The 54474-nt window shown below is 68.1% G+C and carries 61 protein-coding genes (2 of these 61 cut by a window edge); 41 read left to right on the top strand and 20 right to left on the bottom strand.

Going from position 1 to position 54474, the window contains the following annotated elements; all coding sequences use genetic code 11:
- The 3 genes in view from ACFYXF_RS44905 to ACFYXF_RS44915 are tightly spaced (each overlapping or abutting the next) and all read right to left on the bottom strand, a layout consistent with a single transcriptional unit that may run on beyond the window.
- A protein-coding gene (locus ACFYXF_RS44905) for an FtsX-like permease family protein (RefSeq protein WP_389358839.1) crosses the window boundary here: on the bottom strand, positions 1 to 786 show its start. The gene continues 1512 nt to the left of window position 1, outside the view; 786 of the gene's 2298 nt are visible here — the first part of the coding sequence; it begins with the start codon at positions 784 to 786; the stop codon falls past the left edge of the window.
- A complete protein-coding gene (locus ACFYXF_RS44910) occupies positions 783 to 1481 on the bottom strand; it encodes an ABC transporter ATP-binding protein (RefSeq protein WP_389358841.1) in 699 nt (232 codons plus the stop codon). The genes ACFYXF_RS44905 and ACFYXF_RS44910 overlap by 4 nt, the downstream gene beginning before the upstream one ends.
- Positions 1478 to 2002, bottom strand: a complete 525-nt coding sequence (locus tag ACFYXF_RS44915) for a PadR family transcriptional regulator (protein WP_389358843.1) — start codon at positions 2000 to 2002, stop codon at positions 1478 to 1480. Before ACFYXF_RS44915 ends, ACFYXF_RS44910 begins: the two co-directional genes overlap by 4 nt.
- 244 nt (positions 2003 to 2246) lie before the next feature.
- Between ACFYXF_RS44915 and ACFYXF_RS44920 the strand changes: the two genes are divergently transcribed.
- Positions 2247 to 3122 (top strand): serine protease, encoded by an 876-nt coding sequence (locus ACFYXF_RS44920; RefSeq protein ID WP_389358845.1) that lies wholly within the window; start codon positions 2247 to 2249, stop codon positions 3120 to 3122.
- Positions 3123 to 3177: 55 nt separating this feature from the next.
- Here ACFYXF_RS44920 and ACFYXF_RS44925 read toward each other — a convergent pair whose 3' ends face one another.
- On the bottom strand, positions 3178 to 4785 hold the full coding sequence (locus ACFYXF_RS44925) for an amidohydrolase family protein (RefSeq protein ID WP_389358847.1): 1608 nt from the start codon (positions 4783 to 4785) through the stop codon (positions 3178 to 3180).
- Between the two features lie 10 nt (positions 4786 to 4795).
- Positions 4796 to 6091, bottom strand: coding sequence for an amino acid deaminase (locus tag ACFYXF_RS44930; RefSeq protein WP_389358849.1), 1296 nt, complete (start codon positions 6089 to 6091; stop codon positions 4796 to 4798).
- Positions 6092 to 6258: 167 nt separating this feature from the next.
- Here ACFYXF_RS44930 and ACFYXF_RS44935 point away from each other — a divergent pair, with 167 nt between their 5' ends.
- The 5 genes from ACFYXF_RS44935 to ACFYXF_RS44955 all read left to right on the top strand — a co-directional run bounded on the left by ACFYXF_RS44935 (position 6259) and on the right by ACFYXF_RS44955 (position 10716).
- Complete coding sequence (locus ACFYXF_RS44935) at positions 6259 to 7338, top strand: sugar kinase (RefSeq protein WP_389358851.1); 1080 nt, start codon at positions 6259 to 6261, stop codon at positions 7336 to 7338.
- Positions 7335 to 8096 carry an IclR family transcriptional regulator gene (locus ACFYXF_RS44940; RefSeq protein WP_389358853.1) on the top strand — a complete coding sequence of 254 codons (762 nt, stop codon included), beginning with the start codon at positions 7335 to 7337 and terminating at the stop codon, positions 8094 to 8096. The genes ACFYXF_RS44935 and ACFYXF_RS44940 overlap by 4 nt, the downstream gene beginning before the upstream one ends.
- 11 nt (positions 8097 to 8107) lie before the next feature.
- Entirely contained in the window at positions 8108 to 8521 is a 414-nt protein-coding gene (locus ACFYXF_RS44945; protein ID WP_389358855.1) for a RidA family protein, read from the top strand.
- 144 nt (positions 8522 to 8665) lie between these two features.
- Entirely contained in the window at positions 8666 to 10117 is a 1452-nt protein-coding gene (locus tag ACFYXF_RS44950; RefSeq protein ID WP_389358857.1) for a GntP family permease, read from the top strand.
- A gap of 65 nt (positions 10118 to 10182) precedes the next feature.
- Complete coding sequence (locus ACFYXF_RS44955) at positions 10183 to 10716, top strand: hypothetical protein (RefSeq protein ID WP_389358859.1); 534 nt, start codon at positions 10183 to 10185, stop codon at positions 10714 to 10716.
- Between the two features lie 63 nt (positions 10717 to 10779).
- Here the strand turns inward: ACFYXF_RS44955 and ACFYXF_RS44960 are convergent, their stop codons facing one another.
- Positions 10780 to 12138: a M14 family metallopeptidase gene (locus ACFYXF_RS44960; RefSeq protein WP_389358861.1), complete on the bottom strand. Its 1359-nt coding sequence runs from the start codon at positions 12136 to 12138 to the stop codon at positions 10780 to 10782.
- Between the two features lie 338 nt (positions 12139 to 12476).
- Here ACFYXF_RS44960 and ACFYXF_RS44965 point away from each other — a divergent pair, with 338 nt between their 5' ends.
- The 3 genes from ACFYXF_RS44965 (at position 12477) to ACFYXF_RS44975 (ending at position 17104) form a co-directional block, all read left to right on the top strand.
- Entirely contained in the window at positions 12477 to 15038 is a 2562-nt protein-coding gene (locus ACFYXF_RS44965) for a LuxR C-terminal-related transcriptional regulator (RefSeq protein ID WP_389358863.1), read from the top strand.
- Between the two features lie 80 nt (positions 15039 to 15118).
- Entirely contained in the window at positions 15119 to 15664 is a 546-nt protein-coding gene (locus tag ACFYXF_RS44970) for an ATP-binding protein (protein WP_389358865.1), read from the top strand.
- A 105-nt stretch (positions 15665 to 15769) separates the two neighbouring features.
- The gene (locus tag ACFYXF_RS44975) at positions 15770 to 17104 is read left to right on the top strand and encodes an Nramp family divalent metal transporter (protein WP_389358867.1); all 1335 of its coding nucleotides are present in this window, start codon (positions 15770 to 15772) and stop codon (positions 17102 to 17104) included.
- Here ACFYXF_RS44975 and ACFYXF_RS44980 read toward each other — a convergent pair.
- Entirely contained in the window at positions 17101 to 18402 is a 1302-nt protein-coding gene (locus ACFYXF_RS44980; protein ID WP_389358869.1) for a hypothetical protein, read from the bottom strand. The genes ACFYXF_RS44975 and ACFYXF_RS44980 overlap by 4 nt on opposite strands.
- A 76-nt stretch (positions 18403 to 18478) precedes the next feature.
- Positions 18479 to 18991 carry a SigE family RNA polymerase sigma factor gene (locus ACFYXF_RS44985; protein ID WP_389358871.1) on the bottom strand — a complete coding sequence of 171 codons (513 nt, stop codon included), beginning with the start codon at positions 18989 to 18991 and terminating at the stop codon, positions 18479 to 18481.
- Positions 18992 to 19134: 143 nt separating this feature from the next.
- On the opposite strand from ACFYXF_RS44985, the gene ACFYXF_RS44990 reads away from it, so the two are divergent.
- Together ACFYXF_RS44990 and ACFYXF_RS44995 are read left to right on the top strand one after the other, a co-directional pair.
- Positions 19135 to 19581: an Imm50 family immunity protein gene (locus tag ACFYXF_RS44990; protein ID WP_389358873.1), complete on the top strand. Its 447-nt coding sequence runs from the start codon at positions 19135 to 19137 to the stop codon at positions 19579 to 19581.
- Positions 19571 to 19984 (top strand): Imm50 family immunity protein, encoded by a 414-nt coding sequence (locus tag ACFYXF_RS44995; RefSeq protein WP_389358875.1) that lies wholly within the window; start codon positions 19571 to 19573, stop codon positions 19982 to 19984. Before ACFYXF_RS44990 ends, ACFYXF_RS44995 begins: the two co-directional genes overlap by 11 nt.
- A 61-nt stretch (positions 19985 to 20045) precedes the next feature.
- Here ACFYXF_RS44995 and ACFYXF_RS45000 read toward each other — a convergent pair whose 3' ends face one another.
- The 3 genes from ACFYXF_RS45000 to ACFYXF_RS45010 all read right to left on the bottom strand — a co-directional run bounded on the left by ACFYXF_RS45000 (position 20046) and on the right by ACFYXF_RS45010 (position 22561).
- Positions 20046 to 21077 (bottom strand): hypothetical protein, encoded by a 1032-nt coding sequence (locus ACFYXF_RS45000; protein WP_389358877.1) that lies wholly within the window; start codon positions 21075 to 21077, stop codon positions 20046 to 20048.
- Complete coding sequence (locus tag ACFYXF_RS45005; protein WP_389358879.1) at positions 21065 to 21727, bottom strand: hypothetical protein; 663 nt, start codon at positions 21725 to 21727, stop codon at positions 21065 to 21067. Before ACFYXF_RS45005 ends, ACFYXF_RS45000 begins: the two co-directional genes overlap by 13 nt.
- Positions 21728 to 22291: 564 nt before the next feature.
- Positions 22292 to 22561: a hypothetical protein gene (locus tag ACFYXF_RS45010; protein WP_389358881.1), complete on the bottom strand. Its 270-nt coding sequence runs from the start codon at positions 22559 to 22561 to the stop codon at positions 22292 to 22294.
- A gap of 34 nt (positions 22562 to 22595) precedes the next feature.
- Here ACFYXF_RS45010 and ACFYXF_RS45015 point away from each other — a divergent pair, with 34 nt between their 5' ends.
- The 3 genes from ACFYXF_RS45015 to ACFYXF_RS45025 all read left to right on the top strand — a co-directional run bounded on the left by ACFYXF_RS45015 (position 22596) and on the right by ACFYXF_RS45025 (position 27858).
- Entirely contained in the window at positions 22596 to 26639 is a 4044-nt protein-coding gene (locus ACFYXF_RS45015) for a DUF6531 domain-containing protein (protein ID WP_389358883.1), read from the top strand.
- 13 nt (positions 26640 to 26652) lie between these two features.
- Positions 26653 to 27078: a hypothetical protein gene (locus tag ACFYXF_RS45020; RefSeq protein ID WP_389358885.1), complete on the top strand. Its 426-nt coding sequence runs from the start codon at positions 26653 to 26655 to the stop codon at positions 27076 to 27078.
- Between the two features lie 129 nt (positions 27079 to 27207).
- On the top strand, positions 27208 to 27858 hold the full coding sequence (locus tag ACFYXF_RS45025) for a tetratricopeptide repeat protein (protein ID WP_389358887.1): 651 nt from the start codon (positions 27208 to 27210) through the stop codon (positions 27856 to 27858).
- A gap of 46 nt (positions 27859 to 27904) precedes the next feature.
- Here ACFYXF_RS45025 and ACFYXF_RS45030 read toward each other — a convergent pair whose 3' ends face one another.
- Positions 27905 to 28156: a hypothetical protein gene (locus ACFYXF_RS45030; protein ID WP_389358889.1), complete on the bottom strand. Its 252-nt coding sequence runs from the start codon at positions 28154 to 28156 to the stop codon at positions 27905 to 27907.
- Between the two features lie 243 nt (positions 28157 to 28399).
- Between ACFYXF_RS45030 and ACFYXF_RS45035 the strand changes: the two genes are divergently transcribed.
- The 14 genes from ACFYXF_RS45035 (at position 28400) to ACFYXF_RS45100 (ending at position 40393) form a co-directional block, all read left to right on the top strand.
- Complete coding sequence (locus tag ACFYXF_RS45035) at positions 28400 to 29341, top strand: hypothetical protein (RefSeq protein ID WP_389358891.1); 942 nt, start codon at positions 28400 to 28402, stop codon at positions 29339 to 29341.
- Positions 29342 to 29462: 121 nt separating this feature from the next.
- A complete protein-coding gene (cpaB, locus tag ACFYXF_RS45040; protein WP_389358893.1) occupies positions 29463 to 30182 on the top strand; it encodes a Flp pilus assembly protein CpaB in 720 nt (239 codons plus the stop codon).
- A gap of 74 nt (positions 30183 to 30256) precedes the next feature.
- The gene (locus tag ACFYXF_RS45045) at positions 30257 to 31888 is read left to right on the top strand and encodes a CpaE family protein (protein ID WP_389358895.1); all 1632 of its coding nucleotides are present in this window, start codon (positions 30257 to 30259) and stop codon (positions 31886 to 31888) included.
- Positions 31888 to 32280 carry a TadE/TadG family type IV pilus assembly protein gene (locus tag ACFYXF_RS45050; RefSeq protein WP_389358897.1) on the top strand — a complete coding sequence of 131 codons (393 nt, stop codon included), beginning with the start codon at positions 31888 to 31890 and terminating at the stop codon, positions 32278 to 32280. The genes ACFYXF_RS45045 and ACFYXF_RS45050 overlap by 1 nt, the downstream gene beginning before the upstream one ends.
- A gap of 72 nt (positions 32281 to 32352) precedes the next feature.
- Complete coding sequence (locus ACFYXF_RS45055; protein WP_389358900.1) at positions 32353 to 33699, top strand: CpaF family protein; 1347 nt, start codon at positions 32353 to 32355, stop codon at positions 33697 to 33699.
- Positions 33700 to 33739: 40 nt separating this feature from the next.
- On the top strand, positions 33740 to 34681 hold the full coding sequence (locus ACFYXF_RS45060; RefSeq protein ID WP_369035042.1) for a type II secretion system F family protein: 942 nt from the start codon (positions 33740 to 33742) through the stop codon (positions 34679 to 34681).
- Between the two features lie 17 nt (positions 34682 to 34698).
- Positions 34699 to 35589, top strand: a complete 891-nt coding sequence (locus ACFYXF_RS45065) for a DUF5936 domain-containing protein (protein ID WP_235475170.1) — start codon at positions 34699 to 34701, stop codon at positions 35587 to 35589.
- A 26-nt stretch (positions 35590 to 35615) separates the two neighbouring features.
- Positions 35616 to 36953: a histidine kinase gene (locus ACFYXF_RS45070; RefSeq protein ID WP_389358903.1), complete on the top strand. Its 1338-nt coding sequence runs from the start codon at positions 35616 to 35618 to the stop codon at positions 36951 to 36953.
- On the top strand, positions 36940 to 37686 hold the full coding sequence (locus tag ACFYXF_RS45075; RefSeq protein ID WP_389358905.1) for a response regulator: 747 nt from the start codon (positions 36940 to 36942) through the stop codon (positions 37684 to 37686). Before ACFYXF_RS45070 ends, ACFYXF_RS45075 begins: the two co-directional genes overlap by 14 nt.
- Positions 37687 to 37794: 108 nt before the next feature.
- Positions 37795 to 37995: a hypothetical protein gene (locus ACFYXF_RS45080; protein WP_389359022.1), complete on the top strand. Its 201-nt coding sequence runs from the start codon at positions 37795 to 37797 to the stop codon at positions 37993 to 37995.
- Positions 37992 to 38600 carry a pilus assembly protein TadG-related protein gene (locus tag ACFYXF_RS45085; RefSeq protein WP_389359018.1) on the top strand — a complete coding sequence of 203 codons (609 nt, stop codon included), beginning with the start codon at positions 37992 to 37994 and terminating at the stop codon, positions 38598 to 38600. Before ACFYXF_RS45080 ends, ACFYXF_RS45085 begins: the two co-directional genes overlap by 4 nt.
- Positions 38601 to 38615: 15 nt before the next feature.
- Complete coding sequence (locus ACFYXF_RS45090) at positions 38616 to 39212, top strand: hypothetical protein (RefSeq protein WP_389358907.1); 597 nt, start codon at positions 38616 to 38618, stop codon at positions 39210 to 39212.
- Between the two features lie 2 nt (positions 39213 to 39214).
- Entirely contained in the window at positions 39215 to 39838 is a 624-nt protein-coding gene (locus ACFYXF_RS45095; protein WP_389358909.1) for an OmpA family protein, read from the top strand.
- Positions 39839 to 39877: 39 nt separating this feature from the next.
- Complete coding sequence (locus ACFYXF_RS45100) at positions 39878 to 40393, top strand: hypothetical protein (protein WP_389358911.1); 516 nt, start codon at positions 39878 to 39880, stop codon at positions 40391 to 40393.
- A gap of 274 nt (positions 40394 to 40667) precedes the next feature.
- Here ACFYXF_RS45100 and ACFYXF_RS45105 read toward each other — a convergent pair whose 3' ends face one another.
- The 3 genes from ACFYXF_RS45105 to ACFYXF_RS45115 are packed head-to-tail and all read right to left on the bottom strand — an operon-like array spanning position 40668 to position 41412.
- The gene (locus ACFYXF_RS45105) at positions 40668 to 41060 is read right to left on the bottom strand and encodes a hypothetical protein (protein ID WP_389358913.1); all 393 of its coding nucleotides are present in this window, start codon (positions 41058 to 41060) and stop codon (positions 40668 to 40670) included.
- A complete protein-coding gene (locus ACFYXF_RS45110) occupies positions 41057 to 41257 on the bottom strand; it encodes a hypothetical protein (protein ID WP_389358915.1) in 201 nt (66 codons plus the stop codon). Before ACFYXF_RS45110 ends, ACFYXF_RS45105 begins: the two co-directional genes overlap by 4 nt.
- Positions 41254 to 41412 carry a hypothetical protein gene (locus ACFYXF_RS45115; protein ID WP_369035050.1) on the bottom strand — a complete coding sequence of 53 codons (159 nt, stop codon included), beginning with the start codon at positions 41410 to 41412 and terminating at the stop codon, positions 41254 to 41256. Before ACFYXF_RS45115 ends, ACFYXF_RS45110 begins: the two co-directional genes overlap by 4 nt.
- 443 nt (positions 41413 to 41855) lie before the next feature.
- Between ACFYXF_RS45115 and ACFYXF_RS45120 the strand changes: the two genes are divergently transcribed.
- From ACFYXF_RS45120 to ACFYXF_RS45160, 9 genes are all read left to right on the top strand, one after another.
- A complete protein-coding gene (locus ACFYXF_RS45120; RefSeq protein WP_389358917.1) occupies positions 41856 to 42122 on the top strand; it encodes a GntR family transcriptional regulator in 267 nt (88 codons plus the stop codon).
- A gap of 294 nt (positions 42123 to 42416) precedes the next feature.
- Positions 42417 to 43073, top strand: coding sequence for a hypothetical protein (locus tag ACFYXF_RS45125; protein ID WP_389358919.1), 657 nt, complete (start codon positions 42417 to 42419; stop codon positions 43071 to 43073).
- Positions 43061 to 44107 (top strand): hypothetical protein, encoded by a 1047-nt coding sequence (locus ACFYXF_RS45130; RefSeq protein ID WP_389358921.1) that lies wholly within the window; start codon positions 43061 to 43063, stop codon positions 44105 to 44107. The genes ACFYXF_RS45125 and ACFYXF_RS45130 overlap by 13 nt, the downstream gene beginning before the upstream one ends.
- A 65-nt stretch (positions 44108 to 44172) precedes the next feature.
- A complete protein-coding gene (locus ACFYXF_RS45135; RefSeq protein ID WP_389358923.1) occupies positions 44173 to 44481 on the top strand; it encodes a hypothetical protein in 309 nt (102 codons plus the stop codon).
- 1 nt (position 44482) lies between these two features.
- Positions 44483 to 45757 (top strand): enoyl-CoA hydratase/isomerase family protein, encoded by a 1275-nt coding sequence (locus tag ACFYXF_RS45140; RefSeq protein WP_389358925.1) that lies wholly within the window; start codon positions 44483 to 44485, stop codon positions 45755 to 45757.
- 76 nt (positions 45758 to 45833) lie between these two features.
- A complete protein-coding gene (locus ACFYXF_RS45145; protein WP_389358927.1) occupies positions 45834 to 46760 on the top strand; it encodes a hypothetical protein in 927 nt (308 codons plus the stop codon).
- 44 nt (positions 46761 to 46804) lie between these two features.
- Entirely contained in the window at positions 46805 to 47539 is a 735-nt protein-coding gene (locus tag ACFYXF_RS45150) for a hypothetical protein (protein ID WP_389358929.1), read from the top strand.
- The gene (locus ACFYXF_RS45155) at positions 47536 to 47874 is read left to right on the top strand and encodes a helix-turn-helix domain-containing protein (protein ID WP_389358931.1); all 339 of its coding nucleotides are present in this window, start codon (positions 47536 to 47538) and stop codon (positions 47872 to 47874) included. The genes ACFYXF_RS45150 and ACFYXF_RS45155 overlap by 4 nt, the downstream gene beginning before the upstream one ends.
- A 180-nt stretch (positions 47875 to 48054) precedes the next feature.
- Entirely contained in the window at positions 48055 to 49332 is a 1278-nt protein-coding gene (locus tag ACFYXF_RS45160) for a hypothetical protein (RefSeq protein WP_389358933.1), read from the top strand.
- 49 nt (positions 49333 to 49381) lie between these two features.
- On the opposite strand, the gene ACFYXF_RS45165 is transcribed toward ACFYXF_RS45160, so the two are convergent.
- Genes ACFYXF_RS45165 through ACFYXF_RS45180 form a run of 4 tightly spaced genes read right to left on the bottom strand, consistent with a single transcriptional unit; the run spans position 49382 to position 51004 of the window.
- Positions 49382 to 50035 carry a DUF6082 family protein gene (locus ACFYXF_RS45165; RefSeq protein WP_389358935.1) on the bottom strand — a complete coding sequence of 218 codons (654 nt, stop codon included), beginning with the start codon at positions 50033 to 50035 and terminating at the stop codon, positions 49382 to 49384.
- Entirely contained in the window at positions 50025 to 50255 is a 231-nt protein-coding gene (locus tag ACFYXF_RS45170; protein ID WP_389358937.1) for a DUF6879 family protein, read from the bottom strand. The genes ACFYXF_RS45165 and ACFYXF_RS45170 overlap by 11 nt, the downstream gene beginning before the upstream one ends.
- Positions 50191 to 50733, bottom strand: a complete 543-nt coding sequence (locus ACFYXF_RS45175; protein WP_389358939.1) for a DUF6879 family protein — start codon at positions 50731 to 50733, stop codon at positions 50191 to 50193. Before ACFYXF_RS45175 ends, ACFYXF_RS45170 begins: the two co-directional genes overlap by 65 nt.
- The gene (locus ACFYXF_RS45180; RefSeq protein ID WP_389358941.1) at positions 50726 to 51004 is read right to left on the bottom strand and encodes a hypothetical protein; all 279 of its coding nucleotides are present in this window, start codon (positions 51002 to 51004) and stop codon (positions 50726 to 50728) included. The genes ACFYXF_RS45175 and ACFYXF_RS45180 overlap by 8 nt, the downstream gene beginning before the upstream one ends.
- Before the next feature lie 488 nt (positions 51005 to 51492).
- Here ACFYXF_RS45180 and ACFYXF_RS45185 point away from each other — a divergent pair, with 488 nt between their 5' ends.
- The 3 genes from ACFYXF_RS45185 to ACFYXF_RS45195 all read left to right on the top strand — a co-directional run bounded on the left by ACFYXF_RS45185 (position 51493) and on the right by ACFYXF_RS45195 (position 53540).
- Positions 51493 to 52365: a hypothetical protein gene (locus tag ACFYXF_RS45185; RefSeq protein WP_389358943.1), complete on the top strand. Its 873-nt coding sequence runs from the start codon at positions 51493 to 51495 to the stop codon at positions 52363 to 52365.
- A 279-nt stretch (positions 52366 to 52644) separates the two neighbouring features.
- Positions 52645 to 52965: a hypothetical protein gene (locus ACFYXF_RS45190; RefSeq protein ID WP_389359020.1), complete on the top strand. Its 321-nt coding sequence runs from the start codon at positions 52645 to 52647 to the stop codon at positions 52963 to 52965.
- 62 nt (positions 52966 to 53027) lie between these two features.
- A complete protein-coding gene (locus tag ACFYXF_RS45195; RefSeq protein WP_389358945.1) occupies positions 53028 to 53540 on the top strand; it encodes a GNAT family N-acetyltransferase in 513 nt (170 codons plus the stop codon).
- Here the strand turns inward: ACFYXF_RS45195 and ACFYXF_RS45200 are convergent.
- Positions 53535 to 54023 (bottom strand): DinB family protein, encoded by a 489-nt coding sequence (locus tag ACFYXF_RS45200; RefSeq protein ID WP_389358947.1) that lies wholly within the window; start codon positions 54021 to 54023, stop codon positions 53535 to 53537. The genes ACFYXF_RS45195 and ACFYXF_RS45200 overlap by 6 nt on opposite strands.
- Before the next feature lie 99 nt (positions 54024 to 54122).
- Between ACFYXF_RS45200 and ACFYXF_RS45205 the strand changes: the two genes are divergently transcribed.
- Positions 54123 to 54474, top strand: the 5' end (the start) of a protein-coding gene (locus ACFYXF_RS45205) for a class I SAM-dependent methyltransferase (protein WP_389358949.1). It continues 449 nt past the right edge of the window; 352 of the gene's 801 nt are visible here — the first part of the coding sequence; the start codon lies at positions 54123 to 54125; its stop codon lies off the right edge, out of view.

Here is a 54474-nt window from a genome sequence, read left to right on the forward strand (position 1 = left end):
GGCGACCGTCGACTCGACGGTCGCAAGCATCGAGATCTGCCCCGGCGTGGCGCCCACCAGGCGCATCGCGGCGAAGCGCTGCTCACGGCGGGCGGCTGCCAGTCTGGTGGCCGTGCCGATGAGGATGAGCACCGGGAAGATCAGGGCGGTACCCGCGACGGAGAGGATGAGCTTGATGCCACTGCTGTCGATGCCCGTCCTGACCGTGCAGTTCGTGCCGTTGCAGCTGCTGGGGGTGACGGTGGTGATCGAGGTGACCTGGGTGGCGTCGTGCTGCTGCGCGAGCTGGTCGGGGCTGTGGCCGACGACGATGAGCAGGGAGTCGGGGCCCGGGAGTGCCGCCTTGCCGACCGTACCGACCTCGTGGCCGGGGTAGCGGTCGGCGAGTTCGGCGGCCGGGGTGGCGTGGAGGAGCTTGCTGAGGGCCGGTGAGGCGTAGAACTCGCCCGGTCCAGGAAGGCGCGAAAGGCCCGGTGGGACCGGGGAGTCGGGGCCGGTGGCGGCGACGTCGACACGACCGATGATCCTGCCGTCGAAGCGGTCCGCCCTGAGCAGCCACCACAGCGGGTCCGTGTCCGCCTTCGCTTCCGACGGGCTCGACGCGCTCGTGCCGGAGCCGGTGTTGAGCCACGCGTTGCGGCTGTTCTGGGTGGCGGTGGCGTTGATGGCCGCCAGGATGCTCAGCAGCAGGCCGACACCGAGGGCGACGGCGGCCGCGATGACCGCGAGGCGGGCGCCTGCCTCCCTGCCACCGCTCAGGGTGAGGCGCAGACCGAGGCGGATCACGAGGTGAGCCGTTCGACGTACAGCGGCGTCGCCCTGCCGTCGCGCACGATGACCTCGCGATTTGCGAAGGCGGCCACCCGCGGTTCGTGGGTGACGAGGACGACGGTGGTGCCCTCCTCGCGTACGGAGGCGACCAGCAGGTCCATCACGTGCTCGCCGGTGAGTGAGTCGAGTGCCCCGGTCGGCTCGTCGGCGAACAGCACTGTGGGCCGGGAGACCAGGGCTCGGGCCAGGGCGACACGCTGTGCCTGTCCGCCGGAGAGTTCGCCGGAGCGGCGCCCCTCCAGGCCGTCCAGGCCGAGCCGTGCGAACCACGGCCGGGCCTCGGCCAGCGCGCTCGCCCGGCGGGACTTGGCCAGCAGCAGCGGCAGGGCGACGTTCTCCTCGGCGGTCAGCTCGGGGACGAGCTGACCGAACTGGAAGACGAAGCCGAAGTGGTCCCGCCGTAACGTGCTCCGCTCGGGCTCGCGCAGGCTGTCGACGCGTCGGCCGTCGAACCAGATCTCGCCCGAGTCGGGTACGAGGATTCCGGCCAGGCAGTGCAGCAGCGTGGACTTGCCGGAGCCGCTCGGGCCGGTGACGGCGAGGATCTCGCCGGCCCGGGCGGAAAGATTCGCACCCTGCAGCGCCGGGGTCTGCCCGAACGACAGGACGGCATCGCGCGCTTCCACGAGGAAGCCTTCGTCCGAACTCATGAGCGCACCTCCGCTGTCAGGGCCGCGAGCCGCGCCACGGTCTGGTCCATCCACCGCAGATCGGCCTCCAGGTGGTACACGCCGTGGTCGGCGAGCAGCGAGTCGATCGTGCTGCCGGTGCGGCGCAGTTCGGTCAGCTCCCGCATCCGCTCCATGTGGGCGGCGCGCTGGATGTCGAGGTACGCGCGCGGGTCGCGCTCCAGCAGCAGTCCCAGCACGACCTTGGTGAACAGCACGGTCTGCAGGTGCGGTTCGCCCGCGACCGGCTCGGTCAGCCAGGTCTCGACCTGTGTGACCCCCAGCTCGGTGATCACGTAACGCTTGCGGTCCGGCCCCGCCCCTGGCTCGGTCTCGCCGACCTCGACCTTCCCGTCGCGGGCGAGGCGGCCCAGGGTCGAGTAGACCTGCCCGGCGGGCAGGGGCTTGCCCCGGCCGAAGAAGGTGTCGTAGTCGCGCTTGAGGTCGTAGCCGTGGCTCGACTCCCGTTCGAGGAGTCCGAGGAGTGCCAGAGGAACAGTCATATCTCAGTATCTACACTCAGTATCTAGTCGACGTCAACGGGCGGGATACGTCCGCTTTCGGTACGCCACCTCCGCGTCTCGCACCGGCCCCCGTCCGCATCGACGCCCTGTGTGCACAATCCCGCCAACTCCCGGCCGGAAACGATTCCTTGCCCCAACCGCCCCTCCCGCATCACAATGCGCATGACAAAAAGTGGGCGGCCGGAAAACCTCCGGTCGCTCCTTCGTATGAGGGGACCCCCACATGAACAAGCCTCTCCTTGCCGCGCTCGCAGCCCTGGTGATCACCGGGGCGGGAGCGGTGCCCGCGGTCGCCGCGCAGGCCGACACGGCCGCGTCCGTCGGGAAGAGCACCACCGTCAAGGCGGCTGCCGCGCCTGCCATCCAGGCCGTCAACTTCGCCGGCACGGTCTCGCTCTCCAACTGTTCCGGCTCGCTCGTCCGCTTCCCCAGCTCCGAGTCCGACGACCCGGCGCTGGTCATGTCCAACGGGCACTGCCTGGAGACCGGCTTCCCGGCCGCCGGCGAGGTCATCGTCGACCAGGCGTCCACCCGTACCTTCGGGCTGCTCAACGCCTCGGCGACCCGGGTCGGCACCCTGCGTGCCAGCAAGATCGCGTACGCGACGATGACCGACACGGACGTGTCGCTCTACCAGCTCACGACCACGTACGCGCAGATCGCCAGCAGCTACGGCATCAGCCCGCTCACCCTCAACGACACCCACCCGGTGGCCGGTACCGCGATCACGGTCGTCTCCGGGTACTGGAAGCGGACGTACGCCTGCAACATCGATGGCTTCGCCTACCGGCTGAAGGAAGGGGAGTGGACCTGGAAGGACTCGGTCCGTTACACCTCCGCCTGCCAGACCATCGGGGGTACCTCGGGGTCGCCGGTCGTCGACAACGCCACCGGGAATGTTGTTGCCGTCAACAACACCGGTAATGAGGACGGGGGGCGTTGCACCGACAACAACCCGTGCGAGGTGGACGCGAACGGCACGGTGACTGTTCGCGAGGGCATCAACTATGCGCAGGAGACCTACCAGATCCCGGCTTGCTTCGGGCTCGACAACAAGTTGGATCTGAGCCGCAGTGGGTGTGTGCTGCCCAAGCCGTAGCGCTCGGGGGCATCTGCCGCGCCGTCGTGGCTGGTCGCGCAGTTCCCCGCGCCCCTTAGGGGGTTCGCCTGACCGACTTGCCTGCCAGTACGTCTGTTCGGCGGCCGTCTTCCATCACGAAGCGGCCGTCGATCAGGACGTGTGGGATGCCCGTCGGGAGAGTGCGGGGGGACTCGAACGTCGAGCCTGCTGCCACCGTTGCCGGGTCGAAGAGGACCAGGTCGGCTCGGTAGCCCTCTCGGACCAGGCCCCGGTCCGGGAGGCGTAGGCGGGCCGCCGGGCGTGCGGTCAGGTGGGCCACGCACTCCTCCAGGGTGAGGATCCCCAACTCCCTTACGTATCGGCCGAGATACTGCGGGAACGTGCCGTATGCGCGGGGGTGCGGTTTCGTGCCCTGGAGGATGCCGTCCGAGCCGCCCGTGTGGACGCGGTGGCGCATGATCGTGCGGACGTTCTCCTCGTGGCCCACGTGCTGGAGGATCGTCGTGCCCAGGCGGTCGGTGAGCAGGAGGCTGCGGGCCGTTGTCCAGGGGGTCTCGGCTCGCGAGTTCGCCGACTCCTGGATCGTGCGGCCCACGAACTCGCCCAGTGCCGGGTCCGTCACGCCCGAGATCTCGATCGTGTTCCACTCGATGGGGACGCCGTGGCAGCCGTCGGCTCCGATCACCTCCATGTGGTGGCGGATGCGTTCAGCGGTCGTGTCGTCCGTCAGGCGCTTGAGAATCTCCTCCGGGCCGCCCTCGCTCGCCCAACTCGGCAGCATCGCCACCAGCGTTGTGCTGCCGGGCGTGTAGGGGTAGGTGTCGAGGGTCAGGTCCGCACCCTCCGCCAGCGCCTCGTCCAGGAGCGTCAGCAGCTCCGGCGCCTTGCCCTCGTTCACGCCGAAGTTCATCGTGGCGTGGGCCAGGTGGAGCGGGCAGCCGGCTTCCTTCGTCAGCTGCACCATCTCCGCGTACGCCTCCAGCGCGCCCGCCCCGTACGAGCGGTGGTGCGGGCAGTAGTAGCCGCCGTACCGCGCCACCACCCGGCACAGTTCCGTGAGTTCGGCGTCCTTGGCGTACATGCCGGGTGTGTAGGTGAGCCCGGACGACATGCCCACCGCGCCCTGTTCCATCCCCTCCGCGACCAACTGCCGCATCCGGTCCAGCTCTTGGGGTGTCGCCTCGCGGTCCTCCCAGCCGACGGCCAGCATGCGGACCGTCCCCTGGGGGATGAGGTAGGCCGCGTTGACCGCGATGCCCCGGTCCAGCCGGTCGAGATACTCGCCCACCGATCGCCAGTCGAAGTCGATGTCGTCGCCGTTGCCGTTCCAGCCGGTGATCGCGCGGCGGACCTCGGCGAGGGTGCGGTCGTCGACCGGGGCGTACGACAGCCCGTCCTGGCCCAGGACTTCGAGGGTCACCCCCTGCGCCACCTTCGCACTGTGGTCGGGGTCGCGGAGGAGGGCCAGGTCACTGTGGGCGTGCATGTCGATGAAACCGGGGGAGAGGGTGAGCCCGGAGGCGTCCAACTCCCGACGCGCCCTTGGGCGTTGACAGCCCGCTGCCGCCGCCTCCTGGACGATCGAGACGATCCTGCCGCCGTCGACCACCACATCGGCGCGGTACGACGGGCCGCCCGAGCCGTCCACGACCTCCGCGTCCCGAATGACCAGCTCTTCCACGCCGCGCCTCCTAGAAGAACGTACGGATGTAGTCGACGACCGTCCCGTCCGCCTCGGCGAGCGGGATCAGCTGCCACTTGTCGAACGACGTGCACGGGTGGGACAGGCCCAGGCCCAGCCAGTCGCCCACCTCCAGATCCGCCTCGGGGGCCGTACGCAGCCAGGCGTGCTGGTCGGAGAGGCCGGTGACCGCGATGCCGGTGGCCGGCCGTTCGGCGGCGCCCTCCCGCCGTACGACCTGGGCGAACGGCAGATCCAGGTCGTAGGCCGCGTCGCGCTTGCCCGCGTTCGCGAAGGCCTGCTCGGGGGACGGGCGGGAGACGATCTGCGTCCAGAGGCGGAAGGCGGGCTCCAGGGCGCCCTCCTCGGGGACCCGGTTGAACGGGGTGATATGGCGATAGTGGCCGTCGTCGTGCGAGACGTACGCCCCCGAGCGCAGCAACTTCAGTACGGGGAGGGAGAGTTCCGGGATCTCCACGAACACGTCGGCCACCGCGTCGAACCAGGCGCTGCCGCCCGCGCTCACCACGATCTGCTCGACGGATGTGTCGGCGAACCGGCCCGCCTTGTCGAAGTCCGCCGCCAGTGCGACGAGTCGCCGCAGCCACGTCCGCACCCGCTCCGGGTCCGCCTGCGGCACCTCGCCCTCGTACCCGGCGACCCCGACCAGTCGCAGCGTCGGTACGGCGGCCACCGCGTCCGCGACCGCCGCGCACTCCGCCTCCGTGCGCACCCCGGTCCGGGCGCCCTCGCCGGCGCCGAGTTCGACGACCACGTCCAGCGGGCGGGCCACCGACCCCGCCAGTGCCGCGTCCATCAACTCCACTCCGCGCACGGAGTCGACGTAACAGATGAACCGGAAGTCCGGGTCGGCCGCCAGTTCCGCCGCGATCCAGCGCAGGGCGGACGGGTCGACGAGTTCGTTGGCGAGGAAGACGCGGTCGATGCCGAACTCCCTTGCCACGCGCACCTGGTGGGGGACCGCGAGGGTGATGCCCCAGGCGCCGTGCTCGATCTGCCGCCGGAAGAGCTGGGGGGCCATGGAGGTCTTGCCGTGCGGGGCGAAGGAGAGGCCGTGGCGGGCCGCGTACGTCTCCATCAGCTCCAGGTTGTGGGTGAGGTGCTCGGCGGAGAGCGTGAGTACGGGGGTGGTGAAACCGCCGGTGAAGAGGTTGCGGCGCTCGGCGGTCAGCTCGCCGACCGTGAGGCCGGCGGCGTCCGGCGGGAGGCCCTTGAAACGGGCGTCGACGCGTTCGGTGGCCAGGCGGGCGAGCGCCCCCGCACTGTCGCTGCTCTCGGTGCCCATGGAACCTCCCTGATTCGGCTGCGCCGCACTGTAATGCGCCGCACGGACATGCATTGCAACATGTGCAATCGGCATTGCGTATATCGCTTACCGCTGTCTAACATCTCGCCAACGCGGGGTCAACGGAGCCGCCACCTCCCCCGCATCACCGAGGAGCTACGACGATCGTGACCATCACCGGACCCCGCAATGCCCCCGACGTCGTGGACGTCGTCGCGCTCGGCGAGTCCATGGTCACGTTTCTGCCCTCCCGGCCGGGCCGCCTCGCCGACGTACCGTCCTTCCTGCGGACCATCGGCGGCGCCGAGTCCAACGTGGCCTGCGCGCTCGCCGCCGCAGGCCACTCCGTCCGCTGGATCAGTCGCGTCGGCGCCGACGGCTTCGGCGACCACCTGGTCGAGGCGATCGGGGCGTACGGGGTGGACGTGACGTCCGTACGGCGTGATCCGGCGCGTCCGACGGGCGTGTACTTCCGTACGGCGGGGGACCGGGCGACCGACGCGCACGAGGTCGCGTACTACCGGGCGGGCTCGGCGGCCTCCGTGATGTCCGCCGGGAACCTGGACCTGGAGGCGGTACGCGCGGCGCGTGTCCTGCATCTGTCCGGGATCACGGCCGCGCTGTCCGGCAGCTGTCTCGACCTCCTCTGGGAGCTGACCGAGCCCGGGCCCGGCCGGCCGCTCGTCTCCTTCGACGTCAACTTCCGGCCGGGGCTGTGGGCCGACACCGAGGGTCCCCGGGTGCTGCTCGACCTGGCCCGGCGGGCCGACCTCGTGTTCGTCGGCGCCGACGAGGCGCGGGACGCCTGGGGGCTGGACGGGGCGGGCGCCGTCGCGGACGCGCTGCGCGAGCCGGGGCTCGTGGTCGTCAAGCAGGGCGGGGGCGAGGCCGTCGCATTCGGCGAGGACGTAAAGGATATAAAGGGCATCGAGAACATCGGGGGCGTCGAGGCCGTACGCGTCCAGGCGCCCCGCGTCGACGTCGTCGCGGCTGTCGGCGCAGGCGACGCCTTCGCCGCCGGGTTCCTCTCCGCCACCCTCAGGGGTCTCCCCGTACGGGACCGCATCCGGCACGGCCACCTCATGGCCGCCGCCGTCCTCACCGCCCCCGGCGACCTCGCCACGCCGCCCGCCCGCGACCACGCCGACCGGTTGGTCGCTCTCGACGACACGGCGTGGGGGACACTTCGACTCGGCCCCGGCTGGACGCAAGCCGAGCAGGCCCCGGAGGAGGTACCCACCCCATGAGCCAGACCGTCGACCGCGCGCTGAGCATCCTGCCGTTGCTCGCCGAGGGCCCCGCCGACCTCGGCCAGGTCGCCGACCGCCTCGGCGTCCACAAGTCCACGGCCCTGCGCCTCCTGCGCACCCTCCACGAACACGGGCTCGTCTACCGCCAGTCCGACCAGCGGTACCGCCTCGGCGCCCGCCTCTTCGCGCTCGCCCAGGAAGCCGTCGAGAACCTCGACGTCCGGGAGATCGCCCACCCCCACCTCGTACGCCTCAACGAGATCTGCGGACACACCGTGCATCTCGCCGTGCACGAGGAGGGCGAGGTCCTCTACATCGACAAGGTCGAGAGCCGCTACCCGGTGCGCATGTACTCCCGTATCGGCAAACCCGTCGCGATCACCGTCGCCGCCGTCGCCAAGCTGCTGCTCGCCGATCTGCCGGAGACCGAGCGCCGCGCTCTCGCCGACAAGCTCGACTACCCGATGTACACCTCCCGCTCCACCCCCAACTCCCTCGCGTTCCTGCGGGAGTTGGACAAGGTGCGCGACCAGGGCTGGGCCACCGACCTCGGCGGTCACGAGGAGTCCATCAACTGCGTCGCCGCCCCCATCCGAGGCACCGACGGCCGCGTGGTCGCCGCCATGTCCGTCTCCGCCCCGAACGTCGTCGTCACCGCCGACGAACTCCTCACCCTGCTCCCGCTGGTGCGCCGTACGGCGGACGCCATCAGCGGCGAGTACTCCGGAAGAACCCCAGCAGCCCCCCAGACCTAGGAAGCCACCTGATGACCGAGAAGATCGCGCTCACGCCGAAGACCCACACCACCCCGCCCGCCAGGTTCCCCCACGGCGTGAAGAAGGGGAACATCCTCCAGGTCGCCGGCCAGGTCGGCTTCCTGCCGGCGGAGGAGGGCAAGCCCCCGACACCGGCCGGCCCGACCCTGCGCGAACAGACCCTCCAGACCCTCGCCAACGTCAAGGCGATCCTGGAGGAGGGCGGCGCGACCTGGAACGACGTGATGATGATCCGCGTCTACCTCACGGACGTCGACCACTTCGCCGAGATGAACGGCATCTACAACACGTACTTCGAGGAGCAGGCGCTGACCGCTCCCCCCGCCGCCCGCACGACGGTGTACGTCGGCCTCCCGGCAGGCCTCCTGATCGAGATCGACGCACTCGCGGTCCTGGACAGCTGAGTCCCACCCCGTCGCACCTGAGGGGCCGCAGGCCCCTTCAGGGGCGCGGGGAACTGCGCGAGCAACCACACACAACCCGCACCCGGCCACGAATGCGCTCCCCCCTGCCCAAATTCCCCCCGCAACTGAACAGAGGACCCCCACATGCCCGAAACCCCACCCCACACAGGCGGCCTACTCCTCCTCATAGACGGCACCGCCGGCCTCCTCACCGTCGCCGCCCTAGGCATAGCCCTGCTCCTAATCCTCATCATCAAACTCCGCCTCCAACCCTTCGTAGCCCTCCTCGCCGTCTCGATAGCCGTCGGCCTGGGCGCCGGCCTGAGCGTCACCGAACTCTTCGGGACAGTCCAGCGCTCGGACGCCGTCTCCGTCATCGAGTCCGGCATGGGCGGCATCCTCGGCCACGTGGCGATCATCATCGGCCTCGGCACGATGCTCGGCGCGATCCTCGAAGTCAGCGGCGGCGCAGAGGTGTTGGCGTCCAGACTCCTCAACCTCTTCGGCGAGAAGCGGGAGCCTCTCGCCATGGGCCTCACCGGCCTCGTCTTCGGCATCCCCGTCTTCTTCGACGTCGGCATCTTCGTCCTCGCGCCGATCGTGTACGCCGCCGCCAAGCGCTCCGGCAAGTCGATCCTGCTCTACTGTCTGCCCCTCCTCGCCGGCCTCTCCGTCACGCACGCCTTCCTGCCGCCGCACCCCGGCCCGGTCGCCGCCGCCGGACTGCTGCACGTGGACCTCGGCTGGGTCATCCTCATGGGCGTCGTCTGCGGACTGCCCGCCGTGCTCGCCGCGTGGGTGTGGTCGGCGTGGATCGGCAAGCGGATCTTCGTCCCCGTACCGCAGGACATGCTGGAGGCCGCCGAGGAGGCCAGGAAGGCGGTCCTCGACGAGCAGCGGGAGGCCGGAGTGGCCCCCCAGGAGACGCCCGTACCGCTCGGCACGGTCCTCGCCATCATCGGTACGCCGCTGCTGCTGATCCTCGCCGCCACGTTCTCGTCGATCGCGCTCGACCCCTCCACGTTCCGGTCGGTCGTGACCTTCCTGGGCAGCCCGTTCGTCGCCCTCACGATCGCCCTGTTCATGGCGTACTACCTGCTGGGCCTGCGCCGCGGCTGGTCCCGCAAGTCCCTGGAGACGGTGTCCACCGCGTCCCTCAAGCCGGTCGGCAACATCCTGCTCGTCGTCGGCGCCGGCGGGATCTTCGGCGCGATCCTCAAGGCCAGCGGGGTCGCGCAGGCGCTCTCGGACACCTTCAACGACGTCGGCCTGCCGGTGATCGTCCTCGCCTATCTGATCTCCGTGGTGCTGCGGGTCGCCCAGGGCTCGGCGACGGTCGCCATCGTGACGACGGCGGGCATCGTGGCGCCGCTGCTCAGCGAGGGCGACCACTCGCAGGCGTTCACCGCCCTCGTCATCATGGCCATCTCGGCGGGCTCGATCTTCGCCTCGCACGTCAACGACGGCGGCTTCTGGATGGTCGCCAAGTACTTCGGCATCAGCGAACGGGACACCCTCAAGACGTGGACCGTGCTGGAGACGGTGCTGTCGGTGGCGGGGTTCGCGGTGGCGGCCGTACTGAGCCTGTTCCTCTGACGAGTTCCTATAACGAAGAGGGGGCTGGCTATGTCCGGCACAGGATCTTCGACCATACTGCCGCTGTGGAGCAGCGCATAGGTTCGAGCAGCCAGCCCCTGGAGACCGCCGCGGTGGACCCGGCGAGCATCCCCGGGCTCACTTCCCCCGCGCCTACGGACCAGAAGGACGGGGTTCCGGTCCCGGACTCGGACTCGGTCCCGGACGCGGTCCAGCTGGACAAGGAGGCCACCGAAGAGTCGGAGGCGGAAGCCGAGTCGGAGACCGAGACCCCGGAGGCCGAGACCTCCGAGACGGAGACCCCCGAGGTCGAGGGCCCCGTCTTCGAGGCGTCCGACCGTCGGGCGAAGATCATCGCCGACCACAGCGGCGTACGCCTCTCCCTGGACGACCAGGAGTGCGAGTTCCGCTGGGACGAGATCGGTGCCGTCGAGACGGAGACGTCCCGCTTCGGCAAGCGGTTCACGGTGACGGTCCACACCCCGGACCGCCGCTGGTACCCGGTGGAGATCGAGGCGAAGGCGAAGTCCCAGCACCAGGAGTGGGAAACGGAGCTGGACGCGGTCCTGGACACCTACTTCGAGGAAAGCGCCCCATAGGGGCGCGGGGAACTGCGCGACCAGCCACAACGGACCCGCAGTTCCCCACTACCTCAGAGGCATTTAGCAGTACTGCGCCTGCTTGCCGATGGACCGGTACATGCAGTCCGAGTTCTCCAGCAGCTGCAACACCGCGTCCCGGTTACGAGCGGTCTCCCGGTCGATCACCTCATCGGGCGGATAGAACCCCCCACCCGAGCTGGACGTCGGATACATCTCGAACGTGTACGCGAAGATCTTCTGACTGCCCCAGAGGTAGTCGTCGATCGACCCGTCGGTGATGTACAGGTCACTGGACTGCTCGGGCGTGTACCCGTTGCTGGCGGCCATCTTGCCGCCCACCGTCGCGAACGCGTCCCGGTCGTCCTGGGTCATCCCCGTCGTGGTGTTGGCGGTCGTGTACCCGAAGGGCCACAGCACCAGCTCGCTGTACGTGTGGAAGTCGATGCCCGTCTTGATCTGCTGGACCCCGCCCACGACCCGGCTGCGCACGAAGTCCGCGACCACCTTGACCTCGGGCGCGGACTCGGCGGACGGACCCCGGTAGGTCTCGGACGAGGTCGAGCCGGAGGAGCCGCCGCAGCAGCCCCAGCGGTAGTTCCAGTTGCGGTTGAGGTCCGTACCGACGTACGACGAACCGGAGTTGGGCTGCCGGTTCTTGCGCCACGAGCGGTACGAGCCGGTCGCGATGTCGTACTCGCCGCCGTCCGGGTTGAGGTCCGGGACGATCCAGATCTCCCGGGAGTCGAGCATGGCCTTGACCCGGGAGTCGGTGGCGTAGGTCGAGGTCAGGTTGCGCAGCAGATACAGCGCCATCTCGACGGTGAGATGCTCACGGGCGTGCTGGTGGTGGGTGAACAGCACCTCCGGCTCGGCCTCGTCGGTGCCGACGTTGTCGCTGAGCTTGATGGCGACGATGTTCCGGCCCGAGTACGACGTACCGATGACCCGCTGGCTGGCGATGGAGGAGTTGGCCGAGACGAGGGAGTTGATCTCCGACGTCATCTCCGCGTAGTTGTGATAGCGGGAGTCGGCCGTGGGGAAGTCGAGCAGCCGTACGTCGTCGGCGCTACTGGAGCGATCCGGGGCCGAGCCCAACAGGGTGATCTCGTACCCGCGTTGGGCCAGCTTCTTGGCCTGGTCGGCGCGACCGGAGACCACGACGGTCTCCTCGTCGGCCTCGTCCACGGTCACGCCCGACGCCATGATGTCGGTGCGGACGTCGGACGTGGAGTTCGCGAAGTTGATCTCGTACTGGCGGATGTCGTCCGCAGAGGCGGCCGGGCGCTTGGCGCTGGTCGCGGTGGCGTCGGGGGTGGTGGAGGTGACGCCGAGAGCGAGGGCGAGGGACAGCAGGCCGAGGACGGCGGCGGATCGCCTGCCGCCACCGCGAGCGCCTGAGCCTCGGATACGAAGTCGCATGAAGTCTCCTGATTTCTCCGGGAGTTCCGGGATCTCCGGAAGCTGGGGAGTGGAGCGGGGGGTGGTTCTTCGGTGCGACGGACTGGTGCGGGTGTGGCGCTCATGGTGCGGCTATGTCATGGCCGGGTCAAGACCGCCCAAAGGGTGAGGGCAAAAAACGGCTGACCGTACGAAGGCGGGGCGGAGGATACGCGTCCTCGTGCCGCCCGTCGCGGCTCCTCGGGAAGTGCACACGTGTGTGTGACCGCGTGTGTGTATCTGCGGGGAGCTGTTGGAAGGTACTGATCATGGGCGGATCAGCGCCACGAACGGACTGCCGATCACCGGCCGAACCACCAGTGTCCGAGACCACGAGTTTCATCGACCGTCGCGACGAACAGGCCCAGGTCCGGGCGCTGTTGGCCAGGACCCGTCTGGTCACGCTGACCGGCCCGGGCGGCGTCGGCAAGACCCGCCTCGCCGCACGTGTCGCGACCCGCGTGGCCCGCGCCTTCCCGGACGGCGTCCGCTTCGTGCACCTCGCCGACCTCGACGACCCGGCCCTGGTACCGCGGGCCGCCGCCACCGCACTCGACCTGTACGGCGACCACTCCACGCGCGGCCGACCGGAGACCCCGGACGCGCTCGCCGACCGGCTGAGCGCCCGCCGCATCCTCCTGGTCCTCGACAACTGCGAGCACCTGCACCGGGCCTGCGCAGAACTCGCCGGCGCACTTCTGCACGGCACCACCGGCGTACGTGTCCTCGCCACCAGCCGCCACCGGCTGGGCCTGACGGAGGAACACCTGCTGGACGTACGCCCGTTGCCGCTCCCGGACCCGGACGGCGACCTCTCCGCGGCCCACCGCCACCCGGCCCTCGCCCTCTTCGCCGACCGGGCCGCAGCGGCACTCCCGGGCTTCACCCTCACCCCCGCCAACCGCACGGCGGTGGCCCGCCTCTGCCACCGCCTGGACGGCCTCCCCCTGGCGATCGAACTGGCGGCGGCCCGCATGGGCGAACTCGGCGACGAGGACATCACCGGCCTGCAGACCCGCATCGACGACGACCACACTCGTGCCGGCCGCCACGGCACCCTGCGGGCCACGATCGACCGGAGCCACCAACTCTGCACGCCGGAGGAGAGGTTGGTGTGGGCGCGGGCGTCGGTGCTGCCCGGGGACTTCGACCTGGAGACGGCGGAGGCGGTGTGCGGGGAGGGCACCGACGACGTCCTGGAAGCCGTGACCGGACTGGTCGGCAAGTCCGTACTGAGCCGCGAGACGGACCCGGACGGCGGCGTACGGTACCGACTGCTCGACACCCTCAGGCAGTACGGCCTCGACCGGTTGAGGCAACACCCCGGAGCGGAAGGCGCCGCCCGCCGCAGACACGCCGACTGGACCCGCACCCGGGCGACAACATACGAACAGTCCTGGTTCGGCCCCGACCAGCGACAGCTGGCGACCCGCCTGCTCGCCGACCGCGCCAACCTGCGCGCGGCGCTGGACTTCAGCCTCGGCAGCTCCGGGAGTCCCGGAGCGGAGGTCAGGACCGGCGAAGAGCCACCCCCCGACGAGCGCCGCGCCGGCCTCGGTGTCGACCGGGCCGATGTCTGCGCTGGGTTGGGGGGCGGCCTCGGAGGCTCGGGAAGCTCCTCCGGGGCGGAGGTCAGGGCTTGCGGAGTGGCCCCCGGCGACCGCCCCGCCAGCCTTCGCGTCGACCTCCCTGCCGCGTTGGACTTCAGCCCCGGAAGCCCCGCCCGCCCCGATACGGAGATCAGGCCCGGCGGGGCAGCCCCCGACGACCCCCGTGCCGGACTCCGTCTCGCTGGCACCCTCTGGTTTCACTGGTACGCGTCCGGCGTACCCGGGGAAGGCCGGTACTGGCTCGACCGGGCCCTTGGCGCGAACCCCGGACCGAGCCGGGATCGGGTTCGCGCCCTGTGGGCCTCCGGGCTGCTCGGGCTGCTCACCGGATCCCCCGAGGAACTCGCCCGGGGACGGCGGCAGGCCGAGGAGGCGCGCGCCCTCGCCCAGCGCCTCGGTGACGTCGCAGAGGCCGCGCACGCGGGGTACGTCGTGGGGGTCGGTCTGCTGCTCGGCGGTCAACCGGCCGCTGCCGTGCGGCACTTCGAGGACGCCGTGGCGCGGGGACCCGTACCCGGCGGTCACGCAAGCCTCGCCGGGCTCGAACGCGTCCAACTCGCCTGTGCGCTCACCGCGTTGGGCGAGGCGGACCGGGCCGTCGCCCTCTGCGAGCACGTCCTGCGGGTGTGCGGGGAGTACGGCGAGCAGTGGGTGCGCTCGTACGCCCTGCGCGCGCTCGCTCACGCTCACACCCTCCGCAAGGACCCGCGCCGCGCCGAACCGCCCGTCCGCGAGGCCCTGCGCATCGCGCACACCCTGCACGACGTCCTCGGCATCGCCCCCGCCCTCGACCTGCTCGCCCTGATCGCGACCGCCCACCACCACGCCCACGATCACGCCGCCGTCCTGCTCGGCGGCGCCGACCGCGTACGGTCGACCGCGTCCGACTCCGTACGCCAGGACGCCGAGACCGGAGCGCGCGAGGGCCTCGGGCGACGGGCGTACGAGCGGGCGTACCGGCGGGGAGGGAGGTTCGGCCTCGCCGGGATCGTCAAGTACGCGCTGCGGGAGGAGGATTCGGCGGAGGGGAACAGGACCGGGGGAGCTGGACCACCCTCCGACACCCACGGCTCGAGCGATCGCGGTACGCGTCTCACCCGCCGGGAGACCGAGGTCGCCGCACTCATCGCCGAGGGCCTCGCCAACCAGCAGATCGCCGACCGGCTGGTGATCGCCCGCCGTACCGCCGAGGGCCACGTGGAACGCATCCTCGGCAAACTGGGCCTCAGCAACCGCACCCAGATCGCGGCCTGGGTCACAACGCATCGCTGACGACACATGTGCGCGTACAGGGCCGGAAACAGGTATTTCTCCCCGCGCGCGGGGGCGCCCGTGGAAGCGATCCTGAAGGCATGCTGCAACTCTCCGGGGGCTCCGGGGGACACGTCCCGGATCCCGTCCCTCGGTATGGCTCGTACCCCCAACCCCCGCTGGGGGCAGGCCATCTGAGCGTCGAGTACGACCCGCGCCCCACCGCGGCCCGCGAGGCCCGGGCGGAGGTGCGCAGGCAGTTGGAGGAGTGGGGTCTCACCGACCCGGACGACCTGGCGAACAAGGACGACCCGAAGGGCCGGGATGCCCCGAAGGGCCGGGACGACCTCGTCGACGTCGCGGAACTGCTCGTCAGTGAACTGGTCACCAACGCCGTGCTGCACGCCGCGAGCCGGTTCCGGCTCACCCTGACGGCCGCACACGGCATCCTGCGCTGCGAGGTCACCGACACCGGCCGCCGTACTCCGCGGGTACGGCACGCGGGCGCCGCGGAGAGCGGCCGGGGGATGTTCCTGGTGGACGCGCTCGCGAGGCGCTGGGGCTGCCACCAGGACGGGCCGGGCAAGACCGTGTGGTTCGAGCTCGGCACCTGCGGGTCCGACGGCTGTGGTCGGCGACAGCCGTAACGTCCCGCAGGTCCCAGTTCCGGACGCCGGATGCCCTGGCTGTCCACCCTCCGGCTCCGGAACGCCCTCTTGTGCGGCCACTGCCTTTGCGCTTTCTTGACGTACATGGCGGACACCACAGGAAACACGGGAAACACCGAGGAAGCAGAGGCCACGGGCGCCCCGGGCGCCGATTCCACTCCCCGCAAGTCCAGTTGGAAGTACATCGGCCCGGGAATCGTGGTCGCCGCGACGGGCGTCGGCGCCGGCGACCTGGTGGCGACGCTCATCGCGGGCAGCAACTTCGGCTACACGCTCCTGTGGGCCGCCGTACTCGGCTGTCTGGTGAAGATCTCCCTCTCCGAGGCGGCGGGCCGCTGGCATCTCTCCACCGGCCGCACCCTCTTCGACGGCTGGGCGAGCCTCGGCCGCTGGACGACGTACTTCTTCGTCGCGTACGTCGTTATCTGGGGCTTCGTGTACGGCGCGGCGGCGATGTCGTCGAGCGCGCTGCCACTCCAGGCGCTGTTCCCGGACGTCATGGACCTCAAGTGGTGGGCGATCGCCTGCGGGTTGTCGGGTCTCGTCTTCGTCTGGTTCAACAAGTACGAGGTCTTCGAGAAGGTCATGACGGTGCTGGTGGGCGTGATGTTCGTCGTCACGGTCTACCTGGCGATCCGCGTCACCCCGAACCTCGGGGACGCCTTCGCCGGCCTGCTGCCCGTGCTCCCCGACGAGAAGGACTCGATCCTCAACACACTTGGCCTGATCGGCGGCGTGGGCGGCACCATCACCCTTGCGGCGTACGGCTATTGGGTCAACGCGAAGGGCTGGACGAACACGGGCTGGATGAAGGTCATGCGCTTCGACAACAGGGTCGCGTACGCGACGACGGGCATCTTCGTCGTCTCGATGCTGTTCGTGGGCGCGGAGTTGCTGCACAGCGCCAATGTGGCGATCGCGAGCGGCGACAAGGGCCTGATCCAGCTGAGCGACATCCTGGAGGACAAGTACGGCACGGCGACAGCCAAGTTCTTCCTGATCGGCTTCTTCGCCACCTCCTACACGTCGTTGATCGGCGTCTGGCACGGAGTGAGCCTGATGTTCGCGGACTTCGTCGAACGCTTTCGAGGTACCCGGACGACGGGCGAGGAGGTCGCCTCGGGCGCGCGCGAACGATCGTGGCCGTTCCGCGCGTACCTGCTGTGGCTGACCTTCCCGCCCATCGTCCTGCTCTTCCAGGGCCAGCCCTTCCGGCTGATCATCCTGTACGGCGTCCTGGGCGCCGCCTTCCTCCCCTTCCTGGCCGGCACCCTGCTGGTCCTGCTCAACTCCTCCCGCACGCCCGCCGAATGGCGCAACCGGCTGCTCAGCAACACGATGCTGGTGATCGCGGGCCTGCTGTTCCTGGTGCTGTGCGTGAAGCAGATCTGGGACCAGCCGTGGTCGGAGTTCTTCTAACCCTGAGTGGGCTCGTGGGTGACGCTCGGCACCAGCTCGCGCCACTTCGGGCTGGTGGCGATCGCCTTGAGCTGGTCGAGGGTCAGGGCGGGCATCGCACGGGTCGGACCGGTGCTCTGGCTACCGGAGTTGAAGGCCATGACGACCACCCGCATACCGTCGGTCCGGATGGTGTCGGCGGTCCGCATGATCAGCCCCAGCCCCTTGTCGTCGCCGATGCCCTGCTTGACGACCACCTTGGTCCCGTCGGGCAGGGTCTCGGGGTTCTTGTCGGGCCCGAAGAGCTGGTCCTCGACGTCCGACATGTCGGGCTGCACATTGACCTGGACGAAGCTCTTGCCCTTGCCGTCGTCCACGACGATGTACCCGTACTCGGTCTCCTGGCCGCCCTGGGAGACCACGTCGAGGCCGGAGGGCAGCAGAGCGGTGAGCGTGGACACGACGGAGCCGCCCTCGACCGTCGGAGTCGAAGTCGGTGAGGTCTCGACCTCGGTCGACTTCGGGATGGCGTTGACGACCCTGAGCCACGCCGGATCGGTGACGAGGGTCTTCAACTGGGCGCTGTCCAGGGGAGGTTCGGCCCGGCTGACGGGCGCGTCCTTCTCGGCGGCGGCGTTCCACTCCATCACCGACACATGCTCACCGTCGGGCGTGACCAGGTCGGCCGTCCACAGCTTCGTGTCCACGCGGCGGTCCGGATACTCGTACCCCTTGAGGACCCTGAGCACCGAGCCGCCGGACAGCGTGCTCGACACACAGTCGTCGTACGGGATCAGCGTCTTGTCCGGGCACTCGGTGGTCTCCCGGGCCCGGACGCTCCCCGGCTCGACCCGGCCGAGGCCGATGGAGAGAGCGGCGGCGCCCTTCCCGTCGTCGTACACGGCATAGGCGTAAGGCCCGGTCCTGGCATCCGTTCCACGAGCCGACTCGTCGCTGAACTGACCGCCTGAGGGCAGCAACCCCTTGAACGTACTGAGGAGTTGGGAGCCGGAGACGGGAGATGGCGTGGCGGTGCCGACGGCATCACCGGGTCCGACGGTGGTCCCGCCGGCCCCCACGGCCCGCTGCCCGGTCCCGTCCCCTCCCCAGGGCGCGACCAGCGCGCCGCCCACCCCCACCAGCGCGATCGCGGCGGCACCGCTGACGACAGCGGTCCGGCGGCGCATACGGAGCCTGCGCCCCCGGGTCTCGCCGCCGGCGACGAGGGCGGCACGATCGGCGTCGAAGGCACCACCGGCGTTGCGCAGGGCGGAGCCGAGCCGCTGCTCGAACTGGTCGTCTCGTTGTTCAACGGGCATGGCGAACCACCACTTCTGCTGTGTAGGGAATGTGTACCGGAGCACCCGGAGTACCCGGGGAGGGGGAGAGGACGAGTCAGCGGGCCGCGTACTCGCCGAGTTCCTCGCCGAGGAGGGCGCGCAGCCGGGCGAGGGCACGGACACAACGGGTGCGTACGGCGGCCGAGCTGACGTTCATCGCGCCCGCGGTCTCCTCGACGGAACGGTCCTCCCAGTAGCGCAGAACGACCACCGCCCGGTCCTTGGGCGGGAGTTGGGCGAGCGCCTCGACGAGGGTGAGCCGCATGGTCACATCGCCCCCGGCGGAGGGAGCGGGGACCTCGGGCAGCACGTCGGTGGCCCGCTCGGTACTGCTGCGGCGCCGCTGATGCGCGAGGAAGGTACGGGTGAGCACCGTCTGCGCGTACCCCGCCGGGTTGTTGGCACGGGAGACCCGCCCCCAGTTGACGTACAGCCGCCCGAGCGTCTCCTGCACGAGGTCCTCCGCGAGATAGGTGTCCCCGGCGGTGAGCAGACAGGCGGAGCGGTACAGATACCCCGCCCGCGCCACCGCGAACTCCGCGTACTCGTCCGCGCGGACCTTTCTCATACGTTCCCCCTGTGCCTGTGCCTGTGCCTGTGCCTGTGCCTGTGCCTGCGACGCGCCGACGTCGTGCGCGTGCGGACTGTCCTCACCTCATTGATGCGGCGGGTACGGGGAAATGTTTCATCACGGGGGTTGAGAATCTTCTCGTGAATGTTCCGGACCTCAATGACGTCAGGATCAGATCCATCAACCTGAACTGGCGCGGGCCCACGGTGACGCTCCGCGTCGACCTGCCCTCCTTTCCCCGTGCGGCACGACAGGAGTGGACCGATGCGGGTATGGACACGATGCAGTGCCAACTTCAGTTCCTGGCGGTGGAGAACCTCTCCCTCACTGACTGGAACCCGCCGTCCATCGGCCGCATCGAGATGTCTCCATGGGGCCGGGAGGGCCGCATGCGGGTAACGGCAGACGGCTCTGGAGTGGCGCTCCGGTTCGACTGCAGCGAGTCCGTGCGCGTAGGCCATGTGAGCGCGTTCCACCTCCAGGCCGACGGATCGGACAACGGACCGCATCTCTTCGAGAGCAGGATCGACGCCCGACGGCACACCTCCCTTCCCCCGACCGACGAGAAGACGTTCTATGAGCGCTGACTGGACGCAACTCCTCGCATCCGCCGACTACTTGGGGGAGCTGTACGAGGGTGCCCCACCGCCGACCGAGGCGTGCGACCTCTTCTACGTCCACATCGACGAACGCGAGAACTCGGTGACTCTGGGCTTCGACACCAGGGCCTTCCCGGTGAACCCGCCCCCCGAATGGAGGGGACAGGACAAGGACTTCAACGCCTTCGAGTTCCACCTGTTCTTCACGGGGGTGACCGGTCTCCGGGTCACGGGCTGGGGGGCTTCCGAAGCCAGGGCGATCGATCTGACCGCCCACGCCGGAGGACACTTCGACGTCGCCCTCGGCTACGAGACTTCCGGTATCACGTTCCGCGCCGCTGCGGCCCGCCTGACCAGAACGCGCGCCTACCTAGCCTCGAACAACCCCTGAAATCGACCACACTCCGGGTGGCTGTCTACGACAGCCACCCCTCCACTCCACTCCCGACCGATCAGCGATTGACGGCCTGAATCTCCTGAACGACGACGGCCTGCTCGGCTCCGAACTCACCGTCGGGCAGGGGTTGTTCCTGAGCCACACCGGTACCGGTCCAGTGGATCTTCCAGGTGATGGTGGCGCGGAGCGGGTAGGACCCGTCGCCGGATGAGCGCAGATACTTCACACCACAGGGCGGTGTCTGGCCGGCCTTCCCGGCGGCATACGGCTCCCCGATACGCCCGTTGACGAACGTGCACACACCGGACGCGGGGTAGACCTGCGCGTCGGCGGTACCGGGTTCGATCCTCAGGGAGACGGGTTCGGCGACGGTGGTGGCCTCCATCCCCAGCACTGGTACGGACGCGGTCACGGAGACGGGCTTGAACTGCGCCGCGTCCAGCCAGGCCCAGGTGGGGAGGTTGACCTTGGTTTCGCCGGCGGGGGCGAGGGTCACTTTGGTGGAGGGGACGCGGATCTCGTTGTAGGCGAGTCCGGCGAGGATTTCGGGGGTGATCGTGTTGGGGATGTTCGCGGGCGGGTCATCGCCTGTGTCGACCCAGAAGTAGTCCTCGGTGCAGGAGTCCCAGCCGGGCGGGTAGGACTTGTTGACGTACGAGCCCCACCAGTAGCCCTTGCCGGTCTTGTCCTTGTTGAAGTCCTTCGAGGGATCGTCCTTGTTCAGGTACTTCGCCCGCTGCTCGGCATCCCACTCATACCCCGTCGACTCCGCCTCCCAGACCGGCTCCTTGACCTTCTGCAACTCCTCGGGCGAATACGTCGGCGCATACCAACACGCAGGCGGCGTCCAGTTACTGGAGGCGGTGACGGGCCCGGCCGACTGCCCGGACCCGTTCTTGGAACGGTCGTAGACGACTGCGCCGGCGGTGGCGGAGATGTTCTGGCCGTCTTGGCCGCCTTCTACGGTCTCGTTGCCGTTGGAACTGCCTCCGTGCCCGTACCCCGCGAACGCCTGCACGGGGCAAAGCAACAGGGCACCCGCAGTCAAGGCGACCACTGCGGGGCTTCGGTACGTCAGGACTGGCATGCGGAACTCCCCCGCTGCGACGTCAGTGTCTCCGTGATCCAGATGCCGTTCTCATTGACCCGCAGTCGGCTGCTGTAGAGGACGTAGTTGTCCTTCGACGCCGCGGTCACATTGGTCTTGCCGGTCTTGAGGCTTTTGTTGTACGCCTTGTTCTGGTCCTCGCAGTAGACGAGGCCGGCCGTTCCGTCACTGTTGACGTTCACCTTGGCGTCGAAGTACCGCTTGGCGCCGGTGATGCGGTCCTTGTAGTCCACGAACTCCTGGATGAACTTCTGGCTCCCGGCCGCCGCTTCGCCCTCGGAGTAGAACTGGTACGCCTTGTTCAACGGGTCCTGCTCGGCGATGGCCATGTCCACGGCCTTGATGAACTGCTCGCTGTCGCTCAGGACAGCGTCCTTGTCCTTGTCACCGGTCTTGGGCCATTCGAAGGTGTACGTCAGATCCGCCGGCAGCTCGATCTTCGGCCGGTCGGCGGAGTCGGCCGAGGCGGAGGCGGATGCCGTCGGCGATGCCGAGGTCTCGCTCCCGGTGTCGGCCCCGGCGATCTTGTCGTTGTCCTTCGACTCGCCGTCGTCGCCGCCACAGGCAGTCAACAACAGGGCCGCGGACGCGACGAGCGCGGCAGCAACGGGCAAAGAGCGGCGCTTCACAATGGAACCCCCGTGAGACAGATGTGCTGGCAAAACCTAGACGGTATCGGTGGGGCCGGTGGTTCCGCCAGGCTGCCAAGGTTGCGCTGTGGCAACGGCAAAGGTTGACAGTCCGAGGACCTTCTGGTCGCGCCGAGCCCGGCGACGACGGGTACGAGACCCGAGAGGTCCACCAGTACCAGCTCACCGGCGCGTAGCACCTTCACCTCGAACTCTCGTGTCCAGTAAGTTCGCGTGTGTGTACGGCTGTTGTCGTTGAGGTTCGTGTCACGGGGGTTGCGGGATGGCGGGGTATCGGCCGGCGGATTGGCATGTGCTGGACCTGGACAAGGATCCGACGCCCGGGGACCCGCACCGGGTGCGTCAACTGGCCCGTACGTTGCACGACTTCGCGGATGATGTCGCGGATGCGTTGCGTCTGGTGAAGGGGATGGCGTCGGAGAACGAGACGCTGGAGTGGGCGGGGAAGACCGCCGAGGTGTTCCAGGACGAGTTCGCGGATGTGCCGAAGAACCTGAAGAAGCTGAAGCGGTCGTACGACCTGTGCGGCGATGCGTTGGTGGATTACTGGCCGAAGCTGGAACGGGCGCAGGCGCTGGCGGACAGGGCGCTGGCGAAGGGCCGGGAGGCGCAGGCGGACCTGTCCTCGGCCAAGTCCCGTCTGTCGTCGGCGGATTCGTGGGTCACCCGGGCGACGAAGGAGTCGGACAAGTACAAGGACGATCCGACGGGCAGCAAGGCGGCGGAGCCGCCGGACGAGGCGAAGGTCCGGGCCGCCACCCGCGATGCCCAGCACGCCAAGACGGCCCAGAGCAGCGCCCGGTCGGACGTCACGAGTGCCGAGTCCGCGCTGGACGCGGCGAAGAAGATGGCCGAGGACGCGCGGAAGATGCGTGAGGAGGCGGCGGGCGAGGCGAAGCGGAGGATCGACGAGGCCTCGGATGCCGGTATCCAGAACCGGAGTTGGTGGGAGGAGGTCGGGGACTGGTTCGTCGACAACTGGGACACCATCGTCGCCGTGTGCAAGATCGTCGTCGCGGTTGTCGGGGTCGTCGCGATGATCATCGGAGGGCCGATTCTCGGCGCGATCGTGCTGATCGCGGCTCTCGTCGTGCTCGCGGACACGCTCTACAAGTACTCCAAGGGACAGGCGTCTCTATGGGACGTGGGCCTGGCCGCACTCGACTGCATACCGGGCATGAAGGGGCTGACCACCCTCGGCGGCCTCGCCAAGGGTCTCAAGGGCGGGATGGCTGCCGTCAAAGGTCTCAAGGGCGGCTTGAAGGGCATGGGACTTGCCGTACGAGGCCTGGGCAAGGGCGCTCGTGGTGCCCTTGCGGACGGTGCGAAGGGTGCCTACAACCGGCTCAAGAACGTGGTCCGTTCAAAAGGCAGTGACCCCGTCGACATGGCCACCGGCGCGATGTTCCTGCCGCAGACCGACATCACCCTGCCCGGCACCCTGCCCCTGGTCTTCAGCCGCCGCGTCGCCTCCGACCACCGCATCGGCTGGTGGTTCGGCCCTACCTGGGCCTCCACGCTCGACCAACACCTCGAAGCAGACGCGGACGGCATCGTCTTCGTCACCGAGGACGGACTCCTCCTCGCCTACCCGCACCCCATTGGCCCGGACGACAGCCCGATTTTCCCCGAGACCGGCCCACGCTGGCCCCTGACCCGACTCGGCACCGGCGGATACCGAATCGACGACCCGCTCACCGGCCACGCCCGCCACTTCACCCGCCCCAACGACGGCATCGCCCTGCTGACCCGAATAGCGGACCGCAACAACAACACGATCACCTTCGACTACGACGAGTACGGCACCCCTCTGTCCATTCGTCACTCCGGCGGCTACCACCTCAAGCTCACAGCGGACGACGGCCGCATCACTTCCCTGGCCCTGGCGAACGCGGCCGAAGACGGCTCCGACGTCACCATCAGGACGTACAGCTACACAGGCGGATCCCTGACCACGGTCGTCAACGCGACCGGTAACCCGCTCAACTTCACGTACGACGACCGCCTGCGCGTCACCTCGTGGACCGACAGCAACCGGCGAAGCTACGCATACAGCTACGACGACCGGGACCGGTGCATCGCCGAGGGCGGCGAAGGCGGCCATCTCACGATCACTCTCGACTACGACGGCTCTGATCCCGCATGGCCTGAGTGCCGAATCACCACTCTCACCAATGCGGAGGGCGGAGTATCCCGATTCGTCGTCAACGCGGAATGTCAGGTCGTCGCCGAGATCAATCCGTTGGGCGGTGTCGTTCGTACTGCATACGACACCCACCACCATGTGATCTCACAGACCGACGAACTCGGCCACACGACACGATTCGTGAACAACGCGAACGGACAGCCCACCGAGATCATTCGTCCGGACGGTCGTGAGATCCGGGCCGAATACAACGAACTCGGACTTCCGGTACGGGTGGTGAGCCCCGGCGATTCCGTCCGGCTCCAGACATACGATGACCGTGGCAATCGCACGGCGGTGGTGGATCCGGCGGGTCTCACCACTCACTTCGCCTATGACGACGCGGGAGCGCTTGCCCGGGTCACCGATCCGTCGGGCAACGTCACGACGGTGAGCTGCGACGCACAGGGGCTCCCCCTTTCGGTCACCGACCCGCTGGGCGCGGTGACCCGTTGTGAGCGAGACGCCTTTGGCAGGCCGACTGCGATTGCCGACGCCTTGGGCGCAATCACCCGTCTGGAATGGACGGCTGACGGACATCTCGCGCGTCGCGTCGGTTCGGACGGCGCGGTGGATTCCTGGACGTACGACGGCGAGGGCAACCGCACCGCTCACACAGATGTGATGGGTGCTGTCTCCCGGTACGAATACACCCACTTCGATCTGCTGTCCGCGCGCACCGGACCGGACGGAGTGCGCTACGAGTTCACACACGACACTGAACTGCGCCTCGTCCAGGTGACCAACCCGCAGGGCCTGACCTGGAATTACGAGTACGACCCGGCGGGCCGCCTGATATCCGAAACAGACTTCGACGACCGCACCCTTACGTATGACCACGACGCGGCAGGGCGCCTCCGAGCCCGTACGAACGCCCTCGGTCAGACGATCGGCTACGAGCGCAATGCCCGCGGCCAGATATTCCGCAAGGATGCGGAAGGCCAGGTGACAACCTTCAGCTACGACCATGCCGACGAACTCGTACAGGCCGTGGGCCCCGACATCACTCTCACGCTTCAACGCGACAACCTGGGCCGTCTGAAATCCGAGACCGTGTCCGAATCCACGTCCGAGACGGCGGGGTCGCGGACCCTTACCCACACATACGACGGCCTCGGCCGCCGAACCGGGCGCACGACGCCTTCCGGAGCCATCAGCGCCTGGGCCTACGACGCGGCAGGGCGCCGCACCCATCTGACGACCTCGGGCCGCGTCGTGGAGTTCGGCTACGACCTGGCCGGTCGTGAACTCACCCGTCGTACCGCCGACTTCGCGTCCCTCCTCCATACCTTCGACGCCCGGGGGCGTCTCACCACCCAGTCGGTCACCGCGGCGGACGGCCGGTCGGTGCAACAGCGGGCGTACTCCTACCGAGCGGACGGCCATCTCACAGGTGTCGACGACCAGTTGGCCGGCGCCCGCAGCTTCGACCTCGATACGACAGGACGCGTCACCGCCGTTCATGCGGCGAACTGGACGGAGACGTACGCCTACGACGAGGCGGGGAACCAGATCGATGCCACCTGGCCCGCATCCCACCCCAGCCACGACGCCACGGGGCCCCGCACCTACACCGGTACACAGATCACACGCGCCGGCCAGGTTCGCTACGAACACGATGCACTCGGGCGTATCACACTGCGGCAGAAACCGCGTCTGTCCCGTAAGCCGGACACCTGGCGCTACACCTGGGACGCCGAGGACCGTCTGACATCCTCCGTCACCCCTGACGGAACGTTGTGGCGCTACACCTATGACCCGATGGGCCGCCGCACGGCCAAACTCCGCATGGCTGATGACGGCGAAACGGTTGTGGAGCGCACCGACTTCACCTGGGACGGTACGACACTCTGCGAACAGACCGCCACCAGCCTGGAGTTGGCGAACTCGGTCACTCTCACCTGGGACCACCAGGGTTTGCACCCGATCACTCAGGCCGAGCGCGTCACCAGGGCGGATGCACCACAAGAAGAGATCGACTCCCGTTTCTTTGCCATAGTCACCGATCTGGTCGGCACACCGAGCGAGCTTGTAGATGAGACGGGTGAGATCGCTTGGCGGACACGGAGCACGGTGTGGGGCCGCACAGCATGGTCGGCCAACTGCACGACCTACACGCCACTCCGCTTTCCCGGGCAGTACTTCGATCCGGAGACCGAACTTCACTACAACTACTTCCGGCACTACGACCCTGAAACAGCACGCTATCTTTCACCGGATCCACTTGGTCTCGAACCCGCGCCGAACCCGGTCACCTATGTCAACACCCCTCAGACTCGGTCCGACAGTCTCGGATTGGCGCCCGATTACCACGAGTTCTATACAGTGCAGGATGCAGAGAACGCCGCACGTCTACGTGGTGACGGTACCCCGTGGCCCACTGCGGAGAATCGAGGCCACTACGGGGAAGGGGTCTATTCATGGGAATCACGTGTAGAGGCCGACCGCTATGCCGAGCGGCTTCGTTCTCGTGGAGCAGACGTAGAAGTGATGCCCTTCAGGGTCAGTGCAAGCGACTTCTCGAACATGAAGAAGATAGACCTTCATGAGATCGGCGAGGACGCTGCGACCGAATTCGCGGAAAAGCACAGTCGACTATGGGGAGACGGAGCGCCTCACGACTATGATTATGTACGGGCGCCTACTGGAATGGGGCAGGCAGAGAACATCTTCAGCAAATCCGTCTTCCATCTCCTGAAGTTCTAAGGTACGAACGAAAATGACCAATACATTCAAATACCGCCTCCGCAGCCCCCTCGGCGGCTTGGCCGCAGACCTGACGGGGGAGCACCGTACTCCAGGAGCGAGCGAAGAATTTCACCTGCAGATCTACCGTAATGTGTGGATGACCCCCCCAGGCGGGGTCAATTGGCGTGATTCCGCATGGCTTTCATTCGGGCTCTCGGTTCATGCTCCCGTTCTGGCTGCCACTCACCCGGACGGCTTGATCATCAAGGTCGTTTCGCTTGCCTTCCCCCTCGCCCACTACCGGTCGGAAGTTGCGGCACTGGCGATGGACGGCTGGGTTCGGGAGGAATTCGGCCTCCCTGATCAAGGCTTGCGTGCCGTTTCTCGTGAAGAGGGAGGGTATGTCTTCCAGTGGGGGGATTATCCTGCCCCTTTCTCGGACGTCGACTTCAACTAGCCGCGCACGGGCAGCGGCAAAGGAATTGTCGCCTGCGTGCCTACCACCCCAGCCGGCCCACCGCCCCCTCCGCCCCACCGCCCCCTGAATCGCCCCGAATCCCCCTCCCCCGATCGATACCCTCACGCCATGACTCCCGACCCCCGCATCGAGCAAGCCCAACTCCTCTACGAACGTGCCGTGTTCGGCGGTGACAGCAGTGCGCTTGGCTCCGCCGACCGGAGTCTCGACGAGGTCGAGGCGGATCTCGCGCTGGCCCGTGGCCGGGTGATCCACGCCCGTTTCCTGGAGGAACGGGCCGAGGACGCGCGGGAGTTGGAGCTCTTCGAGCGCGCCGCCGAGCTGTACGGGCGGCTCGGTGACGTGCGGGGTGAGGGTGAGGCCGTGTTCTGGGTCGGGACCTTCCATCAAGTGGTCCGCGACGACGGCGAGACCGCCCTGCCCGCCTTCCAGCGCGCCCTCGAACTCGCCACCCGGGCCGATGACCGGCTGACGATGTCCTACGCGCTGCGCCACCTCGGCTTCGCCGACCACATGGCGGGCCGCCTGGCCGAGGCCCGTGCGCACTTCGAGGAGTCCACCCGCCTCCGCCGGGAACTGGGGTTCCTGCCGGGGGTGGCCGCCAACCTGATCGGGCTCGCCTATCTGGCCGCCCAGCAGGAGCGGCGCGACGACGCGGCGGCGCTGCTCGACGAAGCGGCGGAACTGGCCGAGAGCACCGACTCCCACGGCGTGCTGCGCTGGGTGGCGGAAGCCCGCAAGGAGATCGACCTGGAGTGAGGCGCCGCCCTTCCGGGCGGCCCTGGTCAGCTGTGGTCAGTCGTGGTCAGTTGTGGTCGGCCGTCGGTGGGGCAACCGCGGGTCTTCTCCCTGCCTGCCAGGATCTCAACTCCCCTCTGAGGATGTGGATCCGGAGGGCCGCGACGGCGAGAAACAGGACGCCGATGCCGAATCTGGCCCACCCTCCGTCCGTGACGGTCCAGTAGAAGGCGAGGCCGCAGAAGAAGAGGCTGACGGCGATGACGAGGGGCTCACGGATCCACCAGGGGAGGACGCGGAGTATCAGGTTGATGAACATCCGCGCAGTGCACCAGGCGCCAACTGCTTACGCTGTGATGGAGGCCACAATTCCGGGGATGGGTCCGCCGTAGGGTGTGCCGTCAACTACCCTCCCGCGCACCCGACTTGTGGCATATTCGCCTCACTCTCCGTCGATCAAGCTCCACCTTCTGTTAGTTGATCTAGAAGATTCAGTGTTGAGCGGGCCATGCCGTGGATAAGGTGCTGATGCAAGAGGACGTCACAGGGGCGATCTGAGGCGGTGGCCGACCACCCCGCCGCAGTGAACGGGGTGGTGTGCAGCGTGCCGACCGCGATAGCCGTCACCAGTTCCGATCTGGTGCTCCCACCGCATGACCGGCAGACTCCGCCCGCCGCCGTCCCGACCCTCGACACTCTCGACGGCGCCCTCATGGGGATGCACGCGCTCATCGAGCAGCACGGATACGTCATCGCCCTCTACCCGGCGTCCACGGACCCGGCCGTCACCCGGCGGCTGCACACCGTGCGTTCCGTCCTGGAGAGCGACCGCATCGCGCTGCTCGGCGTCGATCTGCCGCCCCTCGGACTCGCCCTGCTCGCCCAGCAGTTGCGCCAGCTCTCCATGTGCGACTTCAGTCCGGGCGTGCTCGCGTCCTCCGCCCGGCTCCTCGCCCACTACATCTACGCCGGCGCCCACCTCGGCTCCGTCGCCAAGCTGGACCGGGTGCCCGTCTCGCTCAAGTCGCACGCCAAGTCCTGGGTGCCGGGCGCCCAGTTCGCCGTACTGGCCAATCCGCGAGCCCAGCTCGTACGGGTGGGCCAGGAGGAGCTGACCGGGCCCGAGTTCGGGACGCGGCTGCTCGTGGCGCAGGGGCAGCCGCCCTCCGACTGGGTCACCTCGACCCTCGCGCCCGCCTGGCGCGTCCAGGGAGTCGCCCCCGTTCCGCTGCCCGCGGAGTCCGTGCGCTGGTGGGGGACCGGGAAGGTCGTGGAGTTCGCGGCCGGGCTGCACGACGTCTCCGTGCTCTATCAGCTGGTCTCCTCCGTGCGCCGCGAGCAGTGCCACTGGTGCGGCCTCGAACTCATCGGCGACCGCTGCGGATTCTGCGCCGCTCCACTCGCCCGCCCTCAGGAGCTTCCCGCGGCCCTCGGGCGGGCAGGAACCCCAGCAGGGGCTTCAGGAACACCAGTACGAGCAGCACTGCCCCGAGGTACGACGTAAGACACGCACCCCCACGCAAGAGACGCACGCCCACAACTGAACCCTCACCTCACGCAACTCCCCGAACGGCACGACCGCTCGACCACGTCCGTCCCCACCCCCGATCGAGGTTGTCCGCGTCATGAACTCACGCCAGCGCCGCGGCGTCATCCTGCTGGTCCTCTCGACCCTGTGCGCCATCGGCGCCTTCGTCGGAGTGCTCTCGGTGATCCGCGACGTGAACTCCAAGGTCGGCCCGGAGGTGACGGCGTACCGGCTCAAGAGCGACATCGCGCCCTACAAGGAGCTGTCGGCCGACCAGTTCGAGAAGATCTCCATGCCTGAGCGCTGGCTGTCGGCGACCGCCGTCACCAAGCCCTCCCAGATCCAGGGCAAGATCGCGGTGACCCGGCTGGAGAAGGGCTCCCTGCTGCAGACCGACATGATCGTCGACCGGCCCGAACTCGCCGCCGGTGAGCAGGAGATCGCGATCATGATCGACGCGTCGACGGGTGTCGCCGGGAAGATCAACCCGGGGTCGCTCGTCAACATCTATGCCACCTTCGAGTCCAAGGACAGCGAGAAGGGCGTCGACGAGGTCAAGCTGCTCGTCACGAACGCGCGCGTCATCGACGTGGGCAAGCTGACCGCCCTCGAAGCGGGACAGTCGAGCACCGAACGCCGGCGTACGGCGACGGAGGCCGTCCCGATCACCTTCGCGCTGAAGACGCCCGACGCCCAACGCGTCGCGTACGCCGAGTCGTTCGCCGAACACGTCCGGCTGTCCCTGGTCGCGGGCGGCGAACTGACCGCCGTCCCCGGGGACAGCGACCGTACGTACACCCTCGACAAGGACAAGTAGGAGGCCGGGCAAATGAGGTCCGTACGTACGAAGCCGCGGTCGCGGCCGAGGTCGTGCCCGGCGAGGGTGTGCCGATGACCATCCGCATCCTCCCCGCCACCGCCGACATCGAGTCCGCCCGCGCCCTGACCACCCTCCTCAGCAGGCTCCCCGACGCCGAACCCGCCCCGCCCGTCGCCGACTCGACCGCGCTGCTCGACACCCTGGCCCGGCTGGCCGCCGAGTCCCTCGACGAACTGCCCGAAGTCGTCCTCGTGCACGAGCGGATAGGGCCCGTCCCGGCCCTCGATCTCGTACGCGACCTCGTGATGCGCTTCCCGGCCGTCGGGGTCGTCCTCATCACCGCCGACCCCAGCACCGGCGTCCTCACCGCCGCCATGGACTCCGGCGCCCGCGGCATCGTCCAACTGCCGCTCACCTACGAGTCCTTGGCCGAGCGAGTGACGGCCGCCGCGTCCTGGTCGTCCGGCATGCGGCGCCATCTCGGCAGCAGCGCACCGGAGTTGTACTCGGGCCCCGGCGGTACGGTCGTCACCGTCACCGGCGCCAAGGGCGGTGTCGGCGCCACCGTCACCGCCGTCCAACTCGCCCTCGCCGCACGGGCGTCGGGCCACACCGTCGCCCTGCTCGACCTTGACCTCCAGTCGGGGGACGTCGCCTCCTACCTGGACGTCCAGTTCCGCAGGTCGGTCGCCGACCTGGCCGCCATCACGGACATCAACCCGCGTGTCCTCCAGGACGCCGTCTTCATCCACGACACCGGCATCGGCCTGCTCCTGGCCCCCGCCGAGGGTGAACGCGGCGAGGAGGTCACCGACCGGGCGACCCGCCAGATCGTCGCCGCCCTGCGCTCCCGGAACGACGTCGTCATCGTCGACTGCGGTGCCCGGATGGACTCCGCCACGGCCGCCGCCGTCGAGATGGCCGACCACGCCCTGCTCCTCGTCACCCCGGACGTCGTCGCCGTACGCGCCGCCAAACGCATGGTCCGCCTCTGGGACCGCCTCCAGATCCGCAAAGCGGAGGAGACGTTGACGGTCGTCAACAGGCAGTCCAAGGGTACGGAGATCCAGCCCGCCCTCGTCGAGAAGGTCACCGGCACCAAGGTCGCGCGAGCTTCGATTCCCGCCGCCTTCAAGGAACTTCAGGGCGTGGTGGACGCGGGACGGCTCCAGGACCTGGACGCCCGGTCGACGGTCAAGCAGGCGCTGTGGGCGCTGGCGGGGGAGTTGGGGCTGGTCGTCGTCCCTGAAGGGGGCGGCGGCAAACGACGTAAGTCCTCGTCGTCCTCGGACCGGGGGGCACTGACCCTGCGTGGCCGACGAGGAGAGCGCGGCGACCGAGGCGCCGTCACCCTCGAATTCGCGGGCATGTTCCCGCTGTTGCTGGTCGTGATGAGCATCCTCTGGCAGTGCGCGCTGTACGGCTACACGTACTCGTTGGCCGGCAACGCGGCGGACGAGGCGGCTCGCGCGGCCACAGCGGCGTACGCCCTCGACCCCGGCGGCTACGAGGGGGCCTGCGAGAGCGCGGGCGGCGAGCACCTCCCCGGAGCCTGGTCCGGCGCCGCCATCAACTGTGGTCCCGAGGGCGAGGTCATGAAGGCCACCGTCAGCGCCCAAGTCCCCCTGTTCTTCCCCGGGTTCGACGTCAACTGGACGGTGAACGGCGAGGCGGGCGCGGCGCTGGAAGGGGACGCGGACTGATGAGGAGCCTTCGGGACCGTCTGGCGAGCCGCCTCCGCAAAGAGCGGGGGTGGGGTGACCGGGGCACCTCCATCCTGGAGTTCGCCGGTTTCCTCCCGATCCTCCTCGTCGTTGGTCTGGCGTGCATCCAGCTCGGCCTGATCGGCTACGGCCTCAACCAGGCCGGTACGGGGGCGCGTGCGGCCGCCCGGGCCGCCTCCCTCGACGGCGACGGAGAGGGGGCGGGCATCGCCTCCGTCAGCGACTGGCTCGATCCGGAGGTGGACGCACCGCTGGGCGCGGGCGACACGACGACCGCCACCGTGGTCGTCCATGTCCCCGCGATCATCCCGCTCTTCGGCGATTTCGACCTGGACGCGACCGCCACCATGCCCAACGACGACGACGGCTGACCGGACAACGAAGACGGCCGGCCGACAGAAGCCACAACCCGGTTTGACTGGAGAGGAGTTGAGACCGAGACCATGAGCCTGCGCTCCCGCATAGCCTCCCCCGACGACAACGGCAACGGAACCGCGCGCGAGGACGGCCACCTCGTCGCCGTCTACCGTGCCAAACTCCTCGAAGAGATCGACCTCGCGGAGATGTCCAGCCTCGCGGCCGCCGAACGCCGTGTCCGACTCGAACGCGTCCTCGGCCACATCATCAGCCGCGAGGGCCCGGTCCTCTCCTCCTCCGAACGCTCCCAGCTCATCAGGCGGGTGGTCGACGAGGCCCTCGGCCTGGGCGTCCTCGAACCACTCCTCGCCGACGCGTCGATCACCGAGATCATGGTCAACGGCCCGGACTCGATCTTCGTCGAACGAGCGGGCCGGGTAGAGCAGTTGCCGATGCGCTTCGCGTCCAGCGAGCAGCTGATGCAGACCATCGAGCGAATCGTCTCGACGGTCAACAGGCGGGTGGACGAGTCGAATCCGATGGTCGACGCCCGCCTGCCCACCGGCGAACGCGTCAACGTCATCATCCCGCCGCTCTCCCTCACCGGCCCGACGCTCACGATCCGCCGCTTCCCCCGCGCCTACACACTCCCGGAGCTGATCGGCCTCGGCTCGCTCGACGAGCAGATGCTGATGCTCCTCGCGGCCTTCGTCCGGGCCCGCTTCAACGTCATCGTCAGCGGCGGTACGGGCACCGGCAAGACCACGCTCCTCAACGCCCTGTCCGGCCTGGTCCCCTCCCACGAACGCATCATCACCATCGAGGACTCGGCCGAACTCCAGCTCCAGCAGGAGCATGTGATCCGTCTCGAATCCCGTCCGCCGAACGTGGAGGGCAAGGGCCAGATCACCATCCGCGACCTGGTCCGCAACAGCCTGCGCATGCGCCCCGACCGCATCATCGTCGGTGAGGTCCGCGGCGGCGAGACCCTCGACATGCTCCAGGCGATGTCCACGGGCCACGACGGCTCCCTGGCCACCGTCCACGCCAACTCGGCGGAGGACGCGCTGATGCGGCTGCAGACCCTGGGCTCGATGTCCGAAGTCATGATCCCCTTCGAGGCGTTGAAGGACCAGATCAACTCGGCGGTGGACGTCGTGGTCCAACTCGCCCGCCACGCCGACGGATCCCGCCGTATCGCGGAGATCGCCCTGCTGGTCTCCCACGGCCGCGAACAGTTCCGCATCGCGACCGTCTCCCGTTACGTCTCCCGCCCGAGCGGCCCCGACCGGGTCGCCCAGGGTCACTTCCAGCACCTCCCGCTGCCCCGCCCGGTCGCCGAGAAGCTGTACCTGGCGAACGAATCGCTGCCACCGGCGTTCGGCGTGGCCGAGGTGCTCGACGTACTGGACACGAGGCAGGCGATCGGATGAACACGAGGACGAGCACGACGACCGTGTGGAGCGAGCAGCCATGAACAACTCGGTCCCGCTGGCACTGGGCGCCACCATGCTGTGCGGCACGCTCGCCGTCGCGGGCGTGCACACGTACGCCACCGGCCGCGCCCAGCGCCGGGCGCTCGAAGACCGTCTCTCCGGCGGCGGCGCACTCCACACGGTGGCCGGCCGCGTACGCCGATTCGCGGCCGTCGACCGACGCCTGCGTCGCACCCGCCTCGGCCGCACGATCCACCTCCGCCTCTCGGCGACCGGACTCGACCTGACGGCAGGGGAGTTCTTCACATACGTCACCGGAGTCGGCGTCGCTCTGTGGCTGCTGGCGGCCGCCGTACTGGCCCCCTTCTTCGGCCCGATCGCCGCGCTGGTGACGGTCTGGGGTGCGGCGATCTTCCTCAACTGGCAACGCCAGAAACGTATCGAGGCGTTCATCAACCAACTCCCGGACGTGGCCCGCCTGCTGGCCAACGCCACGGCGGCCGGTCTCGCCCTGCGTACGGCACTGGCGATGGCGGCGGAGGAGCTGGAGGCCCCGGCGGGCGAGGAACTGGCCCGGGTGGCGGACCAGTTGACCCTCGGCCGGACGGTCGACGACGCACTCGGCGAACTGGCGGAACGCCTCCCGTCCCGCGAACTGGTCGTCCTGGTAACGACGTTGGTCCTGGCGAACAAGGCGGGCGGATCGGTAGTCAGCTCTCTCCGCAACCTCACGCAGACCCTTGAGGACCGCAAGGAGACCCGCCGCGAGGTCCGCACGATGCTGTCGGAGGTCAACGCGACGGCCTTCACGGTCCCTTGCCTGGGCCTCGGCTCCCTCCTCCTCATCAACTCCTCGAACGAGGGCGCCCTGGAGAAGGTGACCGGCTCCGGCCTGGGCCAGGGATTGATCCTCCTCTCCCTGGGCCTGTACACGGTCGGCTTCTTCGTCATCCGCCGCCTCGGCAAGATCGAAGTCTGAGGGGAGTGAACGAACCGATGCTGCCTCTTCTCCTGGCCCTGCTGATGGCGATCGCGGTGGCGGGCGCCCTGCTGGGCATCCGCATGATCCGGGCGGACGCCAAACTCCCCTCCGACCTGATGCTGGCCCTGGAGGTGGGCGGCACCCGGGTCTCGAAGGCGGACTCGGCCGTGGACCGCATGGGCATGCGGTTCGCACCCCTCGTACTGCGCCTGATGGGCCCCCGCCGGGTCGACGCGAAGCGCCTGCGCATCGACATGGCGGGCAACCCCGGCGGCCTGACCATCACCCGCTACGCGGCCCGCCGCGCGGTGTACGTCACCTTCGGCGTCCTCCTCGGCCTGATCTTCCTCACGAACGGCCAACTCGTCCTCGCCGTCATCACGTTCGCGTTCGGGGTGACGGCGGCGGACGCGGCGATCTGGCAGGCGGTACGGGAACGCAAGGACGTCATCGACCGCACGCTCCCGGATTTCCTGGACGTCCTCGCGGTCGTCGTGTCGGCGGGCCTCGGCTTCCGCCAGGCACTGGACCGCGTGGCGGAACGGTACGAGGGCCCGTGGGCGGACGAACTCCGCATCACGCTCCGCCAGATGGACATGGGCGTGAGCCGCCGCCAGGCCTTCGACGAACTCCGCAGGCGCAACTCCAGTGAGCAGGTCGCCCAGTTCGTCTCGGCGCTCCAGCAGGGCGAGGAGCTGGGCGCACCGATCGCGGAGACCCTGATCCAGATCGCCGCGGACATGCGCCGCACCGACGCCCAGGAGTCCCGCCGCCGCGCCGCGAAGACGATCCCCAAGGCCACCCTCGTCACCCTGGTCTTCATGCTCCCGGCGACGATGATCCTCATCGCGACGGGCATGTTCCTCGGCTCGGGCACCAACTTCGGCTCGATTCTGGGGCGTTGAGGGAGATGAAGGCGTGGGTGACGAGCATGGGACGCCGCGAGAGGCGGAGCCGGGGCTATGACCCGACGGCCGGCTATCTGGCCGACGACGCCCCGCCCCCGGCCAGCGTCCGTCTCCAACTGAACGCCCTGCAGGCCCTGTGCCGTCAGGCGTTCGCCGTACGGATGACGATGCTGGCCCTGGGCACGCCTTTCGCGATGACGAACACGGCGGAAGGCCCGCCGCTCTACACGGTCCTGGCCGCGGCCGTCCTGGGCATCACGGCCTCGTACGCCATGTACCGCGACTGGGACCGCCTGGCCCCGCGTCTCCTGGCCCATCCCACCCTGATGGCAGCGGACCTGACGTTCGTGGCGATACTCCTCCTCACGGCGTCCCCGGCCTCCCCGCTGGCGTACGCCACCGCATGCACCCCCCTCCTCGCGGGCCTCCTCTACGGCTGGCGGGGCTCGGGAGTCTTCACCGGCCTCCAACTGGCGGTGCTCCTCACGGTCTACCGGGCCTGGGAACACCGCCCGGGCACCGGCGCGAGCACCCTCCTCATCGCGGGCTTCTGCGTCGGGGCGGGCATCATCGGCGTCACGCTGCGCAACCTGATGTTCCGCTTCGGTACGGCGAGCGAGGCACTGGCGGAGGCGAACTCCCGGCTGGCGGTCGCGGAGGCGGTGGACTCCGAACGGGCGCGCCTGGCACGGCAGATGCACGACTCGGTGACGAAGACGCTGCACGGCCTGGCCATGGCGGCGGAGGCACTGGCGGCGACCTCGGCGGCCGACGCGGACCCGGACACGGTCCGACGCCAGGCGTCCCTGGTGGCCGGGGCGGCCCGCCGAGCGGCAGCGGAGTCCCGCGACCTGCTGACGGACCTGCGCCACCACACGGACCTGACGTCCCCGGACGTGGACCTGATCGCCGAACTGGCGCGGCGGGCGGCGGAGTTCGAGCAGAGCACGGGAATCCGTACAACGCTGGAGGCCCCGGCCGAACGGCTCGCCGCCCTCCCGCACCGGACGGCACACCACCTCCTGGCGATCGTGTCGGAGGCCCTGGAGAACACGCGCAGGCACGCGAGGGCGACGAGGGTGAGGCTGGAGGCGGAGCCGCAGGGGGAGGGAGTGACCCTGACGGTCCGGGACGACGGAGTGGGCATCCCCCACCCCCTGAACCTCGAAGAGACAGCCAGATCAGGCCACTTCGGAGTGCTCGGCATGGTGGAACGGGCGAGGTCAATGGGCGCGGTGATGCACATGGGCCGATGCGAGGAAGGGGGCACGGAGATCCGCGTGGACGTGCGCCCACCCGGACTCGACCACGTACCGATGCCCCGGTCCCGAAGGGAGGCCGGGTCGCATGCCCACAGATGAACGGCGGCGGCCGGACCGCCTGCGGGTGCTGGTGGCGGACGACAACCCGGTGGTACGCGCGGGACTGTCGGCGCTGCTCGGCGGCCACCCGGACATAGAGGTGGTGGCGGAGGCGTCGAACGGCACGGAGGCGGTGTCGGCGGCGGAGCGGATGGGCCCCGACGTGGTGCTGCTGGACGTACGCATGCCGGGCACGGACGGTCTGACGGCGCTGCCCCAACTGGCGCTCCTGGCACCGGTGATGATGCTGACGTACAGCAGCGAGCCGGAGGTGGTGAGCCAGGCGCTGCGCAGCGGCGCGTCGGGCTACCTGGTCCACGGAGGCTTTACGACCGAGGAGTTGACGGAAGCGGTGCGGGCGCTGGGAAGGGGAACGGGAGCGGCGGATTCGCTCGTCGTTTCCTACGAACCGAGCGAATACTCTTCGCATCTGCAACCGTTTATGGCACTCTTGTCAAAGAGCCCGGAGACTCCAGAAACCAGGCTCGGCCACGCGACCGCACTGGCCGCCCGCGACCGCGACCGACCGGACTTCGGCCTGAGTTCAAGGGAGGTGGAGGTCATGGATCTCATCGCTGCCGGCATGAACAACCGGCAGATCGCCGCCACCTGCTTCATCAGCGAGAAGACCGTCAAGAACCACATCAACCGCATCTTCGCAAAGCTGCACAGTACGACACGGAGCGAATCGATCGCCCGGTGGCTGGGTACGGCTCGGGAGAGGTGGGAGTGATGGGGCGTGCTGTGGGGGGAAGTTGGGTCCCTGGACCCACGCGGAGTAGATGGTCTTTCACGTACGGTGGTCGGGTCGTAAGTGGCGTTCGGCGGAAGGGCGGGCTCAGTGGACAGGTTCAACAGGTGGACGTGGACCGTCGTCTCCCGGATGCGGGGCAGGCAGCGGGACGCTGGAGCCGGGTTCGTGGAGTACGCGGGCCTGATGATCATCATCGCGGGGATCTTCACGCTGATCGACGGTCTCGGTCTGGACGGCATGATCTCGACCGCGATTCGGAACGCGGTCACCGACGTCATCGGCGGCTGACCTCCGTACGACTTCGGGGCGACCGCGGGCAGACTCTACCGATCTACATGTGGCTGACGGTGATCCTGCTCTTCGCCGCGCTCGCCTTCTTCGTGTTCGCTCGTGCGGCGGCCGTCCGCAACGGAGCCCAGTCCGCGGCGGACGCCGCTGCGTTGGCCGCCGCGCAGGACGCCCGGGACGAGCTGGTGGACACCGTGGTGGGCGCGATCGGTCAGGGTGACGACTGGCTCGACTGGCTGAACGGCCAGGATCCACCGGGCGCCGGAGCCACGGCGGCCGCGCAGGCGCTGGCCGCCGAGAACGGCGCAACTGTCCAGGGCGGCGCCGAATTTGTCGAGAGGGACGGCTATCCCGGATTCCGGGTCGCCGTGGAGACGACCAACACGGTCGGCGCCTCGATCATTCCGGGTACGGAGGGCATGCGGGCCAAGGCCCATGCCATAGCCGTCATTCAGCCGCGCTGCGAATTCGATCCCGACGCGGATCCCACACTGCCGATCCAACTGGACTGCGACGGCCAGATCGTGGACATCGACCCCGTAGATTTCGATCCGGACGACTTTCCTGATGCGTCCGTGCTGTTCTCCGTGCATCTGGCTGAGTGAGAGGAAGTCGTACCGATGAAGTCTCGGCACACCATGAAGAGCCGTAGGGCAGTGACCGCGGTGGCGATCGCGACCGGGTTGCTCCTCACGGTGGCCGGCTGCGGGGGAGGGGACGGCGGCAAGTCGGACAAGAACGCGTCGTCGTCGGCCCCGAGCAGGACGGAGAGCGCGGGCGACGAGGAGACACAGTCCGAGGCGCCGGCCGCCGAACCGGCGTTGGCGGAAGTGAAGAACGGCGACATCACTCTCACCGTCACCTCGGCCGTTCGCGACGAGGGTGGCTATGTGACGGTCAACGGCACGGTCACCAACAGCGGCGGGGACTTCTGGGTCGCGGCGGACTGGCGCGGCGACGAGCGGGAGTTGAGCAAGAACGGCTCCTCGCTGGCCGGCGCGGCCCTGGTCGACAGCAAGGCCAAGAAGAAGTACCTCGTGCTCCGGGACACCGATGGCCGCTGCCTGTGCACGAAGTTCGAGGGCGGAGGCGTGGACGCGGGACAGACGACCGACTGGTTCGCCCAGTTCCCCGCTCCTCCGACGGATTCCACCGAGGTGAACTTCCAGGTCGGCACGATGCCTCCGGCGTCGATCGAGATCTCCGAGGGCGAGTGACCATGGCCGTAACGAGCCGCTCGACCTCAACGGTATTCACGGCCCTGGTGGTACTCGCCACCCTTTCCCTGGCGGGTCCACCCGCCGCCGAGGCCGACGACGATCCCAGCGCACCCCCGGGCAGCGTCACCACGTCCCCACCCCCCGAAGTGGACCCCAACAGCCCCGGCCTGAAACTGGCGGACGGCGCCACGCTCGCGGCAGCCAAAGTCCTGGACATCAAGTCGGTGGTCGAGGACATGGGAGGCGAGGAACGCCGCGTCGACACGAACGAGACCGTGACGTTCGCACTCCAGGCGGAGGTCCTGTTCCCGAAGGACAGCTCGAAGCTCAACCCCGAGGCCCGCTCCCGCATCCAGGCGATCGCCGACGAGATCAAGGCCCAGAAGGCCACGAACGTCAGGGTGTTCGGCTTCACCGACAACCTGGGCTCGTACGCCCACGGCCTGACCCTCTCCAAGAACCGCGCGGAGATCGTCCACGACGAACTGGCCGCCGGCCTGGGCGCAGACGTCACCTTCCAGGTACGCGGCTACAGCGAGGACTACCCGATCGCGGACAACTCCTCGGAACAGGGCCGACGCAAGAACCGGCGGGTGGAGGTGACGTTCCAGAAGGGGGCGTGAGGCCGACAGCTTCGAGCGACAGGGGATGCGGGGCCGCAGGTGCCACTGCTGGACACACTGGTGACAACGGCCGCCGGAGCACTGGCCGCAACGGCCGGGGTCCTGGTCGGAGGCATCGTCACGCACCGGGCCCAGGACCGTCAGTGGCTGCGGGACAAGCAACTGGTCGCCTACCAGGAACTGCTCAGCCACTACGCCAAGTTCACGATGATCATCAGCCGCGCCCATGCCGGCCGACAGGGATGGGACTACGACTGGAGCGAGTGGAGCGCGGCTCTGACCCGCGCCAGCCTGGTCGCCCCCGCGCCGGTCGCGACGGAGATCGACAACTTCGCCAAGGCCATAGGCGTGTTCCTGGACCAGGTGGCACGCGACCCGGCACGCGATCCGTTGCGTGATCCGCTGAGCGTGGAGGAGTTTGCCCAAGCCAGCAGGGCGCCCGCCCAGGCGCAGGTGCAGTTGGTCAACGCGATACGGCGGTCCCTGAGCAAGGAGCAGAAGCCACTGCCCTTCTGGATAGGCGGATCCCTTGCGCGCAGACCGGACGACACGTGATGGACGGGGCATGGCGTGACGGCCCCCGTGACCGCGGCCAGAGCGGCCCCTCCACGAGGTGTCACGGAGGGGCCGGACCACCCGCATCGAGCGGGCTTAGCGAGACATCACGAGCTGCCTCCTCCTCTGCGTTGAAGGCATCCGAAGTACGGCAGCCAGGATCGTTGGGCCGGGGTTCGGCAGGTACGGACGGTCAGGGTCCCCGGTGTGTACGACCGACCTTGACTGAGCGTCCAGCACTCGTGGAACCAACTCGATGTGGCGCCAGGGGAGTTCATGCCCGGGACCCTGTCCCTGGGGGCGGGGCAGGGTGGTGACAGGCGCAGGTGCACACGAGATAGTGCACGCCGGGTACGCCGGTGTCGCGCGGCTCGGAGTCCAGGCAGCGGGGGTGCTCGCCGAGGACGCAGAAGGGAGAGAGGAAGGAGGGTTCCGCCGACCAGGCCGGCTTGTGGGCAAGGGGCAGCGCCTGATCCTCTCCGCACAGGTCCATCCCGCCGACGAGGGGAATCCGGTACCAGCGTGCGCCTTTGGCGTCCTCGTGGTCCCCCTTGTGCCTCCCGGGGAGGATGCACGCGCCGCTCTCACTGAGGATCGGTGCCCCGTAGAACAGCGAGGCGCGGACCGCCCCGCACGCGTCCGTCCTGGCGGTGGGGTTCGCGGTCATCGGGATCCTCCGTCGTACGCCTGCCGATAGGCGACCCACAGCTCTTGTCCGGTCTCGCACCCGTCCATCGCCCTGCGGGCGGGCTTGCAGCCGGCGCACTTGCGGGCGTGCTCGAACCACAGCCGGTAGGCACGCAGCATCGGCAACTCGGCCCGACGCGCGGTCGCTCCGACGTCGGTAGCCCTCGCGCCGGTCATCGGGTCCTCACCCCGCCCAACTCGGCGTGGATGTCCCGGTTGTCGACGTCGATGCCGAAGTCGGCTGCCAGCACGGAGACCGTCCGACGACGCCACCGCACCGCCGGTTCACGCGTCGCCGAGTAGGGACGTACACGAGTCGTACGGGATGCCATGACTGTCCGCGTCTCTGGAACCCGGTCCAGAGAAGGCAGGTACGGCCGTGAGAGACGGGACGCCGAACCATCCAGCGGCGCCTGGTCGGTGCTGTACGGCGACCGGCGCGCAGCAGGCACCCGTACCGCCAGGCTGGCAGGATCTCCTGTGTTCTTGCTGGTCACGACGGTCCGAATCGACGCGGGAGGTTTCCGGCGGGTGCCAGTCGGTGGGAACAGGAGGGTGAGGCCCCAGAGAACCAGGGTCACCCAAACCCAGTGCAGCGCGGCAGCGCTACGCTCGGCCATGTTCATCAACTCCTAACAGTTGGTGGGCCACGCCCCCGGACGTTCGCACCGTCGCGGGGGTCTTGCCGTATCGGGACATTACGCCAACTTGTAAGGTGTTGTCAGGTGACTACAGCTAACGATATGCATCGTCGCAGGTCAAATAGGGTCGAGATATGACTGTCGACCTTGAAGGGCCTGAGCCGCTGTACGAGCAGATCGCCGCCATACTCGGCGCGCGTATCGCGGACGGCACGTACGCTCCTCGCCGTCGGGTTCCGTCCGAGGCGGCCATCTGCGACGAGTTCAACGTGTCGCGCCCGACTGCGCGGGCGGCTCTCCAGCTCCTGATTCAGCGCGGGCTCATCATCACGGTGCGGGGCAAGGGATCCTTCGTCGTTGAACACCTTCCCGGGGCCGGTGATGACCCTGGTGAGAAGTAACCGCGCCTGCGCCGGCATGGCTTGCGGGCTCCGTTGCGGTGACCCTCACACCTCAGGCGACGTGCTGCCGGTCTTTGCAGTTCGGTAGTGAATCGGCCGTGAACGGTCTGACTGCCGGAGCGCGGAGTGAGCGGATCGGTGCGTTATGCAACCGTTACAGGTCAAGTGGCGCAACGGTTGAGTGATTTGATCCTGTACGTCCCAGTGGTTGACAAGTTTCAACCTGGTGTCACCAGGCGCCGATGGATAGCGTTGCTTCACTCGAGAGAAGCCTCGCCCCACCGGGAGCAGACCGTGAACCGCCGCCATGTGCCTATCGCTGTCGTGATCGTTGCGACCGCTTCCCTACTTCTCACAGCCTGTGGCGGTGGTGAAAGTGACTCGAAGGCCAATGACAAGATCGCGGGTGCGGACACCGGCGACACGAAGGCATCTGCATCGCCGACCGTTACGGCGACCGGTTCGGCGCAGCGCCCGAAGGTCACGTTGCCCAGCGATGTCACCGACGTCTTCGAGGGCTGGGAAACCGGCGACGCAGCCAAGGACGCGGTGCTGGCGGACGCTTCGCGACGCATCGATGCGTTGGCGTACGCCATCACCGAGGGAAATGCCGACGCACCGGTGCTGGCCTTTTACTACAAGGGTGACGCCCTGGTTGGGGCCTCCCAGTGGGTCAAGGAGTTCGTGGATGCCAAGAAATCCATGACGGGTGAGACTCGCTACTTCAAGCCGAGTGTCGATGTCTATGCGGAGGGCAAGGCGACCCTCACCTACTGCTCGTTCGAGGGCAAGGCATTCGTCAAGGACAGGGCCACTGGCGCGGCTGCAAAGACTCCGGTGACCGACAAGTCGTACCTCCTCTACTCCACCCGCCTGGAGAAGAGCGACAAGGGGGTATGGCAGACCGCTGTGCTCAACTCCGAGAGGGCGAACGACACATGCACGCCGTGATCTCCGGTCGCACGCGGCTCGTCCTGGCGTCCGCAGCAGTCGCCTGCGTGCTGGTTCCTTCTCCCGCCCACGCCGACGTGGACCTCGGCAGCGGCAACGAAGGAGCCGTGAAGCAGCAGGGTGCAAGTAAGGGCTACACGATTGAGTCCCGGATCACCTTCAGCGGTTCCGCCAAGGGGAACAGCGGATCATCCGGTGGGTTCGCAGCAGTGGGGAACTGGACTCCGCCGGCCTGCTGGTACGAACCGCGCTCCGCCGAGGAGTTCTCGAAGCAGGTCGAGGACGAGTACAACACGACGTTGAACACTCCCGGCCAGGCCAACTATGCGAAGAGGGCCGTCGGGGACTTCCGGAACACCTACAAGGACGGCGAGTACAAGAACTACAACCTCGACCAGAAGGACGAGGGCAGTTGGTGGGTCGCCGTCCGCGACGAGGACCGTTGGACGGAGCCCGAGGCCCAGCGCTGTGACCAGCAGCCTGTCTGGGTTGAGAACGGTGACACTCCGCCGGTCGAGAACGCGGTGACCCCGCAGGTCCTCGCTGAACTCGCCTACAACCGGATCCAGTTGCCGACCACCAAGGTCACCCTGGCCCCTGCTGACATCACCAAGGTCAACCTTCCTACTTGGGCCTGGCTGGACAAGTCGATGTTCAAGGAAGTCTCAGTGACCGCCGCGCTCAACGTAGGCGCACTGAACATCCAGGCCACCACCACGGCCAAGCCCGTCTCGCTCAGGCTTGAGCCGGGTACGGCCGACGCCGAGACCTACCCTGCCTCTGGCGAGTGCACGTTCGGCAACGACGGCTCGATCGGCGAGCCGTACGCCACGGGCAAAGCTGGCCAGACCCCGGCCTGTGGCGTCAGATACCTCCGCTCTTCAGGCGATGGCACGTTCAAGCTCCAGGCAACCATCACTTGGGAGATCACCTGGACAGGAACGGGCAACCCCAACCCGACGAGGCTCCCTGACGGAACCTTCGGAAACGACCAGGAAGTCACCGTCCAGGAAATCCAGGCCGTCAACCGCTGATCACCATCAGACGCGAAGGGCTGCGCAGCTCAGTCCGTCGTTCTCCCGGAGAGACCAGACACCACATGAGTGACCTGCGCCTCGAGGACACGATTTTCGAGGACCTGAAGAAGACCTTCTCCACCATCAGTGACCGCATGGAGAATGCCCGCCGCAGCCTGCGCGCCGCCGACGCCTCGGTTCTCGGCGAGAGCAAGCTCGTCGAGGATCTGCGGGACTTCGCCGACGAGTGGGGCTACGGAATCAAGCAGCTCGGCAAACACGCCCAGGGTGCGGTCAAGATGATCAACCACATCGACGACACGTTCAGCAAGCTCGACCTGGACCTCGCCGAGTCGCTCAAGTCCGCCAAGGCCAAGAAGAAGGGCAAGTGACGTGAAGGACCGCCTTTCGTCCTTGCCGAACATCGGCCGGGACCCTACTCCCGGCAGCGTCGAGGACACCCGCGACCTGGCCAGGCAACTCGGCAAGCTGGCCAGCGAGCTGGGCACGTCCCTGCGGGAGCTGGAGCAGATCGAGACCGGGGCATGGAAGGGCAAGGCCGCGCTTGCCTTCACCGAGTACATAGGTGAGGACGTCACCCCGCTCATCCGCAAGAGCCACGAGTCCTTCGACAAGGCCTCGCGCGCGTTGCACCGGTGGGCAGGCGAACTCCAGGACTTCCAGGACGAGACGGCCCGACTGGAGCGGACCGCCGGGGAGAAGATCGACGACAAGGCGAAAGCCAAGGAAGGCACCGAGGAGTACGGCAAAGCCTCCGGTGATGTGGACGGAGTCATCGACAAACTCCACGACCTTGAGGACCGCTACAGTCTGGCCGCCGCGAAGATCAGCAAGGAACTCGACAAGGCCGCCGACATCGCGCCCGACGAGCCCGGCTTCTGGGACAAACTCACCAAGGGCGTCGCGGACGCCTGGGACGCCGCCGGCGACTGGATCAAGGAACATGCCGACCAGATCAAACTGATCGGCGACCTGCTGAGCGACCTGACCGCGATCCTGGCCCTGCTGGCCATCATCACGCTGCCGTTCCCGCCCCTCGCGGCGATCTTCGCCACGGCCGCGCTCATCACCACCGGGCTCGCGCTGGTGGCGCACGGCGTTGCCAAGGCTGCGGGTGAGGATGTGAGCTGGATGCAGATCGGACTCGACGCGGTGGGGCTCGTGCCGGGGATCGGGGCATTCAGCAAGGGGGTCAAGGTGGTTGGCAAGACCTCCGTGGCTGCCAGGGCGGCTGGGCTCGGCAAAGCCGCTGCGCTCGGCGAGGGGTTTCAGGCAACGCAGGTCGCTGCTTCACGGGTGCTGCTGGCCACTGGCAAAAGGGCCGAGGCTGTCAGGGATGGGTTCGAGCTGTTGCCCGGCAAGGTGGTGCTCGGCGGTACGGCCGACCATGTGTACGAGATTGCTCACGGGACCAGCAGCCTGCTGTCGCGTATGGGTGGGGTCGTCAACCAGGGCTATCACTCCGGCCAGTTGCTGGGCTCCAAGGGAGCCAATCTCCTTCCGGGGGTGAACATCAACCCCTTGGGAGCGGGCATCGCAATGGACGCCGGGCTCAAGATCTTCCCCAAGATCACGAGCATTCATCAGCATGTGGGAGAGGCTCTCTTCCCGGGAGACCAGTTCGAGAAGTCGGCTACGGGTCACTGAATCGCCGACGCGTGATGTCAGAGTGAACGCGCAGAGCGAAGTACCAGGATTCGCCACCCAGGAAGACGCATACGTCATGGACATCTGGCAGCCCGAACCGGGCGAGACGCTTCTCACCCGCGCGCTTGTCACCTTCGCCACCGGCGCCGCCACTCGCGTCAACGGCATGCGGTGGTTCCGGGACACAGAGCGCAACGACATCCAGCACGAGCTGTCGGGCTGGCCCGAGGGGCCTGTGTACACGGCACGCTCAACGGGCGATGTGGCCGGACGCAATACGGTCAAAGGCACGGCCGTCGCACTGGGCCTCGGTGTCCTGGCCGCGCTCAGTTTCGGCGGAGCCAACGTCACCAGCGGCGGCAGCGGCGAGACCTACATGAAGTCTGGCTCTGACACCCCGGACGACCGGGACAACGAGGTACTGGACTTCCCTGTCATGTGGGCCGCGCCCGGCACCATCGCCCGCACCCTGCCCTGGCAGCTGGATCCCGCACGCTCCTCCGAGAAGCACTACCGCACACATGCCATCGTCACGGACCGCCGACTGGTCATCGTCGGCTTCCCGTACTCCAAGAAGAACGACAAGCTCATCGAGGACGAAGTCCTCTGGCAGATCCCGCTGGACCAGATCCACCGGGTAACGCCCAGGCATTTCAAAGACGGCACTGACGCCGAGATCGTCTTCGGTGACGGCTCGTGGTGCAGACTGCGTTCCCCTGTGCGAGAGAAATTCACCAGATACCTCCTCCCGCATGAGCTCATCCGCCTGGACGCGCTTGCACCGGGGCAGCGCCACACTGTCGAGAAATTCATTGCAGAATCCGACGCACCGGACGCCGCGCCCCCAGTGGTCAGTCTCCATCCCTGTGGTCACTACCGGGTCGAATTCGTCGTCCCGAGTCAAGTCCACGCGTATTCGGGTCTTGTCGAAAGCACATTGATCATGGATGCGGAGGGCTCCGAGGTGGCTGAGATCGCGGACCTCCACCCAGACGACCTCTGAACTCCGGCTCCGCTACTGAACTCTCCGAGGACGACCTCACCGATATGACAGCCGCCACCGACCGGGCGAGCGCGCTCCCGCCCACCCTCACCGGCGAAGAGCCCCCGCCCCTTTCGTTCAACGTCCCGGAAGGCTTCTTCGCCCTCCCTCTCGCTGAGACCCCCGAAGAGCGCGTCGAGCGCGCCCAGACCTTCGTACGAGCGCTCTACTCCCGCGGCGACGACACCATTTGGGAGCCCGCCGCTCCCTACTACGCGGCCATAGCCGAACTCATGGCCGGCACCGGAGTCTCGTACGCCGCGATGGGTCTGTTCTCCACGGCGGACGACGAAGGAGACGGAGACGAAAACGGAGATGTTGTCAGGCACAGCCTTTCCGACGGTGCCGTCCAGTGCGCCTTCACCGTGGCTGCTATCCCGACGGACCAAGCTGCTGCTGACGCTGACGTCGTGGCCCAGGGAATCCTCGCGACTCTCTCCAGGGATTCGTACAACGACGCTCGCTGGCTCGACCTGCCCTGTGGCCCAGCGGTGTTCTGCGTAACCCTGCGCGAACTCAAGTTGAGGCCGGAAGTGACGGCGAGTGGTGAGGCCGCGGATCTCCTCACCGGGCAGATTCAGGTCCATGTCCCTTTCTCCACCGGCCCGTTCACCGCGATCTTCACCCTCTACACGGCATCGACGGACTATTGGGCCGAGTTCTGCGACATGATGGCGGCCATCCTCCAGACCGTCTCGTTCACCGAGCCGGTCGTGGACGTCACCCCGGAGGAATCGTGAATCACACCCGCTGGACGTTGGCTCGGGAGCGGAGCACTGTTCAGGGCTGCTCGGAGCCCCCGGAAGTCGCCGCCGAGCGTGAGCAGATCCGGTTGGCGCTTGCCCTGGGCCAGCTGGTGTACGACCGGCGCACATCCCTGGGTCTGTCTCAGTCCGCGCTGGGTGAGCGCCTCGGAATAACCGCCGATGCGGTGGATGTGCTGGAGCTGGCTGGCATGCTGCCTGTCACTGCTGGCCTTCTGGCCCGTCTCGCAGGCGCGCTGGACGTCACGGTCGATCTGCACGTAGTGGCCGACGGTGGCAGCACTGTGGCCTTCGGTGAGCGCGCGGTGTAGGCCCGAGCGCTCGGTTTCCCAAGGCGCTTTTCCCTCCTGTATCGGGTCGTTGGCTCCTTTTCCTGTTTGATGGATTAGCCGTGTGTCGGACTGCTCACAAGAAGGTCATCCCCCATGCACCCAGCTGACTACCCCACGGCCTGGAACCACATGCCAACCCGCAATTCCTGGCTGAGGCACATGGCCATGAACGTGATAGTCATCTTCGGTTGGCCGGGCGTCTGGGTCGCACTGCTTGGCATCTCCACCTACACGCCGAACTGGGTCGTATGGATCTTCATGCCGTACTTCATCTACGGACCCTACCGATTCTTCATCCAACTGGCTGCCTTGCCTTGGGTTTTCCGTATCCTTCGAGTTCTGCGTCAGTATCCTTGGCAGCTGCTTGAAGAGGTGCCCAGTGGCCTTGGCAAGTACCCCGGAGCGAGGGATGACGGAATATGGTTCGAGTTCCGGAACCCGGAAGATCCCGAAGAGAAGATCCCATTGGTGTTCATCCATCACCATCGGTCGTACTGGTGGATGAAGCGCATGGACAGCCCCCGTGTCGATCCGCATCGGAGGGCGCAGATCGAGCCCCTGTGGTTCGCGGGCGATCCTCGATTCCTCGCGGTTGTCGCCGCAGCCGGACGGAACGGCAAGGCACCCAAACGACTCCACCTGCTCTATCAGCGTCCAGTGTTCGACAGCCGTTTCGTGCCTGAGAGTTGGGGAGCCGGCGCTGCTGACATCGAGCGTGCCCGGCGTGCCGGTGCTCGGCGCCTCGACGTGGTTCCGCAGCCACAGTCACAGGCCGGCGAGATTGGGGGGACACAGCACGGCGAAGAAGCAGGAACTTCTACGACCGCTCTCTACCCCGCGCTGCCCTGGGCTTCACAGCCCGCCGTTCACCACCCGCCCACCCGTCGTGCGATTCTGCGTCGGCTCATCCGCCACGCGGTGCTCCTCTTCGCGGTCTGGCCCGCGCTCATTGTCCTTGCCGTCGTACTGGTGGCTTCTGGGGACGAGGATGTCTTTCCCTTCGCGATGAGGATCTTCGTCGCTGCTCTCATCCTCCTGCCGTTCAACATCTTGGTGGCTGTGTCCGCCCTGCGCACGCATCGCAGGCTGAGCGCGCATTCGTGGCGGCTGGTGGAATGCGAGGTCGTTCCACCTACTTCGCACGGATGGAGGCAGGGGGCGTACCTGCCTTCAGCGAGGCGTGGGACCCGTGTTCCGGCCATACTCCGCATGGGCGGAACGGTGCTGAGGGCCACTCCCACCAGGCGATCGGTGAGCCCGCGTCTCACCCATGTCTGGTCCGCGGGAGCCCCTGGACCGGGTGCCGTCGTCTCGGAACCGGGCGGTGCACGGCCGTTCCGGCTCGCCCGGTACAAAGGGCCGGTCGGCCCCACGGAACTTGCCAGCCACCGGGTCCCGGAGGCAGAGGCTTCCCCTGTCGTACACCTTGACAAGTGAGCGGGACGACTCTGGCTGGAACTGCATGCCGACAAGGAGTTCGGCCCGATCAGCCCTCGCGCCGTACCCGAACCGCGGCCCGATACCGCTCATCCACCAGCTCATGAAACAACCGCCCCCGCCGAGTCCCCGAAGCAAGCCGCCGCGCCTCCCCGCTCACCGCCCAGAACGCCTGGCCCGGTTCTGTGCCGAAGACGCTGTCGGCGCCCTGGCGCAGGTGTTCCTCGGGGAGGGTGCCCAGTTCGAACATCGTCTCCCAGTGCGACAACACCAGGTTCAGGTACAGGTGTTGGCGTCGGGCTGTCACGGACGCGTCGCCGTCCAGGCGGCCCCAGCAGGCCATGAGGTCCGGGTCCGTCATCGCCATGCGTATGAGTTCGGTGTGTGCGGTGCGTACGCCCTGCTCGCGGTTGGCCTTGCTCTCCCTGGCCTGGAGGAAGAGGGACGCCCCGACACCCACAAGCGCGAGCCCGGCGATCAGCGCGGACGCGGCGCCGTACGCCTGGGCGATGTTGCCGACGCGCTGCCAGTCGCGGTCGGAGCCGGGGCCGCTCGGGCCGAAGGCGCGTAGGGCGAGGGGTGAGAGGAAGACGAGGGCTGTGGCGGAGATCAGGGCGAGGACGGTCAGGGAGATTCGTACGGTGGGGGACGACCACCGTATGCGGCGTCGGCGTCCCACGCTCTGCGGCGTTTCATCGCTCATCTGCCGGCCTCCGCTCTGCCCGGGCGGTCAACAGCGGGGCGGTCACCCGGTCGTGGAAGGTGAGCAGCTCCTCGCTTGTGGCAAGGAGCTGCTCGAAATCCCGGCGGCAGGCCTCGATCAGCTCTTGATCGGTGTGACGCACCGCGCCGTCGAGATCACCCTCGTGCGTGTACCTCAGCTCGTACAGAGCGGTGGTCCCGAGGGCCACCAGTTCCGGCATATGCGCTGGGGGGGGGGTGTTGCATGCTGGACCGGTTGGGACCGGGCCAGCCATCCTCGGCGGTAATACCAGATGAAATGCCAGCCGATGTGATGACGCCGATCTCCTCGCCCAGTTCCGCGCGCAGCCGCAGGATGCTCATCTCCCACAGTACGTAGTCGGACGGCGGGAGCGCGACGATCCGTACGCGGCGGAGTCGGCAACCGCGGGCAACGGCCTCCTCGTACTGGCGTGCCAGGGCGGGGCGTTCCTCCTCAGCGAGGCGCAGGGCCTCACCCCAGTTGCCCCGCTGAACCGCCTCCCATGGCGCGTACCCGGGTTCACGGAACCTCTGTCCCGCCTCCAGCTTGTCGACCTGGGAGCAGCGCGGATACTCCTTCCGGAAGCGGGCGAGGTAGTCCGCGCGGGACAGCCGGAGGCCTGATGTCCGTACCTCCGCGAGGCGGGAGATGGCCGTCGGAGGCTTGCCGTCAGGCATCGGGGATGTCCCGCTTCGCCGACAGAAGTGTGGAGCGGGGGATGATTATCACGCGCTCGTCGGGCGCCACCGAGACGCCTGCCGGCAGTCGGCCCGCGTACGCGTCCGTCGCTTCTCGGCCTATGCAGGCGAAGTCACCGTTGTTGAGTTCCCACATGTCGGGGCAGCTCTCGGTCGCACTGGTCAGCCCCAGCTCCTGCGGTGACTTCCCCAGCCTTCGGGTGAATCCGGCGTCGAAATCCGCTTCCCACGGGCGTTCGGGTGTTCCCATTGAGCTCATCTCCATCTCCCCTGCGGGGTACGAGAGTTGATCATTCGGGCGTGCGTGAGGCTAACAACGACAGACAGGCGCCACAACGGGGGATTGTGCCCCGTGAAGTGGAGTAGCCGAGCAGACACCCGCGCGTTCCAGGGCCCTGACGGGCTACACCACCCGGCGGGACGCAATCCACGAGACATGACCGCTCCCGGAGCCGGGCTCCGGGGCCCGGCTCAGGTCTTACACCGATTTCGGCTGGGCCTGAGAGGCGGCGGCGCGGGAGGTTGAGCGAGTGTGGACATCGCGAACGCCAAACTGAATCGGAGGGTACTCACGATGAGTCGTAAGAGGCGGCGGCGTGCCAGCTCACCCGCCCGGCCACAGCGCCCAGCGGCACCGGATCCGAGACGCACGCTCGGTCCCCTTGCCCAAGCGGTCCTGGCGAGTATGGCTGCGGCGGCGGGGGCATCCCTGGTCAGTGAACTGGTGAAGGTGATCGTGTGAGCGTGCGGTACCCCAGGAACGTCGCCGACGGCCCCGCGACAATCCACGAACTCGTCACGGAGGCACGGGCACACGGCCTGCACCCTGTCACGGAGCGCCTGGTCAGAGACTGGACCGAGATTGGGCTGTTGGCTCGGCCTGAGTTCCGGAAGAGCAGCCGCCACGGAAGTGATCCTGCTCTGTATCCCCCCGGCCAGCGCCGCCTCTTCCTCCACCTGTTGTGCGCACGCGGCCAACTCCCCCAGAGTCCCCGGCACGTTCGTAACGTCCTGGTGCGGATGCTCATTACGGGGTGGCTCCACCAATTTCCCTTCCGCATCCCAACGAGCCAGGCACGTCGCGCGCTGCGCACCATGACGCTGGCGTCACGCTGCCTGCCGAGCGCGTACGCGCGCCGCGACGCGGAGGCGGTGGTCACCCAGGTCGCACACTCCAGCGCGCCCGAGCGGCAGCGCCGTCTCGCTGTCCAGGCGCTCACCGAGTGCATGCAGTCGGGTGTGTGGGAATGGGGGAGGGTTCACTCGGTACTCACCGTGGTCTGCTCTCCTTGGTCGCCTGTCCGTCCCGGCTGCCGCGTTGAACGGGGCCTCGAGTTCGGCGGTCTTCCTACTGGCATCGACGAAGTCGTTGCCGCTCTGCGGTCGACGGTTGGCATACAGGATCTACTGCGTACGGAGTCGGTGCGCGAGGACTTGTTGGACGAAGCGCGCGCGACATACTTCCGCAAGTGGGGGCAGAAGTATCTACTGGACTTTGTCATGCTCTTCGCGGCATCTATGGAGGAACCCCCGCCGCCGACTCCTGATCTCTCCGGAGATGCGATAGGGGGATTCCTCGCAGAGCTGGCGTACGTGGTGAATCAGGCCTGAAGGTACTGCTGCCTCGCCGGGGAGTCAGGGCACGCCAGTCATACGCGGGACCGGCGCGTTCCGAGACCAGGAGCCACGCTCGCAGAACCATTGCCGCGAAGCCGACTCCATCACTCGGTCGCTGCGCTGCTGTGACTACACCCCCCAGCGGGACATGACCCAACGGGGCTCACGGACCCGTAGGCGGACGGCTCGGGTGAATGGATTGAGTGAGGTGAGGACCCGATGAGAAAGCGCAAGTCCCTACGTCTCCGTATGCGTCAAGCCCTCCCCGAAGCCATGCGCGCCCGGGACAAGGTCGCGGTGAGTGCCCTGCGTGCGACCCTCGGTGCCTTGGACAACGCCGAGGCCGTGCCCGTCGGCGAAGCCGCGCTTCGCGGTGTGGCCATTGAGCAGGCCCCAGTTGGTGCCGGCGCCACCGAAGCTGCGCGGCAGGAGCTGAGTGAGAGCCGTGTCGAGAGTGTCGTACGTGCCGAAGTCGCCGATCGGCTCGACGCCGCCGCCCAACTGACCTCGCCCGTGCATGCCGACCGGGCCGAGCGGCTCCGGGCCGAGGCCGCTGTGCTGCTTCGCTTCCTCGACGAGCCCGGCAGCGTGTAGGAAACGGCGCCGGCCCGCTCGTCCTTCCGGCGTTGTCAGTGCCCCCTGCCAGACTCCCCACCATGACGACCGACATCGACGTACAACTCCGCGACGTCACCGAAGACGACCTGGAGTTTCTCCTCGTCTACGAGAACGATCCCGAAGCCGTTCGGCGGTCGCGGTTCACGCCCCGGCTGCGGGACGCCTTCATGGCGCACTGGAAGTCGAAGATCCTCGGCGACAGCACCGTGTTCGTGCAGACGGTCACCGTGGACGGCGAGCCCGCCGGCAGCATCGTCGCCTGGTGGGACAGCGATCCGGATCTCGGTGAGCGGCGGTTCATCGGGTACTGGCTCGGGCGGCCGTACTGGGGGAGGGGTGTGGGAAGCGTCGCCCTCGGGCTGTTCCTGCGGCGCGAGACCAACCGGCCGCTCTACGCCGATCCCTTCGCCGAGAACACCGCCTCCGTCCGCCTCCTCGAAAAGCACGGCTTCCGTGCCACCGGTACCGTCCGCCACGGCGACAACGAACACATCATGCTCGTCCTCGACGTCCAGAGCATCCAGAACGTCCAGGACTCCGAGTCGTCATGACGGCTCGTACGACCCCGTCGCCCCGTCGATCAGCTCCCGCACGATGTCCATGTGCCCCGCATGCCTTGCCGTCTCCGCCGTCATACGTACGAGGACCCAGCGCAGCGAGCACTCGTCGTCCCGCCAGGCCGGCTTGCCCAGGGTGTCCAGGGGGAGTTCTGTCAGTACGCGGTCGGCGGCGGCTCGGGCTCGGGCGTAGAAGTCGGTGATCCGGGTCTTCGTCTCGTCCGGGCCGGCGCTCATGTCCTCCCCCAAGTAGGGGTCGAACCAGAGCGGTTCCGTCTCCCTCCCGAACGTCTCCACGAACCAGCCGTACTCGACCGACGCCAGATGCTTCACCAGCCCCAGCAGACTCGTGCCCGACGGTGTCATCGGTCTGCGGACCTGCTCCTCGTCCAGGCCCTCCAGCTTCCACAGCACCGCGTCCCGCTCCTGGTCGAGCTTCGCGCGCAGCGTCGTCACCTCGTCATCGGCGTACAGCATGTCCCGGACCGCCTCTCCCTCTTGCCTACTGGCTCCGCTTCCGTCGGTGCCGCGGAAATTATCAGCGGGCACCGACAACCGGCTGCGAACATCGCCCCCATGGCCACGCCCGAGCCCAGCCCCGTACACATCCCCCACATCCCCACCTTCGAAGAACTCCTCGCCGAAGGCGCCTCCGTCCCCACCGACGGATGGGACTTCTCCTGGTTCGAGGGGCGGGCCACCGAGGCGCGGCCCTCCTGGGGGTACGCCCGTGCCATGGGGGAGCGGCTGGCGTGCGCGTCCGCCGCGCTCGACCTGCACACCGGCGGTGGTGAGGTGCTGAACACCGCCCCCACGCTGCCCCCGCTCACCGTCGCCACCGAGGGCTGGCCGCCGAACGTCGCCAAGGCCACCGCCCTGCTCCACCCGCGTGGCGCTGCGGTCGTCGCCGTACCGGACGACGCGCCGC

This window comes from Streptomyces sp. NPDC002680 (assembly GCF_042889145.1).
Taxonomy (GTDB): Bacteria; Actinomycetota; Actinomycetes; order Streptomycetales; family Streptomycetaceae; genus Streptomyces; species Streptomyces adonidis.

Bases quoted from the DNA above. Each gene is read 5' to 3' on its own strand.
- ACFYXF_RS44910 (WP_389358841.1), bottom strand. From the start codon at position 1,481: ATGAGTTCGGACGAAGGCTTCCTCGTGGAAGCGCGCGATGCCGTCCTG.
- ACFYXF_RS44915 (WP_389358843.1), bottom strand. From the start codon at position 2,002: ATGACTGTTCCTCTGGCACTCCTCGGACTCCTCGAACGGGAGTCGAGC.
- ACFYXF_RS44920 (WP_389358845.1), top strand. From the start codon at position 2,247: ATGAACAAGCCTCTCCTTGCCGCGCTCGCAGCCCTGGTGATCACCGGG.
- ACFYXF_RS44930 (WP_389358849.1), bottom strand. From the start codon at position 6,091: ATGGGCACCGAGAGCAGCGACAGTGCGGGGGCGCTCGCCCGCCTGGCC.
- ACFYXF_RS44940 (WP_389358853.1), top strand. From the start codon at position 7,335: ATGAGCCAGACCGTCGACCGCGCGCTGAGCATCCTGCCGTTGCTCGCC.
- ACFYXF_RS44945 (WP_389358855.1), top strand. From the start codon at position 8,108: ATGACCGAGAAGATCGCGCTCACGCCGAAGACCCACACCACCCCGCCC.
- ACFYXF_RS44950 (WP_389358857.1), top strand. From the start codon at position 8,666: ATGCCCGAAACCCCACCCCACACAGGCGGCCTACTCCTCCTCATAGAC.
- ACFYXF_RS44960 (WP_389358861.1), bottom strand. From the start codon at position 12,138: ATGCGACTTCGTATCCGAGGCTCAGGCGCTCGCGGTGGCGGCAGGCGA.
- ACFYXF_RS44970 (WP_389358865.1), top strand. From the start codon at position 15,119: ATGCTGCAACTCTCCGGGGGCTCCGGGGGACACGTCCCGGATCCCGTC.
- ACFYXF_RS44975 (WP_389358867.1), top strand. From the start codon at position 15,770: ATGGCGGACACCACAGGAAACACGGGAAACACCGAGGAAGCAGAGGCC.
- ACFYXF_RS44980 (WP_389358869.1), bottom strand. From the start codon at position 18,402: ATGCCCGTTGAACAACGAGACGACCAGTTCGAGCAGCGGCTCGGCTCC.
- ACFYXF_RS44985 (WP_389358871.1), bottom strand. From the start codon at position 18,991: ATGAGAAAGGTCCGCGCGGACGAGTACGCGGAGTTCGCGGTGGCGCGG.
- ACFYXF_RS44995 (WP_389358875.1), top strand. From the start codon at position 19,571: ATGAGCGCTGACTGGACGCAACTCCTCGCATCCGCCGACTACTTGGGG.
- ACFYXF_RS45000 (WP_389358877.1), bottom strand. From the start codon at position 21,077: ATGCCAGTCCTGACGTACCGAAGCCCCGCAGTGGTCGCCTTGACTGCG.
- ACFYXF_RS45015 (WP_389358883.1), top strand. From the start codon at position 22,596: ATGGCCGAGGACGCGCGGAAGATGCGTGAGGAGGCGGCGGGCGAGGCG.
- ACFYXF_RS45020 (WP_389358885.1), top strand. From the start codon at position 26,653: ATGACCAATACATTCAAATACCGCCTCCGCAGCCCCCTCGGCGGCTTG.
- ACFYXF_RS45025 (WP_389358887.1), top strand. From the start codon at position 27,208: ATGACTCCCGACCCCCGCATCGAGCAAGCCCAACTCCTCTACGAACGT.
- ACFYXF_RS45030 (WP_389358889.1), bottom strand. From the start codon at position 28,156: ATGTTCATCAACCTGATACTCCGCGTCCTCCCCTGGTGGATCCGTGAG.
- cpaB (WP_389358893.1), top strand. From the start codon at position 29,463: ATGAACTCACGCCAGCGCCGCGGCGTCATCCTGCTGGTCCTCTCGACC.
- ACFYXF_RS45045 (WP_389358895.1), top strand. From the start codon at position 30,257: ATGACCATCCGCATCCTCCCCGCCACCGCCGACATCGAGTCCGCCCGC.
- ACFYXF_RS45050 (WP_389358897.1), top strand. From the start codon at position 31,888: ATGAGGAGCCTTCGGGACCGTCTGGCGAGCCGCCTCCGCAAAGAGCGG.
- ACFYXF_RS45055 (WP_389358900.1), top strand. From the start codon at position 32,353: ATGAGCCTGCGCTCCCGCATAGCCTCCCCCGACGACAACGGCAACGGA.
- ACFYXF_RS45060 (WP_369035042.1), top strand. From the start codon at position 33,740: ATGAACAACTCGGTCCCGCTGGCACTGGGCGCCACCATGCTGTGCGGC.
- ACFYXF_RS45065 (WP_235475170.1), top strand. From the start codon at position 34,699: ATGCTGCCTCTTCTCCTGGCCCTGCTGATGGCGATCGCGGTGGCGGGC.
- ACFYXF_RS45070 (WP_389358903.1), top strand. From the start codon at position 35,616: ATGGGACGCCGCGAGAGGCGGAGCCGGGGCTATGACCCGACGGCCGGC.
- ACFYXF_RS45075 (WP_389358905.1), top strand. From the start codon at position 36,940: ATGCCCACAGATGAACGGCGGCGGCCGGACCGCCTGCGGGTGCTGGTG.
- ACFYXF_RS45090 (WP_389358907.1), top strand. From the start codon at position 38,616: ATGAAGTCTCGGCACACCATGAAGAGCCGTAGGGCAGTGACCGCGGTG.
- ACFYXF_RS45095 (WP_389358909.1), top strand. From the start codon at position 39,215: ATGGCCGTAACGAGCCGCTCGACCTCAACGGTATTCACGGCCCTGGTG.
- ACFYXF_RS45105 (WP_389358913.1), bottom strand. From the start codon at position 41,060: ATGACCGCGAACCCCACCGCCAGGACGGACGCGTGCGGGGCGGTCCGC.
- ACFYXF_RS45110 (WP_389358915.1), bottom strand. From the start codon at position 41,257: ATGACCGGCGCGAGGGCTACCGACGTCGGAGCGACCGCGCGTCGGGCC.
- ACFYXF_RS45115 (WP_369035050.1), bottom strand. From the start codon at position 41,412: ATGGCATCCCGTACGACTCGTGTACGTCCCTACTCGGCGACGCGTGAA.
- ACFYXF_RS45120 (WP_389358917.1), top strand. From the start codon at position 41,856: ATGACTGTCGACCTTGAAGGGCCTGAGCCGCTGTACGAGCAGATCGCC.
- ACFYXF_RS45130 (WP_389358921.1), top strand. From the start codon at position 43,061: ATGCACGCCGTGATCTCCGGTCGCACGCGGCTCGTCCTGGCGTCCGCA.
- ACFYXF_RS45135 (WP_389358923.1), top strand. From the start codon at position 44,173: ATGAGTGACCTGCGCCTCGAGGACACGATTTTCGAGGACCTGAAGAAG.
- ACFYXF_RS45145 (WP_389358927.1), top strand. From the start codon at position 45,834: ATGGACATCTGGCAGCCCGAACCGGGCGAGACGCTTCTCACCCGCGCG.
- ACFYXF_RS45150 (WP_389358929.1), top strand. From the start codon at position 46,805: ATGACAGCCGCCACCGACCGGGCGAGCGCGCTCCCGCCCACCCTCACC.
- ACFYXF_RS45160 (WP_389358933.1), top strand. From the start codon at position 48,055: ATGGCCATGAACGTGATAGTCATCTTCGGTTGGCCGGGCGTCTGGGTC.
- ACFYXF_RS45165 (WP_389358935.1), bottom strand. From the start codon at position 50,035: ATGAGCGATGAAACGCCGCAGAGCGTGGGACGCCGACGCCGCATACGG.
- ACFYXF_RS45170 (WP_389358937.1), bottom strand. From the start codon at position 50,255: ATGCCGGAACTGGTGGCCCTCGGGACCACCGCTCTGTACGAGCTGAGG.
- ACFYXF_RS45175 (WP_389358939.1), bottom strand. From the start codon at position 50,733: ATGCCTGACGGCAAGCCTCCGACGGCCATCTCCCGCCTCGCGGAGGTA.
- ACFYXF_RS45180 (WP_389358941.1), bottom strand. From the start codon at position 51,004: ATGGGAACACCCGAACGCCCGTGGGAAGCGGATTTCGACGCCGGATTC.
- ACFYXF_RS45190 (WP_389359020.1), top strand. From the start codon at position 52,645: ATGCGCGCCCGGGACAAGGTCGCGGTGAGTGCCCTGCGTGCGACCCTC.
- ACFYXF_RS45195 (WP_389358945.1), top strand. From the start codon at position 53,028: ATGACGACCGACATCGACGTACAACTCCGCGACGTCACCGAAGACGAC.
- ACFYXF_RS45200 (WP_389358947.1), bottom strand. From the start codon at position 54,023: ATGCTGTACGCCGATGACGAGGTGACGACGCTGCGCGCGAAGCTCGAC.